General features: G+C 44.3%; 40 protein-coding genes and 1 tRNA gene (2 of these 41 only partly in view). 24 read left to right on the top strand and 17 right to left on the bottom strand.

Annotated features, from left to right (window positions below; all coding sequences use genetic code 11):
* From GWR56_RS18955 to rhaT, 5 genes are all read right to left on the bottom strand, one after another.
* Nucleotides 1-1,733: the 5' portion of a glycoside hydrolase family 78 protein gene (locus GWR56_RS18955; RefSeq protein ID WP_162432770.1), read on the bottom strand. The gene continues 943 nt to the left of window position 1, outside the view; 1,733 of the gene's 2,676 nt are visible here — the first part of the coding sequence; it begins with the start codon at nt 1,731-1,733; the stop codon falls past the left edge of the window.
* A 94-nt stretch (nt 1,734-1,827) separates the two neighbouring features.
* Complete coding sequence (locus GWR56_RS18950) at nt 1,828-3,210, bottom strand: FGGY-family carbohydrate kinase (protein WP_162432769.1); 1,383 nt, start codon at nt 3,208-3,210, stop codon at nt 1,828-1,830.
* An 11-nt stretch (nt 3,211-3,221) separates the two neighbouring features.
* Complete coding sequence (locus GWR56_RS18945; protein ID WP_162432768.1) at nt 3,222-4,496, bottom strand: TIM barrel protein; 1,275 nt, start codon at nt 4,494-4,496, stop codon at nt 3,222-3,224.
* 69 nt (nt 4,497-4,565) lie between these two features.
* Nucleotides 4,566-6,683, bottom strand: a complete 2,118-nt coding sequence (locus GWR56_RS18940) for a bifunctional aldolase/short-chain dehydrogenase (RefSeq protein WP_162432767.1) — start codon at nt 6,681-6,683, stop codon at nt 4,566-4,568.
* 45 nt (nt 6,684-6,728) lie between these two features.
* On the bottom strand, nt 6,729-7,811 hold the full coding sequence (gene rhaT / locus GWR56_RS18935) for an L-rhamnose/proton symporter RhaT (protein WP_162432766.1): 1,083 nt from the start codon (nt 7,809-7,811) through the stop codon (nt 6,729-6,731).
* 198 nt (nt 7,812-8,009) lie between these two features.
* Here rhaT and GWR56_RS18930 point away from each other — a divergent pair, with 198 nt between their 5' ends.
* Entirely contained in the window at nt 8,010-11,273 is a 3,264-nt protein-coding gene (locus GWR56_RS18930; protein ID WP_162432765.1) for a glycosyl hydrolase, read from the top strand.
* A gap of 74 nt (nt 11,274-11,347) precedes the next feature.
* Here GWR56_RS18930 and GWR56_RS18925 read toward each other — a convergent pair whose 3' ends face one another.
* Together GWR56_RS18925 and GWR56_RS18920 are read right to left on the bottom strand one after the other, a co-directional pair.
* Nucleotides 11,348-12,373, bottom strand: coding sequence for a GntR family transcriptional regulator (locus tag GWR56_RS18925; protein WP_162432764.1), 1,026 nt, complete (start codon nt 12,371-12,373; stop codon nt 11,348-11,350).
* 256 nt (nt 12,374-12,629) lie between these two features.
* On the bottom strand, nt 12,630-13,364 hold the full coding sequence (locus GWR56_RS18920) for a hypothetical protein (RefSeq protein WP_162432763.1): 735 nt from the start codon (nt 13,362-13,364) through the stop codon (nt 12,630-12,632).
* 197 nt (nt 13,365-13,561) lie between these two features.
* On the opposite strand from GWR56_RS18920, the gene GWR56_RS18915 reads away from it, so the two are divergent.
* The 17 genes from GWR56_RS18915 (at nt 13,562) to GWR56_RS18835 (ending at nt 41,919) form a co-directional block, all read left to right on the top strand.
* Nucleotides 13,562-14,950, top strand: a complete 1,389-nt coding sequence (locus GWR56_RS18915; protein WP_162432762.1) for an SGNH/GDSL hydrolase family protein — start codon at nt 13,562-13,564, stop codon at nt 14,948-14,950.
* A gap of 5 nt (nt 14,951-14,955) precedes the next feature.
* Nucleotides 14,956-17,523: a glycoside hydrolase family 38 C-terminal domain-containing protein gene (locus GWR56_RS18910; protein ID WP_162432761.1), complete on the top strand. Its 2,568-nt coding sequence runs from the start codon at nt 14,956-14,958 to the stop codon at nt 17,521-17,523.
* A 155-nt stretch (nt 17,524-17,678) separates the two neighbouring features.
* Nucleotides 17,679-20,003 carry a GH92 family glycosyl hydrolase gene (locus GWR56_RS18905; protein ID WP_162432760.1) on the top strand — a complete coding sequence of 775 codons (2,325 nt, stop codon included), beginning with the start codon at nt 17,679-17,681 and terminating at the stop codon, nt 20,001-20,003.
* Between the two features lie 5 nt (nt 20,004-20,008).
* Nucleotides 20,009-21,394, top strand: coding sequence for an SGNH/GDSL hydrolase family protein (locus tag GWR56_RS18900; protein ID WP_162432759.1), 1,386 nt, complete (start codon nt 20,009-20,011; stop codon nt 21,392-21,394).
* A gap of 14 nt (nt 21,395-21,408) precedes the next feature.
* Nucleotides 21,409-22,236 carry an alpha/beta hydrolase family protein gene (locus GWR56_RS18895; protein ID WP_162432758.1) on the top strand — a complete coding sequence of 276 codons (828 nt, stop codon included), beginning with the start codon at nt 21,409-21,411 and terminating at the stop codon, nt 22,234-22,236.
* A 283-nt stretch (nt 22,237-22,519) separates the two neighbouring features.
* A complete protein-coding gene (locus GWR56_RS18890; protein WP_162432757.1) occupies nt 22,520-24,271 on the top strand; it encodes a RagB/SusD family nutrient uptake outer membrane protein in 1,752 nt (583 codons plus the stop codon).
* A 17-nt stretch (nt 24,272-24,288) separates the two neighbouring features.
* Nucleotides 24,289-24,726, top strand: coding sequence for a DUF5004 domain-containing protein (locus GWR56_RS18885; protein ID WP_162432756.1), 438 nt, complete (start codon nt 24,289-24,291; stop codon nt 24,724-24,726).
* Nucleotides 24,727-24,748: 22 nt separating this feature from the next.
* A complete protein-coding gene (locus GWR56_RS18880) occupies nt 24,749-25,750 on the top strand; it encodes a DUF4961 domain-containing protein (protein WP_162432755.1) in 1,002 nt (333 codons plus the stop codon).
* A 94-nt stretch (nt 25,751-25,844) separates the two neighbouring features.
* Complete coding sequence (locus GWR56_RS18875; RefSeq protein WP_162432754.1) at nt 25,845-28,940, top strand: SusC/RagA family TonB-linked outer membrane protein; 3,096 nt, start codon at nt 25,845-25,847, stop codon at nt 28,938-28,940.
* Nucleotides 28,941-28,967: 27 nt separating this feature from the next.
* Nucleotides 28,968-30,674, top strand: a complete 1,707-nt coding sequence (locus GWR56_RS18870) for a RagB/SusD family nutrient uptake outer membrane protein (protein ID WP_162432753.1) — start codon at nt 28,968-28,970, stop codon at nt 30,672-30,674.
* Between the two features lie 40 nt (nt 30,675-30,714).
* Nucleotides 30,715-33,834 (top strand): TonB-dependent receptor, encoded by a 3,120-nt coding sequence (locus tag GWR56_RS18865; RefSeq protein WP_162432752.1) that lies wholly within the window; start codon nt 30,715-30,717, stop codon nt 33,832-33,834.
* A gap of 120 nt (nt 33,835-33,954) precedes the next feature.
* A complete protein-coding gene (locus tag GWR56_RS18860) occupies nt 33,955-35,121 on the top strand; it encodes a prolipoprotein diacylglyceryl transferase (RefSeq protein ID WP_162432751.1) in 1,167 nt (388 codons plus the stop codon).
* 26 nt (nt 35,122-35,147) lie between these two features.
* Entirely contained in the window at nt 35,148-36,326 is a 1,179-nt protein-coding gene (locus GWR56_RS18855; protein WP_162432750.1) for a DUF4185 domain-containing protein, read from the top strand.
* Nucleotides 36,327-36,407: 81 nt separating this feature from the next.
* Nucleotides 36,408-37,070 carry an SGNH/GDSL hydrolase family protein gene (locus GWR56_RS18850; RefSeq protein WP_162432749.1) on the top strand — a complete coding sequence of 221 codons (663 nt, stop codon included), beginning with the start codon at nt 36,408-36,410 and terminating at the stop codon, nt 37,068-37,070.
* Between the two features lie 95 nt (nt 37,071-37,165).
* Nucleotides 37,166-39,451 (top strand): GH92 family glycosyl hydrolase, encoded by a 2,286-nt coding sequence (locus GWR56_RS18845; RefSeq protein ID WP_162432748.1) that lies wholly within the window; start codon nt 37,166-37,168, stop codon nt 39,449-39,451.
* 85 nt (nt 39,452-39,536) lie between these two features.
* Nucleotides 39,537-40,760, top strand: coding sequence for a sugar MFS transporter (locus tag GWR56_RS18840; RefSeq protein ID WP_162432747.1), 1,224 nt, complete (start codon nt 39,537-39,539; stop codon nt 40,758-40,760).
* Nucleotides 40,761-40,878: 118 nt separating this feature from the next.
* Nucleotides 40,879-41,919, top strand: a complete 1,041-nt coding sequence (locus tag GWR56_RS18835; protein WP_238395267.1) for a LacI family DNA-binding transcriptional regulator — start codon at nt 40,879-40,881, stop codon at nt 41,917-41,919.
* Nucleotides 41,920-41,927: 8 nt separating this feature from the next.
* Here GWR56_RS18835 and GWR56_RS18830 read toward each other — a convergent pair whose 3' ends face one another.
* Nucleotides 41,928-44,591, bottom strand: coding sequence for a glycoside hydrolase family 2 TIM barrel-domain containing protein (locus tag GWR56_RS18830; RefSeq protein WP_162432746.1), 2,664 nt, complete (start codon nt 44,589-44,591; stop codon nt 41,928-41,930).
* Between the two features lie 96 nt (nt 44,592-44,687).
* Here GWR56_RS18830 and GWR56_RS18825 point away from each other — a divergent pair, with 96 nt between their 5' ends.
* On the top strand, nt 44,688-47,039 hold the full coding sequence (locus GWR56_RS18825) for an alpha-L-rhamnosidase C-terminal domain-containing protein (RefSeq protein ID WP_162432745.1): 2,352 nt from the start codon (nt 44,688-44,690) through the stop codon (nt 47,037-47,039).
* Between the two features lie 234 nt (nt 47,040-47,273).
* Here the strand turns inward: GWR56_RS18825 and GWR56_RS18820 are convergent.
* The 9 genes from GWR56_RS18820 to GWR56_RS18780 form a co-directional block, all read right to left on the bottom strand.
* Nucleotides 47,274-47,358 (bottom strand) — tRNA-Ser (locus GWR56_RS18820).
* An 87-nt stretch (nt 47,359-47,445) separates the two neighbouring features.
* Nucleotides 47,446-48,426, bottom strand: a complete 981-nt coding sequence (locus GWR56_RS18815) for a YihY/virulence factor BrkB family protein (RefSeq protein ID WP_162432744.1) — start codon at nt 48,424-48,426, stop codon at nt 47,446-47,448.
* An 11-nt stretch (nt 48,427-48,437) separates the two neighbouring features.
* Complete coding sequence (locus tag GWR56_RS18810; RefSeq protein ID WP_162432743.1) at nt 48,438-48,845, bottom strand: thioesterase family protein; 408 nt, start codon at nt 48,843-48,845, stop codon at nt 48,438-48,440.
* Nucleotides 48,845-49,864, bottom strand: a complete 1,020-nt coding sequence (gene mltG, locus GWR56_RS18805) for an endolytic transglycosylase MltG (protein WP_162432742.1) — start codon at nt 49,862-49,864, stop codon at nt 48,845-48,847. Before mltG ends, GWR56_RS18810 begins: the two co-directional genes overlap by 1 nt.
* A gap of 19 nt (nt 49,865-49,883) precedes the next feature.
* Nucleotides 49,884-50,195: a rhodanese-like domain-containing protein gene (locus GWR56_RS18800; protein WP_162432741.1), complete on the bottom strand. Its 312-nt coding sequence runs from the start codon at nt 50,193-50,195 to the stop codon at nt 49,884-49,886.
* Nucleotides 50,179-50,976: a PASTA domain-containing protein gene (locus GWR56_RS18795; RefSeq protein WP_162432740.1), complete on the bottom strand. Its 798-nt coding sequence runs from the start codon at nt 50,974-50,976 to the stop codon at nt 50,179-50,181. The genes GWR56_RS18800 and GWR56_RS18795 overlap by 17 nt, the downstream gene beginning before the upstream one ends.
* 448 nt (nt 50,977-51,424) lie before the next feature.
* Nucleotides 51,425-51,670, bottom strand: a complete 246-nt coding sequence (locus tag GWR56_RS18790; protein WP_162432739.1) for a hypothetical protein — start codon at nt 51,668-51,670, stop codon at nt 51,425-51,427.
* Nucleotides 51,671-51,866: 196 nt separating this feature from the next.
* A complete protein-coding gene (locus tag GWR56_RS18785; RefSeq protein WP_162432738.1) occupies nt 51,867-52,568 on the bottom strand; it encodes a hypothetical protein in 702 nt (233 codons plus the stop codon).
* A gap of 176 nt (nt 52,569-52,744) precedes the next feature.
* Complete coding sequence (locus GWR56_RS18780) at nt 52,745-52,906, bottom strand: hypothetical protein (protein WP_162432737.1); 162 nt, start codon at nt 52,904-52,906, stop codon at nt 52,745-52,747.
* A 147-nt stretch (nt 52,907-53,053) separates the two neighbouring features.
* On the opposite strand from GWR56_RS18780, the gene GWR56_RS18775 reads away from it, so the two are divergent.
* The 5 genes from GWR56_RS18775 to GWR56_RS18755 form a co-directional block, all read left to right on the top strand.
* Nucleotides 53,054-54,037 (top strand): D-alanine--D-alanine ligase, encoded by a 984-nt coding sequence (locus GWR56_RS18775; protein ID WP_162432736.1) that lies wholly within the window; start codon nt 53,054-53,056, stop codon nt 54,035-54,037.
* Between the two features lie 91 nt (nt 54,038-54,128).
* Nucleotides 54,129-55,031, top strand: a complete 903-nt coding sequence (locus GWR56_RS18770; protein ID WP_162432735.1) for an AraC family transcriptional regulator — start codon at nt 54,129-54,131, stop codon at nt 55,029-55,031.
* Between the two features lie 64 nt (nt 55,032-55,095).
* Nucleotides 55,096-55,950 (top strand): SDR family NAD(P)-dependent oxidoreductase, encoded by an 855-nt coding sequence (locus GWR56_RS18765; protein ID WP_162432734.1) that lies wholly within the window; start codon nt 55,096-55,098, stop codon nt 55,948-55,950.
* Nucleotides 55,951-56,003: 53 nt separating this feature from the next.
* The gene (locus tag GWR56_RS20660; protein ID WP_162432733.1) at nt 56,004-56,639 is read left to right on the top strand and encodes an MgtC/SapB family protein; all 636 of its coding nucleotides are present in this window, start codon (nt 56,004-56,006) and stop codon (nt 56,637-56,639) included.
* Between the two features lie 89 nt (nt 56,640-56,728).
* Nucleotides 56,729-57,671, top strand: the 5' portion of a protein-coding gene (locus GWR56_RS18755) for an NAD(P)-dependent alcohol dehydrogenase (protein WP_162432732.1). It continues 101 nt past the right edge of the window; only the first 943 of its 1,044 coding nucleotides appear in the window; the start codon lies at nt 56,729-56,731; its stop codon lies off the right edge, out of view.

Raw genomic sequence — 57,671 nt, 5'->3', positions numbered from 1 at the left:
ATGTAATCAACCCATGCCTTCATGTTTGGATATTGGTTTTGTAATAATTCTTTATCCCCATAGGCCAGGTACATGTTCCATGGCACAACGGTTGCAACATCGCTCCAACCCGTAGCACCTCCGTTTTGGCCATCAAATACATCAGGAATAATATGCGGCACACTGCCATCGCTGTTTTGGTCGGCAGCTACATCTTTTAACCATTTAGTAAAAAAGTTGTGCACGTTCATGTTAAACGATGCCGTGCGCGAAAACACCTGCGCGTCGCCTGTCCAGCCTAGGCGTTCGTCACGTTGCGGGCAATCTGTGGGCACATCCAGGAAATTGCCTTTTTGACCCCATTGTATATTATGCTGCAACTGGTTCAGCATCGGGTTTGATGTGGTAAACACCCCTGTAGGTTCCATATCCGAATAAACGGCCACAGCGGTAAAGTTATCAAGGTTTAAATCGCCCCTAACGCCTTCAACCTTAATGTATCTGAATCCCTGCCAGGTAAACTGGGGTTCAAAATATTCATTGCCGCCGCCTTTAAGGATATATACGTTTTGCGCTTTTGCGCCCCTAAGGTTTTCGGTGTAAAAGTTCCCCGCCTTATCTAACACCTCCGTGTGGGATATTTTTATCGAATCGCCGGCTTTGCCGTTGGCGTTTAACCGTACCCAACCCACCAGGTTTTGCCCAAAGTCTATAACCTTTTCTCCTTTGGGGGTTGTTATAACTTTAAGTGCTCTGAAAGTTTCGTGTTTTTTTACCGGCTCGTTATAAGTTGCTATAAAGTTCTCTTTACCATAATCCTGCACCTTTACGGCAGTCCACCTGCTGTCATCAAAACCGGGCTTTGCCCAATCTTTTTGTTCCATTCGGGCATCTATTGTGGCGCCGTTATATATCTCGGCGTACCGGAGCTCGCCCGTTGCAGATTTCCAGCTCCCGTCAGATACGATAGTTTCATGTGTGCCGTCGGTATAGGCGACTTCCAGTTGGAACAACAGGCCTACATCTTTCCCATAGTGGTTAGGGCTTGATACCAGTGTGCTCCGGTACCAACCACTGCCTACCTTTGCACCAATGGCATTTTCACCTTTGACCAGCATTTTTGTAACATCATAAACCTGATATTGAAGGCGTTTATGATAGCTTGTCCAGCCAGGGGTTAAGTAGGCATCGCCAATTTTTGCGCCGTTTATTTGCGCTTCGTATAAGCCGTGGGCGGTTATATATGCAAAAGCGCTTTTTACGGTTTTTTTAAGGGTGATGCCTTTACGAAACATGGAGCTTGGTTTATCTACCATATCGCCTGCATAACCGGGACCTATCCACATTGCTTTCCAATCGGTAGGAGATAACATTCCCATGCGCCACGTAGCTTTTTTGCTCCATGGCGAGGCATGACCTTTATTATCCCAGATCATAACCTGCCAGACATAAGCTGTGCGCGATGTTAATGCAGGGCCTTTATATGGCACGTATATCGATTGACTATCAGCAACCTTATTGCTATTCCAGATCAGTTTATTATCATCCGCCGTATACACCCTGATCTGATAAGCCGATTGCAATACATTTTTTGTATTCCCTGCCTCCATTTGCCAGCTAAAGCGCGGTGTTTTAGCATCAATGCTGATTGGATCGGCCTGGTTTTCGGTAAGCAGCCGTTCCGCGCTTAATTGCGCAAAACAATTTGATCCTAAAACAAGGCATAACGATAAAGTAAGTAGGTTTCTGATCATTTTAAATTAATCTAAGGTTGAACTGATTAAAAATATAGGCTGCAATTGCGGCGCCCGGGTAAAACTGGTCTACAAGGTATAAACAAGCCAACATTCATATACTAATGGTTTGACTGGAAGAATAATATTTCAATTGGATAATATCATTTGGTATAGGTTTCCGGTTCCATTCTTTATGAATAGCCAACGCCGCGCCTACTGCAGTAGCCTGCGCCATGGAAGCCGAGAATACTTCAATTGCCGGGAAAGCTGAAGCAAGCAAATGCATAAATACACTGTTTTTGCTAAAGCCGCCGTCAACAAATATGCGTTTTACCGGGGTGCCTTTTAATACCAGTTGCGTGGCGTAAACCTGTTGGTTTATAAGGTCGAGCACAAGTTGATGATAAGCTTCTATATCATTATGAAATTCAGAAAGGTCCCTTTTCTCAAACGCGGATGTTTTGGCATCGGCATTTTGTGTCACCGAATTTTTTTTGGCTTTCAGGTGACTGATAACTTCCGGCTCAAATATAACGTTCCGGTATTTGATAATATCGGTATGGAAGTGTGCTGCAATTTTTTTAACCTGCTGCTCGTGCTCGTACCCCGAAAACAACCTTGATGCCTTTACCGGCTGGCCCTGGTATTGCAGGTAGCTCAAACAGTCGTCTTTCAATTCATTGGCTGTTAAGGGCTGCTGGTTAAAAGGATTTAAGCTGATGCACCAGGTACCGGTACTGATGAGTATAAACGGCTCATGAAAATTAACCAGGTATGGGATAAGCGCCGCTGAACTATCATGCAGGCCAATTCCCACCTTGTAGTTATTGCCGGGGAATAACGCAGGCATCACCTTGTTAGCAGGTAATATAGGGGGCAACTTTAGCGCGATGCCCTCGTGTTGCGTCCATTCATGATAGCGGTTTTGTTCGAAATCCCAAAGGCAGGTGTGGCAGCCAATACTGGTGAGGTCAGAACAAGCTTTTCCGGTAAGCAAATAGCTCAGGTATTGGGGTAAATGCAGTGCGTATTTTATTTTTTTAAAAACTTCAGGTTGTTCGTACTTTAAACGGTAGAGCTGCAGCCCGGAATTTAAGCTGCCCAGCACCGGCGATGCGGTTTGCACGCTCACTTTGTCTTTACCTCCATATTTTGCATAAAATTGCTCGCTCAATTCTTCCGGGTAACTTTTTAGATAGTTGTACAGGGGCGTAAGTGGTTTGCCATCCTCGCCAACATAAATAAAGCTTGCACCATAGGCCGAAAAATTCACTGCCTTTACCTTAAACTCACTCATGCGGAAAACCTCGCTCAGCGAATCGAACACCGAAAGCCTTAAGCTCTCAATATTTTCGCATGGATAGCCATCCTCATCCACTGTCTCTAAAAAGCGGGCTGTTTTTTCAAAAACTATCTGGTAATTCTCGTCAAACAGGAATAACTTTTTATTCGTCTTCCCAACATCAAATATGGCTATAACGGGTATCGCACTCATATCGCTTTCGTTTATAAACCGGTGGCTACTGTTTTTAAGCCGCGTTCTTTTATTAACTTATTCCTCACCTCAAGTTTCCGGTAAGCACCGATGGGGTCCAGAGAGCCGCCTGCCTGCCTGCAGGCTTCGGCTATCAGCGGCCGTACATCTGTCCGATAGGCCTGTTGCAAAATCTCCTGGGCAAGCGCTACTTCGTTGTCTTGCTGCGCCGCCTTTAAAGCCTTTGTATCTATCAGTAAAGCCTGCGCGTAAGCTATTTTAATAGCCTGTACTGATTGTAAAAGATCTTCCATCGGGTCTTTAACATTGTGCGATGCATCTATCATCCACCCAATATCTGTAGCGTGGACCATGCCGCGGGCGTCCATACCTTCTACCAGTTCATTAAATATTAAAAACAACTGGTAGGGGTTAATACTGCCAACGGTAAGGTCGTCATCGCCATATTTAGAGTCGTTAAAATGGAACCCTGCAAGTTTACCTTCCATCAATAACAGGGAAACTATTTGCTCGATGTTGGTGCCTTGTAAATGGTGACCGAGATCAACCAGGGTAGCAGCTTTATCACCAAGTTTGTTAGCCAGCAGCAGGGATTGCCCCCAATCGCCGATTGTGGTAGAATAAAAATTAGGTTCGAATGGCTTATATTCTATCCATAGCTTCCAGTCGTTTGGCAGCGCGTTGTATATTTCCTGTAAGCTCTCATGCGTGCGTTGAAATGCCTGCCTGAAATTCAATTGACCAGGAAAGTTTGAACCGTCAGATAACCAAACTGATAACGCCTTCGAACCAAGTTCCTTACCATAATTGATCACCTGGATGTTATGCTCAATGGCTTGTGCCCTCACGAGCTTATCCACATGGTGTAGCGAGCCGTATTTATAGCTATGCGTTGCGTTAGCCTGGTCCTGGAAGGTGTTTGAATTTACCGCATCAAAGTGCAGGCCTAATTGCGAAGCCAGTTGTTTTATCGACGTGGCATTATCAGGGATATCCCAGGGAATATGTAGCGAAATGGAATTGCTTGATCTGTTCAGTGCATGGATAACGCCAACATCTTCAATTTTTTCTTCTAGGCTGCGCGGCTCGCCGCCACCGCTAAACCTGCCGAAACGTGTACCGCCGGTGCCTAAAGCCCAGCTCGGGATGGCCACGTTAAAAGCGACAAGTTTTTTTAAAATACTGTCGACATTATTTATGTCGGCAGCTATGTGCTCAAAATTGCGTTGATGTTTTTTGGCTAAATGATGGTTGTGCTCATCAATTAAATGTTTCTCTATCTGCATCTTTCTCAGGTTTATTGAGGTGTAAAATCCCCGGCCATTGGTTGCGGGGGGACTGATATATACTATTACTTATCGTACAAATGCTGTGGCAACGCCGCCATCAACATTAAGCACATTACCGGTTGATTTGTTAAGCAAACCACCCGCAAATGCAAAGCACGCGTTGGCTATATCATCAGGTAAAATGGTTTCGTTTAGCAAAGTACGCCTGGCGTAGTAGGCGGGTAACTCCTCAACAGTAATACCGTAAGCTTTGGCGCGGCCTTCGGCCCAGCCGCCTGCCCAAATATTACTATCGCTTATAACAGCATCAGGGTTTACTACGTTCACCCTTATTTTATCGCTACCCAACTCGGCCGCATTTAGCCTGCTAAGGTGTAATTGCGCTGCTTTCGCGCTACCATAACCGGCGTTATTAGGGCCGCTTACCAGAGCGTTTTTGCTCACAATATTGATCACATCGCCACCAATATCCTGTTTTTTCATAACAGATACTGCCGCCTGAGTAACAAAAAACTGACCTTTTACTAAAACATCATACAGCAAGTCCCAATCTTTCGCTGTGGTATCGCCAATAGTTTTAGAGATAGATAAACCCGCGTTATTTACAATCAGGTCAACACCTCCAAATTGCAGTGCCGCAATATCCATCGTAGCCTGGATCTGGTCGGTATTAGTAACATCCATCACCGCTAAAGCGTAGGCATCCTTACCAAAAAGGCCGTTAAATTCTTCTTCTGCACCGGCTAAGCGCTCTGCGTTCATATCGTTTAAAACAACCACTGCACCTTCCTGCGCAAATTTTTTGGCAATAGCTTTACCAATACCACCCGCACTGCCTGTTACCAAAGCAACACGGCCCGAAAGCGCCTTAGGTTTTGGCATGCGTTGTAGTTTAGCTTCTTCCAGTAACCAGTACTCAATATCAAAAGCTTCCTGTCGCGGTAGAGAAGTGTATTCAGATATGGCTTCGGCGCCTTTCATTACGTTGATGGCGTTGGTATAAAACTCCGCGGCAACGCGTGCGGTTTGTTTATCCTTAGCAAAGGTGAACATACCGACACCGGGGTAAAGTATCACTACGGGGTTCGCATCGCGTATAGCTGGGCTGTTAGGGTGTTTACAGGTGTTGTAATAATCAGTATACATTTGGCGATAGGCCTCAAATGCAGGATTTAGTTTCTCTTTTAAAGCGGCTACATCGCTCAGGTCGTCGGCAGCGTTCAAGTCTAATACCAGCGGGCTGATCTTTGTACGTAAAAAGTGGTCGGGGCAGCTGGTGCCTAACGGGGCCAGCCTGTCCAGGTCGTTTGAGTTGATAAATTCCAGTACACGGGCATCATCCGTAAAATGGCCTATCATCCTGGTTTTTGACGAGCAGAAACCACGCAGAACTGGTGCAAGCGTCGCGGCTTGCTTTTTTCGATCATCAGCAGGCAGGCTTTCCAGCTTTTGGCCGCCAAATACAGGGCCTTTTTTACCGTAGCTTTCTTCCAGGTATTCAGCACATTTTTCAATTACTTCCAGGGTGTTTATGTAACTTTCGTAAGCTGTATCGCCCCAGGTAAATAGCCCGTGCGAACCTAACATAATGCCACGGATGCCAGGGTTATTATCCAGGCACTCTTTTAATTGCAGACCGAGGTCGAAACCGGGGCGCTGCCAGCCTACCCAGCCAATAGTACCGCCGAACAATTCCTGCGTAATCTTTTCACCATCTTTTGCTGCGGCTATGGCAATTGCAGCATCGGGGTGCAGGTGGTCGATGTGTTTAAAGGGTAAAAAGCCGTGCAGCGGTGTATCGATAGATGGCGCTTTTGAATTAAGATCGAAGATACTATGGTTAAACAACTCCACCATTTCGTCCTCATGCTCTACACCGCGATAAACGTTTTTCAGGCTTCTTAGTCTGTCAACGTATAAAGCCGCCAGGCCGCTCTTTTTAAGCGTACCGATATCGCCTCCGGACCCTTTTATCCACATTACTTCTACCTCTTTCCCCGTCAAAGGGTCTTTATCAGTTACCTTGCATGAAGTGTTGCCCCCGCCGTAGTTGGTAAGGCGCAGATCGGCGCCAAGCAGGTTTGAACGGTATATCAGTAATGCTACCTCGTCTCCGGCCAGGGCCGCAGCCTTAGCATCGTCCCATAAGTAACTTACATGTTTAAATTGAGTTGTAGTAGACATATGTTAATCGTTGATTTGTATGATTGTTAAATTATTAATGCTTTATCAGGGTTTTATTGAATTACCATAACCAACCACCAATACCGATACGATAATGGTAGCGATGCCGGCTATAACGGTGTATATTGCTTTTTTACTAACCCCTTTCCATTCCTTTAATAATAAGCCCCAGGCATTTGCTATCAGGATGATGAATGCCATGTGCAGGATCCACGAGCTTGCACCATTGCCCAACTTACTTTCGCCCATGCCGTAAAAAAAGAACTGCAGGAACCAGGTGGTGCCTGCAAGAGCCGAAAAGATGTAGTTCTTTAATAGCGGTTTTTGCCCGTCGGTATAATTACTGAAAGTCTTATTCCTCGCATTCAGAATCATACACCAGATAAAGTTGGTAGTAAGGCCGCCCCATAATATCACTATATAAATAACATTGTTTTGAAACAGAAAATTACCTGCGTTAGGGTGCAATGCCTTCCAGGCCACATTAGCCGCATCGGCCATTGATTTGCCCGCCTCGATACCGAAATTAAAACAGGCGCTCAGCACCCCCGACACAATGGCTACAAAAATACCAAGGCCAAAGCGGTACTCTTTATTTTCTTCGGCTACCGTTTGGTTTTTGGCTAACTCGTTTTCTTTTAATGTACCTGCTTTACCGCAGATGATAATACCAATTGCACAGATAACGATACCCAGCAAAACCATTTGACCCCATTGGCTGTGCAGCATCATGCTAAAACTGTCTTTACCTTCTTTAGGGAAAAAGTTATAATAAACCGAAGGTATGATGGAGCCAAACACTGCACATAGGCCCAATATAATGGTGCTGCCTAATGATACCCCAAGGTACCGTACGCCAAGTCCGTAGGTTAAGCCGCCTATACCCCAAAGCAAACCAAAAAAATAGGTAAGCAACAATATCTGGCCGTTAGTTTGGCTGATAATATCCATAAAGTTTGGTATGGTTAACCAGGCAGCCAGCGGAGGGATGATAAGCCAGGAAAAGATGCCGCCTACTATCCAGAAACTTTCCCAGGCCCAGCCCTTTACTTTTTTATAGGGAATGTAAAAGCTACCGGAGGCAAAGCCACCGATAAAGTGAAAGATGACACCAAAGATTGCTTGCATAATTTAGGATTTGGGTTTATTATAAATGGTTAAGGCAATAATAAAGGTAACAGTTTGTTTAACCATCCCTATCTGTTACCTTCCGGAATTTTAAACGGCCGTAATCAGTGATGGTATAGCTGGGTATAGTTAAATTGATAATTTAAGATACTTTCGAAAACGCTTAACCTTTAAGCCGATTAACCAACTGAACCACGAATGTTTATTATTAAAAAGCTACGCCCTGCGTTTGTTTACATATCGCTTGCCAGTTTATTTTTATACGCCTGCAGCACAAAAAAGCAAATAGTACAGGTAAATAAAATTAAGCCGATGGCCCAACTTGAAACGGGCTTTATAACCGCTCCTGATTCTATCCAAACCAGTGTTTATTGGTACTGGATATCGGATAATATATCTCAAGAAGGTGTGATCCACGATCTGGAATCGATGAAGAAAGTGGGCATTAACCGTGCTTTTATAGGTAATATATGGCAAGACGACGTGCCCCCCGGCAAAGTGAAAATATTTACCAATGAGTGGTGGGATATTTTACATGCCGCGCTAAAAAGGGCTACCGAGCTAAATATTGAGATAGGGATATTTAACAGCCCGGGTTGGAGCCAATCCGGCGGGCCATGGGTTAAGCCGGAGCAGGCAATGCGCTATTTAACATCATCTCAAATAGCGGTAAAGGGGCCTTATAAATTTAATACCAAACTGGTAAAGCCGCAGAAGAATTTCCAGGATGTTAAGGTGCTGGCTTATCCAGTTAACGCAAACTATGGAACAGATATCAGAGATCTGAAACCCGTTTTAAGTTCAGCACCCTTTATTAACAATCTTGCTAAGATCACAGATCATACCGACTCCACAGCGGTAGATTTTGAAGCGAATAAGCGTTATACAATAGATATCACCATTAAAAAGGTATATACCGCACGCAGCCTGGTTATTGTCCCCGCCCGCAGGCGTATGACGCTGGAAGGGGATATACAAGTTAAAAACAATGGCGCCTACATAACCATAAAGCATTTTATGATAGACTGCAGTAACGACGCTACTAACGTTGGCTTTGACCCTTACGGGCCGGCTGCAATCTCTATTCCTGCTACCACATCTAATAATTTTCGGTTACTGTTTACAAAGACCGATAATGGCGGTATCGCAGAAATAAAGTTGTCATCAACCCCGGTGTTGGAAAATTATGTAGAAAAAACGCTTGCCAAGATGTGGCAAACACCGTTTCCGTACTGGAATGCTTACCAATGGGCGGCGCAGCCTGTTATTGACGACAGCAAATACATAATAGACCCTGCAAAGGTGATTGATATATCAAGATACATGACGGCCGATGGCACACTAGCATGGCAAGTGCCGGCCGGAAACTGGATCATTGAACGTACCGGGATGACACCAACTAATGTGACCAATGGGCCAGCCTCGGCCCAGGGCACCGGCCTGGAAACCGATAAAATGAGCAAAGAGCATATTGCCGCGCATTTTGATGCTTATTTAGGAGAAATTATTAAACGCATCCCCGCTGCCGACCGCAGAACCTGGAAGGTGACGGTTGCAGACAGCTACGAAACCGGTGGCCAAAACTGGACAGACGGCATGATACAAAAGTTTGAAAGCATTTACGGTTATAACCCAACGCCGTATATTCCGGTTTTACAGGGAAAAGTAGTGGGCAGTGAGGATCAATCAGACCGTTTCCTTTGGGACTTACGCCGTTTTGTTGCCGATAGGGTAGCTTATGATTATGTTGGCGGCCTGCGCGATATCAGCCATCAGCATGGGCTTACTACCTGGCTGGAAAATTACGGGCACTGGGGTTTCCCGGGCGAGTTTTTGCAGTATGGCGGGCAGTCGGATGAGATAGGTGGTGAATTTTGGAACGAAGGCATGCTGGGCGATATTGAGAACCGAGCGGCCTCATCCGCAGCGCATATTTACGGGAAAACAAAGGTTTCGGCCGAGTCATTTACATGCGCCGGCGGCCCGTATGCACGTTATCCCGCATTGCTGAAGCAACGCGCAGATCGCTTTTTTACAGAAGGAATTAATAATACGCTAATGCACGTATACATCAGCCAGCCTTATCAAGATAAAGCACCCGGCATCAGCGCGTTTTTTGGTACTGAATTTAACCGGTTAAACACCTGGTTTTATGATATGGATATCTTCCTGAAATATATCAAGCGTTGTAACATGATGCTGCAGCAAGGTAAATATGTTGCAGATGTAGCCTACTTTATAAGCGAGGACGCGCCAAAGATGACCGGTACTCAAGATCCTGAACTACCACAGGGGTATTCGTTTGATTATATTAACGGTGAGGTAATAAAAACCAGGTTAAGTGTAAAAAACGGTAAATTGGTTTTGCCGGACGGTATGCAATATAGCATCCTGGTATTGCCGCAGTTAACCACCATGCGCCCGGAATTGCTTTTAAAAATAAAAGAACTGGTGCAGCAAGGCGCAGTTGTTTTGGGCCCTAAGCCTGTAACCTCGCCAAGTTTGCAGAATTATCCGGCGGCTGATGCGCAGCTTAGCAAACTGGCTAACGAATTATGGGGCAATATTAACGGCACATCTATCAAAACAAACAAGGTAGGCAAGGGGATGGTGATCAGTAATATGCAGCTGCAGGAAGCGCTGGACCTGATCAAAGTTATTCCGGATGCCAGGATCACGGAAAATAATTCCACGTTGTTTATCCACCGTAAAGTAGTTGATGGCTCGATCTATTTCATATCTAACCAGGAAAACAAAACGGTTAAAATAGCGCCGCAGTTCCGCGTCACCGGTAAACGCCCCGAGCTATGGGATGCCGTTAGCGGAAGCGTACGTGAATTGCCGGAGTACACACAAACAGCCGGTGTTACTACCGTGCCGCTTGAACTTGCCCCGTCGGAAAGCGCCTTTATTATTTTCAGGCAGGATGCGCAAACTTCAGTCTCGACCACACCAAATTACCCTGTACCTGTGCAAATAAAAGCCATCAATAAACCATGGACGGTAAAGTTCGACAGTAAAATGCGCGGCCCGGTCAACCCCGTTATATTCAATACGCTGAGTGATTGGTCGGTTCACCCTAATGATAGCATCCGATATTATTCGGGTACGGCATTTTATAATAATACATTTACATTAACTGCTATAAAAAAAGGCCAAAAGGTATTTTTAAACCTGGGAGTGGCAAAGGCGATCGCCAAAGTAAAGGTAAACGGCCTTACCGTTGGCGGCGCCTGGACAGCTCCCTACAAAGTTGATGTAACTGCCGCCGTAAAGTCCGGCGAAAATAAGCTGGAGATTAAAGTGGTAAATACGTGGGTAAACCGTTTGATAGGTGATAGTAAACTACCCGCATCAGCGCGAAAAACATGGTTGAGTAATCAACGGTTTCATCCAACGGATAAGTTAGAATCGTCGGGTTTATTAGGGCCGGTGCGTATTGAGGTTGTAAATCAAAAATAAGGTTAACGTACTGTGAACACCCGCCGAGCAATTGTCACTGATTGGAGCCTGGCGAGTACGAAGCGATGTTATCGTTACAGCGAATTCCTGATAACTGTATTAAACGGCACTTTTAAATGTTGTGTCGAGTTATCCAACACCAACCCGGCAGCTTTTTCTCCCATATATCTAAAATCGGTTGATATGGTAGTGATGCCATTTAGCATCAGTCTTTTTAACGCCGTTTCATTATACGAAATGATGCCCACGTCCTCCCCAACTGTGTACCCAAGGCTAAGTGTATTATCTATCAGTTGTACCAGGTCGTCTTCTGTGAGTGTAATGTACAGGGTGTTTTTAACTATGGTCTCGGTTTTCAGGTCGGATATGATATCGTAGTAGCAGTTGTAGGTTTTGCAAAAGTTAAGAAAGCCGATCAATATATCGGTAGAGAAATAGCTTTGCTTAGGAAATATGATTGTTAACGTGGTGTACTGGCGGATTTTTTCGATCAGATCGGTAAGGGCGTTAAAAATATCATTCTCAAAATCTTCGTAAACCGCTCCAAATTCGCCAGTAACGCCATCTACCAGTTTTCCCAGCAAAATCAGTTTATTCTTCGGTACCTCGTTTATTACTTCAAATGCATTATCGGCTTTGTCCCTGAAATGCGGCACAATAACCACCTTATCGTATTTATCTACTTTTTCAAGCAAAAGCTTTTTAAAGAAATTAAAATTGCTGTTATAAATATAAAAATCGATAGATGCTTTTTGGGCGAGCGCTTCGGCGAAGGCATCATACAGTAATTTTTTGTGACTGCTTAGCTTATTGAACAACAGCAGTACCTTAACCGACTGATCTACGCGTGTATTGGATATAAAATAGCCCTTACCAGGAATAGAACTGATAACGCCGATCTTTTTAAGATCATTATAAGCACGGGTAATGGTGTTTCTTGAAATATCAAGCGCTATGCTCAAGTCGTTTATGGAAGGCAGGATATCATCTTTATCGATCACCTTTTCTTCAATAGCCCGCAAAATGGAATTATATATCTGCGCGTAATACGGCGTTATAGAATATTCGTCTATCCTTAATATTTTTAAGTAATTTTTCATCAACAAGGTAAATATACCAGTAGTTTTGGCTTTTAGACGCTATAATAACCCTAATGCCCTTTTACGATAATCTGTAGGAGGGATGCCGGTTTTTTCTTTAAACATTTTTGAAAAATAAAAGTAGCTGTCGAACCTTAAATCGCAGGCGGTTCAACCGCATCTTGCTTAAAAATAAAATTGAAGTTTCCCATCAAGTGCATAATTCCCCGTAAATAAGGCTAAATCAAATAGTACAAATAAAATATCAAAAAGCAAATTATTTGCCCATAGCTAATATTGGGGTAACGATGGGGCTGAAATTTAATTGTTTACCATTTTCGGGTAACAGAGAACCCGCTTGTAGTTTACCGAACAACATTTGATGGTTTTGATGCCCACCATTATCATAAGTAAACCCATAGCTGCCTGTGTTTGTGGCCGAAGACAGCACGATGCAATAAGCCGTACCCTTTGTTACATTAACAGCCGGATGAATAACCTGCCGCTTAACCGACCAGCCTATTGCATTTGCCGGAATAGCTTTACTTACCAGTGCTTTGCCCACCGGGTTGCCTTGCGCACCGGCACGGTAAACATCTACTTGCAGGTCTGCATCAGGGGTGCCGGTTTTATATGCAGGTAAGTAAATCGTTTTTAAAACACCGCTTCGTTCTGCAAAAAAAGTTTGCGATCGTTTTGTGTCCCGGGCTATGTCAGCTACGCCTTTAACACTGCTTTTTTTGCTGTCCATAGCAGGTATTGTTACCACTTTGCTACCCGTAACTTTAAAAGGCTGGTCGCAGGTAAGCGGAATGATGGAGCCATCGGCATTAAAGGTAAGCGGGGCCCAGTAATAGTTTGCCAGGGCTTCGTTTTTGGCGGCGTTGTTCCACAGGTCGCTGCCAAAAAGGTAAACATTTCCAGAACCAAGTTTTATAGTTGATACAAATGATGGCTGCCCGCCGCGTGAATTATCACTGATCTTTTTCCCTTCAGACCATGGCCCTAGCAACGATTTGGCTGTTTCGGCAAGTTATAAATTCCTTCTTACATCATTGATAAAAGTGGTGCGTTTCTCACATCTTGCGTGCTCATCAAAAAAATCCTTAACATATCGGTGCTTTTCAAAAAATGTTCGGGGGTGTTGCCTTACATGAAAAATAAATTGATTTTTTGCTAAATCAATTTAGCTTTTTATAACTTTGGCGCATGAAACTAAGGTTACTTGCTTTTTTATTTATACTGCTTTTAACAACGCATCTTCATGCACAGAACATTCGGCCCTTTAAACCGGGCGATAGGGTGGTGTTTACAGGAAACAGCATTACAGATGGGGGACATTATCATTCCTATATATGGCTATATTATTTAACGCATTTTCCGAATAACCGTATCAAAATTTTTAACGCGGGCATTGGAGGCGACATCGCCCAACAGATGTATGAAAGGCTGGATACCGACGTGTTTTCCAAAAAACCTACAGTGGTTACACTCACCTTCGGCATGAATGATACCGGTTACCAGCGTTTAAAAGCCGACGAGGCAGATGCTGTATATGGTGAGAAAGTAGCAGTTTCGGTAAAAAGTTTTAAATTGATAGCAGAAAAGCTAAAGCAGCATCCGGGTGTGAGGATGGTTATGATCGGCTCGTCGCCATATGATGAAAGTTCGAAAAATAAATTTATAAAACTGGTTAATAAAAATGCCGCTATGCGGCAGATCGCAGCCGAACAGCAACGGGTTGCCCAAGCCAACGGCTGGGGATATGTAGATTTTGGCGTACCCATGACAGCCATTAACCTGCGTGAACAGCAACGCGACTCGGTTTTTACCCTTGAGGGCAGCGACCGCATACACCCTACAAATGATGCGCAAATGATAATGGCCTGGATTTTTCTTAAAGCGCAAGGCCTCGCCGGAAAGAAAATCGCGGATATTGCGATAAACGCCCAAAGTAAGAAGATAGACCTGGCCGGGAATTGCACCATCACCAACCCGGTTATATCAGCCAATAAAATTAGTTTTACTTACCTCGCTAAATCGCTGCCATATCCAATGGATACTATCCCAAGTGGTTTTGGCCGTCCGCAAAAGGCGCAGGCGGCCAGCTTAAAGCTGATTCCGTTTAACGAGGAATTTAATCAGGAACTGTTGCAGGTAAAAGGCTTAAAGGCAAAGCAACTATTATTAAAGATAGATGGAAAAGTAATTGGTACCTATAGCGCGCAGCAATTCGCGCATGGTATAAACCTGGCAGCAATTACTACAACGCCTCAGTATCAGCAGGCCTTGGCAGTAATGCATTTAAATGAAGAACGCTGGGCAATAGAACGCCGCCTGCGCGAATATTACTGGATCCATTACTCCATACTTAAGCCAAAAGGTTTGTTGTTTAATGATGGCGATGCTACGGTGGATTCTTTGCAAAAGTATGGTAAGAAAGATTTCTTCGTTGCGGCAACTTTCCCCACCTATCAAAAGGCCCGCTTTAAAGCTGTACGTGATGCCTGGCAAAAGGAAATCGACCTGTTAACCGATCAGCTTTACACCATTAATAAACCTGTTCCGCACCGTTTCGATATCACTTTAGTTAACTGATGCTGATGAAGTTCAAATTATACAAAAGGCTTTTTACCGCCTTACTGTTTACTGTTGCTTTCGGCGGGTATGCGTCTGCCCAAACTGCCTATTATATTGATGGTTATCACGGCGGTATCTGGGGCCATTACCCGGATTGGAACACCCGCTTTATGGTAGACATGCTTAAGAAAAATCCCACGTGGAAGATAAATTTGGAGTTGGAACCCGAAACCTGGGATAGGGCAATGAACGTAGACCCTGCCGCATATGCCGATTTTAAGGCGTTGTTTGCAGATCAGTCGTTAAACGGTCGTATAGAGTATGTAAACCCGCAATACGCACAGAGTTATAACTATAATATCTCCGGCGAAAGCATTATCCGGCAATTCAGTTATGGAATGAAAATGGTCCGGGCGCACTTCCCCGAAGCTGTTTTTACAAGCTATTCTTCCGAAGAACCGTGTTTTACGAGCGCGCTGCCCCAAATACTCAAATCATTTGGCTATAAGTATGCATCGCTTAAAAACCCCAATACTTGCTGGGGCGGATATACCCGCAGCCATCCCGGCGAACTGGTTAACTGGATTGGCCCCGATGGCACGGCCATTACAACTTCACCGCGATACGAGGGGGAAAAATTAGCCCCAAATTCTGCCTGGCAAACTATAGCGTGGAATAATTCCCGCGGCTACATCAATGCTGCTTTTGCTGCGGGTATGCCACACCCGGTGGGCATGACCTTACAGGACGCGGGTTGGAAAAACGGCCCGTTTATAGGTACCGGGGCAAAAAATGGTATAAAGAGCGTTTACACCACCTGGCGTAATTATTTTGGCAACATAGCAAAAAATGATGCCCGACAAAACTGGAAAGTATCGCAGGAAGATATGCTGGTGAGCCTGGTTTGGGGTTCGCAGGTTATGCAGCGGATAGCACAGAAGGTACGTGTGTCAGAAAATAAGCTGGTAATGGCCGAAAAAATGGCCGCCATGGCCAAAATTTATTCGGGCATCAAATGGCCAGGGGCTCAATTGGATTCGGCGTGGCGAACGCTGCTTTTATCACAGCATCACGATTGCTGGATAGTACCTTACAATGGTAAAAAAGGTGATACCTGGGCAGATAAAGTAAGCCGGTGGACAACAAACACTAATTTAATTTGCGATAGCATTATTAGCGCGTCGCAAAACAGCTTAAATAATACTGCCGGTACCGGCAATTATATAAGCGTTTACAATACCACAGGAAGCGACCGTGAAGAAATTGTGAGCGTAAAGGCGCCGACAGGTGTTGATATGGGTCATTTTGTGGTTTTAAATAATAAAGGTGTACCGGTCCCCGCACAACTAACCTCTGATAAAACACATGTCCTTTTCAGGGCTCAGGTACCATCAATGGGATACGCCGGTTATCAGATAAAAACGAATGAGGCTGGTGTAATAAAAGGTGCTACAATAGCGGTTTTGGCAAACGGGACCTATTTGTTAGAAACAGACCTGTACAAAATAATTATTGACGCGGCACACGGTGGTATTATTAAAAGTATCATTGCCAAAACTTTAAACAATAAACAATTCGTCGACCAAAAGGATGCCCGTGGCTTTAACGAATTACGCGGCAATTTTTATAACGATGGTGGCTTTAAATCCACCGCTGATAACTCCGCGGCCATTGAGGTGTTAGAGAAAGGCCCGCTGCAAATTAAGCTTGCTATAAAGGGCACTATAAACGGCAGCGATTATACGCAAACCCTGACAGTGGCGCAAGGGCAGCCGCTCATCGGCCTGCAGTTAACTATAAACTGGAATGGCAACCCCGGCATAGGCAGTGCTACCCCGCCAAACACCTATAAACTTAGTGAACCCCGGAAAGCTTTTTATAATGACAGGGAAAAATTATTGGCTTACTTTCCGCTTAACCTTACTCAGCAACGGGTTTACAAAAACGCCCCGTTTGATGTTACCGAAAGTAAATTAACCGATACATTTTTTACGCGTTGGGACAGTATCAAAAACAACGTACTGTTAAACTGGGTAGATGTAACCGATAAGGATAACCGGTACGGCGTGGCACTTTTTACAGATCATACAACCAATTATACTCATGGGCAGCAATTTCCGTTAGGGCTGGATATTCAATATTCGGGACTGGGCTTATGGGGGCGCGATCATAAAATAACCGCGCCTACTACTATAAACTATGCGCTTGTGCCACACGCCGGCAAATGGGATAAGGCGCACATTCAACAATTAAGCGACAACTGGAACGAACCGCTTATAGTAATGGCAGCTACAGCGCGGCAGCTACAGGGCAAATCGCTCATCAGCGTACCAGAAGGCTACGAGATATCTTCGGTTACTTTTGAAGGCAACGATATGCTGGTACGCCTATTTAACACCGGCGCAGGTAATGTTAAAAGCAAAGTTATATTTAACTGTACTGCCGCTAAAGTTAGTTTATGTGAGTTGGACGGCAGGTTTAAAGAAAGGCTTCCATCAGCAAAACTAAAAAACGGGTTGTTGGTAACCAACGTTTCCATGCCAAAATTCGGTATCCGTACAATCAGGCTGGTTAATGCAAAAGGGATTTAAAATATTTTTCTTAAAATTTGCTAAATCGTTTTTTCTTATATAATTTGGCCGTTAATACCAATTAATAAAAATCGCCGCCCGGATTTAAGGTAAACTATAACTTCAGTAATGTTTATACGCACTGATAACCGGCAAAGTAATTATTGCTCATAACAATGTTATATCGTTTCAAAAAACGTGTTGCTGCCGTTGCCTGTGTTTGTTTTGTTACAGCGCAAACGTTGCACGCGCAAGCCCCGGCTTCGTATGTTAACCCATTTATTGGTGCAAGCACAAGTACTGCCGATGCAGGTGTTTATCATGGGCTCGGTAAAACATTTCCGGGCGCAACAACGCCTTATGGCATGGTGCAGGTAAGTCCAAACACTATTACCGGCGGTGATAACGGTTCGGGTTATAGTTATGAACAAACCAGCATAGAGGGTTTTGCCTTTACGCAAATGAGCGGCATAGGCTGGTATGGCGATCTTGGCAATTTTTTAGTGATGCCAACTACAGGTAAGCTAAAAACAAAAGCCGGTACTATAGCGCAGCCCCGGGGCGGCTATCGTTCGCTTTATTCCAAGCAAAGCGAAAAAGTATCCGCAGGATATTACAGCACTTTATTAACCGACTATAATATAAAGGCTGAGATGACCGCGGCTCCGCACAGTGGCATACTGCGCTTTACCTTTCCGCAAAACAAATTATCGCGTATACAAATAGATCTCGCCCGCAGGGTGGGTGGCACGTCAACGCTGCAATATGTAAAAGTAGTTGATAACTACACTATCGAGGGCTGGATGAAGTGCACGCCGGATGGCGGCGGTTGGGGCAATGGCGATGGACATGCTGATTATACAGTTTATTTTTATGCAAAATTTAGTAAACCGTTAAAAAACTTTGGTGTATGGAGTGCTGATATTCCTGACGGCTGGGTGCGCAAACGCGAAGAAGTAGAAAGTGCTAAATACCAGGAGCGGATATCGAATGCGACTATCTTAAAAGGGGTGAGGGAAAAACAGGGTAAACACCTGGGTTTTTACACCGAATTTGCCACTAACACCAATGAGCAGGTGCTGATGAAAGCGGGCATTTCTTTTGTTAGCATAGGCGGGGCGAAAAACAACCTGCTAACCGAAATAAAGGATTGGGATTTTGATGCCGCCCTTCAGCGTGCGGTTGCCCTTTGGAATAAGGCTTTATCTAAAATAAATATTCAGGGGGGTACCGCCGATCAAAAAAAAGTTTTTTATACTGCGCTTTATCATACCATGATAGATCCGCGCATCATCAGCGATGTTGACGGTAGGTACCCCGGCGGCGATGGTGCTGCACATCAAAACGAGGGGTTTAAAAAGCGCACTATTTTTAGCGGATGGGATGTTTTTCGCAGCCAGATGCCTTTGCAAACAATTATTAACCCCTCGCTGGTTAACGACCTGGTGAACTCTATGGTAACGCTGGCCGGCCAAAAGAATAAAGACTATTTTGAGCGCTGGGAACTGTTAAACGCTTATACAGGCTGTATGCTGGGCAATCCCATGACGTCTGTTTTGGCAGATGCTTACGCCAAGGGCATCCGGAACTACGATATAAACAAGGCCTATGCGTTATCGGTAGGGTCGGTAGAGAAGTTTGGTAACGGCGATAAAGGTTATGCCCCCGGCTCGATAGGTATTGCCCAAACACTGGAGTATGCTTACAACGAATGGTGCGTAGCGCAATTGGCACGCTGGTTGAACCACCCGGCGGATGAGCATAAGTACGCAGCCCGCAGCATGTCGTACAAAAATATTTATGACAACGATAAGGGATGGTTTCGCCCTAAAGATGATAATGGCAACTGGGTGGCATGGCCTGATTCGGGCAGAATGACGCAGTGGTACGGCACTTTTGAGACCAATCCTTACCAACAGGGGTGGTTTGTACCGCATGACGTGGGTGGCATGGTGCAGTTGATGGGCGGTAAACAGAAAGTACTTGCCGACCTTGATAATCTTTTTGCAAAAACACCGGAAAATATGATGTGGAACGATTATTATAACCACGCCAACGAGCCGGTGCACCACGTGCCGTTTCTGTATAACCGCTTAGGGCAGCCATGGCTCACGCAAAAGTGGACGCGTGAGATTTGCCGGCGGGCTTATAAAAACTCAGTAGAAGGCCTTGTTGGAAACGAGGACGTTGGCCAAATGTCTGCATGGTATGTATTGGCTGCTACGGGCTTACATCCGGTTTGCCCCGGTGATACCCGCCAGGAAATAACCAGCCCGGTATTTGACAAAGTAACCTTAAAACTCGACCCGAGGTATGCAAAAGGCAAAGCCTTCACTATAGTAGCTAAAAACAATTCGCCTGTTAATATTTATATACAAAGCGCCAAGTTAAACGGCCGCAAATACAATAAATGTTACCTCGACTATAACGATATAGCAGCCGGCGGGATGCTGGAACTTACTATGGGCGCCCAGCCTAACAAAAATTGGGGAATAAATTAAAAGATATGAAGAAACTCTATTCATTACTCATTGCTATAAGTTTGTGTGCGGGTGCCAGGGCCCAACACGTGGCGCCGTTTAAAACCGGCGACAGGGTAGTTTTTGTAGGTAACAGCATAACCGATGGCGGCCATTACCATTCGTATATATGGCTTTATTACATGACGCATTTTCCCGACAGGCGTATCACCTGCTATAATGCAGGTATAGGCGGTGATGTTATTGGGCAAATAGCCACGCGTTTTGATGCCGATGTGCTTGCTAAAAAGCCAACCGTGTTAACCTTAACCTGGGGAATGAATGATACTGGGTATTTTGAGTGGTACCAAAAAGATGCGCAGGATTTTATTGATAAACGATTGCAAGGTAGTTTTGCAACATACGCAACCGTTGTAGATAAACTAAAAAAGCACCCGGATATCCGTACTATACTTATAGGCAGTTCGCCATATGATGAAACAACCAAATTCACTACAAAAAATATCTATCCGCACAAAAGCGAAGCGCTTGAAAAAGTGATAAATTACCAAAAACAGTCGGCGAAGGATAATCACTGGGGCTTTGTAGACTTTTATCACCCGATGGATGCTATTAATAAACATATGCAGCTCACCGACAGTGCTTTTAGCTTAACGCCAAACGACCGTATACATCCCGATAACGACGGGCATTTGGTGATGGCCTATCTGTTTTTGAAAGCGCAGGGGTTAAATAACCTGCCGGTAGCAGATGTAAGCATTAACGCCGCCGGTAAAAAATTAGTAAAAGCTGTGAATTGCTCGGTATTAAATTTATCATCCACCGCTAAATCTTTATCATTTAGTTATTTAGCCAAGTCGTTGCCATACCCGCTCGATACCATTTCACGCGGATGGGGCAATCATATGAAGCAGTCGGATGCATTAAAGGTGGTTCCATTTAACGATGAGTTTAACCAGGAAGTATTAACCGTTAAAAACCTTAAAAAAGGCAGCTACGACCTCTTGATTGATGGCGAAAAAATGGGTACATGGGAAGCATCAGCATTTGACAAAGGGGTTAATCTTGCAGAAATTACTACCACGCCACAGTATCAGCAAGCTATACAAATACGCGAGTTGAATGAAGAGCGCTGGGATATTGAACGCCGCCTGCGTAATTACATGTGGATGGAGTATGATTTTTTGAAAGATAAAGGTATGCTGTATAACGACAGCAATGCCGCTATGGATAGCGTTAAAAAAGCAGCTGTGAAAAATATTTTTGTGAATGGCAATAAAGATAACTACTCGCGTGCCCGTTATAAAAGCGTGCGCGATGCCTGGCAAAAAGAAATAGATGTATTGATCAATCAGATATACGCTATTAATAAACCTACAACCCATCACATACAAATCATCGCTACCAAATAATACCACCTTATTATATGAATACCAAAAGAACCATTGGGCTATTGCTACTTTGTGCAACAACGCTTGTGCTTAAAGCAAATGCAGCAACAATTGATACGGCGCTTACCCACAGTGCCGCCATGAATAAGGACCTGAAAGCAGTAGTTATAAAGCCGGCAGATTATTCGGCAGAAAAAAAATATCCTGTTTTGTACCTGCTGCATGGCTTTAGCGGCAACTACAGCGATTGGATAAAAAAGGTGCCCGCAATTTCACAACTGGCCGATAACTATCATATGCTGATAGTATGCCCCGACGGCAACTTTGCAGGGTGGTATTTTGATAGCCCTATGAATAAGGAATGGATGTATGAAACCTACATAACCAATGAGTTGGTAAGCTATATTGATAAACACTATGCCACCATAACTAATCGTAAGGGCAGGGCTATTACCGGTTTAAGTATGGGGGGCCATGGTGCGTTTTTTTTGGCATTTAAGCATCAGGATATATTTGGGGCAGCAGGCAGTATGAGTGGGGTAGTAGATATACGCCAGTTTGCTGATAGCTATGGCATAGAGCAGGTGTTAGGGAAATATAGCGAGCACCCCGATGTATGGGAACAACATTGTGTGGTTAGTTTGATTTATTTATTAAAACCTAATTCGCTGGCCTTGACCTTTGATTGCGGATACGACGATGGTATGTATAACGGCAACCAGGAGTTGCACGAAAAACTTTTGGAACGAAAAATACCGCACGACTATACCGTACGGCCGGGAGGGCACTCATGGGAGTATTGGGCCAACGCTGTAAACTACCAGGCGCTATTTTTTAGCAGGTATTTTAATAATAAAAGGTAAAACCGCTACTATCTTTTGAAAACATTTATTGTTTTACCTGTAAAACTTATTAAAATGCTAAATATAGCTGTTGCTAAATCTCAAATTATTAAAAGTAAAAAATTGTTAAAAAAACTTTGCTAAATCGTTTTTACAATATATATTAGCACATAATTATAAACCAATTATTTAATTTAAGAAGTACCTATATCGTGCAATCCTGTACAGCTTGCTAAAACGATTTTTTATACTTCAGCATACAAAATACCCGGAATTAATAGCTTTATTATTATAATTCTAAAATATGAGAAAAATTTACTTTAAGCTGGTTGCTTATTCCCTTTTTTTGGCGCTGTTTCTTTTTGCATCGTGTAAAAAGGACGGTTTCCTGGGGCAAACTACCACATCTAACTTAACAGAAGAAACCGTGTTTAAAGATAGTGCCAATACAGTGCGCTTTTTAGCCGGTATCTACGAAAATGTTGGGTTTAGCGCTTCGGCAAAGCGGTTCACTTATGGGCCTTCTCCCTTTAATCAAACACCCAATGGAGGCTTAGACGCGTCGTCGGACGAGGCGGAAGTTTACAACTCTGGCGGGTCTACTGCGCTGGCGTGGGAAACAGGTACAATTAATGCCGCTGTGGTTACCGATGACGCCTACAGGATATCATATACCAATATCAGGTCAGTTAATCAGTTGCTGAAAAACCTGCCCAATGTGCCTATTAATGCTTTTGCGAAGGCGCAAATGAAAGCCGAAGCCCGGTTTTTACGCGCCTGGTATTATGCTATTTTGCTTAAACATTATGGCGGTATACATTTACTGGGCGATAGTATTTATACCTACACGGATAAAATCCCCGCAGGCCGCAACACTTACGAAGAGTGTGTGAACTATATTGTGGCCGAGTGTGATGCTGCCGCAACTGACCTGCCAAATACGCAAACAGGTTTAAATTATGGCAGGGCTTCAAAAGGCGCTTGCCTTGCGCTTAAAGCCAGGGTGCTGTTATATGCAGCAAGTCCGCTATTTAACGGGCAATCGCTCACAGGCACAAAAAACGACGCGGTTTTAGGATATCCGGGTTTTGATAAGGAGAGGTGGAGAATAGCGCGGGATGCGGCGGCAGCTGTTATTGGCCTTGGTGCATATCAATTAAATGTAGATAACTCCAAGCCGGGTATAGGATTTCAAAATTTGTTTACCCAGCGCTATAATACCGAATATATATTTGAGCTGATGCGCCCTTCAGATAACTCCGATCTGGAAGAACTGTTTCAACCGCCATCGCGTACAGGAAAAAACGGAGCATTCCCCTTACAGGGACTGGTTGATGCGTTTCCGATGGCAAATGGTAAGGCAATTACCGATCTTACATCAGGTTATGATCCGCAGGACCCTTTTAAAGGCCGCGACCCGCGTTTAGATTTTACCGTTATCCGCGACCAAACATTGTTGCAAAACAGGCTTGTTCCTGGCTTCACGCCGGTTAATATTTTCCAGGGTAATTATAAGGGAATATCTACTGGCCCGGATGCCGTGCATGTAGGCACATCGACAGGTTATTATACCAACAAAATGCTTTCGCCTAATGCGGTATCACAAGATTTTATGCATAATACCGAAAGGGTGCTCCCTTTAATGCGTTATGCCGAGGTTTTGCTTAACTATGCCGAAGCGGCGAACGAATATGAAGGGCCGACAACGCAAGTGTATGCTGCTGTTGAGGCTATAAGGCAGAGGGCGGGTTTAATGCCGTATCAGTTACCGGCAGGCCTTGACCAGGCAGGCATGCGTTTGGCCATCCAAAACGAGCGACGTATAGAACTTGCTTTTGAAGCTCACCGTTTCTGGGATGTGCGCCGCTGGAAGATCGCGGAACAAACCGATAATATTCAAACAAAAGGGCTCGAGATCAATCGAAATGGTAATGCCGCTACCTATACTATTTTTAATGTACGTAAGCGCAATTTCCGCCCGGCAATGTACCTATGGCCACTACCTCAAACCGAGGTTGCTAAATCGCCTGAACTGTTCCAAAACCCAGGATATTAACATTGAAAAATTATTAAATGAAAAAGTTTTACAATATAAAAGGCATGCTGTTATTGCTGTTGGTGACGCTGATGGCCGCAGCATGTAAAACAGAAAAAGTACTGCCTAAGCAGGAAGCGTTGAAAGATATAAGCGGAAGCTGGCAGGTAATAAAAGCAACCCGTAACGGCACCGATTTAGCAGGCCTTGTAGATTTTGGCCAGTTTAGGATAAACTTTGACGGGAGCGGTTACAAACTTACCAACAGGTTGCCCTTTATCGTTAACCAGGATGGCATGTTCGCGCTTGACGACCCGGAGTACCCGTATAAAATAACGTTTACAGCAGCTGGCGGCACACCGGTTTCTACAGCATTTACCTATCCAATAGTAAATGGTAAACGCCAGCTTAGCCTTACTTTTAGTCCGGGCTGCGCTAACAACTCTTACGTGTACGTACTGCAAAAGGTTAACTAAGGCCACAAAACAAAAACAGATTATGAGATCATATTTACATATAAAAGGTAAAATTTTATGGCGGGCGTGCACATGCATAATACTAGGTATAGTATTGGCTTGCTGCGGCGAAGTAATTACCGGAGTAGACCAACCAGCCACAGCAACAGTAGGGGCAACTGTGCCTATCACGGTACATATTTCAATCCCTACTGCAGGCGACGGCGGCCCTGACTACCTGATTTTTGGCTTTTTGGTGCCGAAAGGATGGAAAGCTGCTCAAAACACTAAAGTAACCTATAACAGCCCTGCATTGGGCGGCGGCACCATGACGCTGCTTACCGATGCTACGTTGCCTAAAAATGGCGGGGGTTTAACCTGGCCGGCATACATGAAAAAAACCTTTGGGATAGGCGGTAACCTTATTGATGATATGGAGTGGGTGGCCTATCAATCAGATAAATCTTTTACTCACAACGGCAACACTTTTACGGGTGATATATCAATAAATATAAAAGTTGGCGCCGATAATAACAACACGCTTGTAAAGCTGGGCTATGTGATTACCGATAGCGGCAACGGCTTCACCAGTGATGGTAACGGCACCTATTATAGTGAAGTGGTAACCCCTTGCTTTGAGCTAACCGGGGGTACCGGCGATGTAGTAGATTTCTGTAACCCACAGCTTACCATTGTAGATCCGCCTAAATCACTGGACAATGATTTTGTTACCCTAACTTTTGATGGTACCGTGGTAGCAACTCCGCTTAGCGGCGAGAACGAATTGTATTTATGTGCAACCGCGTATACCAACGATGGTAAAACCATACAGGTGTGCGAACAGACTGATAAAACACGGATGGTGCAAACAACGGCAACCAGCAAAAGGTATCGTGTAACTTTTTGGCCCAGGGCGTTTTTTAATATAACCGATGCGCAAACCATTACAAAGATGGAGTACTTCGTAACCAATAAAGCGGGAACAACTAAAGTGGGTTACGGTAACACACTCGAACCGTTTGTGTACACCTTTAAGTGCGAATAATAAGCTTTTATATAACAGTGGCACATGCAATAACCTATGCTTGCCCCTGCTAAAACGATATTTTAATTTTTGCCAACAATTTAAACTTTATACAATGGCTAAATGCTACTTAAATAAATATTTTACGGCTTTGGTTATACTGATGCTGGCGCTGTGCACAACAGGCCGGGCTATGCAGCAGGATACCACCGCGAAAGTTAATGCCCGCCCCGGCATGGCCGTTGGTGTTGCGCTTGATGAATACGGTAATCCTTTAAAAGGGGTTAAGGTAAGTGTTAAGGGCAAAGCAGATACGGTGAGCACTGATAAAAATGGCAGTTTTGAAATCAGTGCCGCTAACAATACAACCCTGGTATTTATACACCCTAATTATAATGTACGCCAGGCCACCGTAAAAGATAACCGGGCAATAACCGTCAGGCTGATTGATACCTACATTAAAACGCCTGCAAAAATCGACGTGCTGTACGGCAAAGCCGATGCAGACAAATACCTGGGTGCTATATCAACCGTATACACCAACCAGCTTACAACTACACCTGCAACGCTTTACACTTATGCGTTACCGGGCCAGCTTTCGGGTTTATATACGCAACAGTATAGCGGCTTTGCAACCCCCCAAACTACGCCGCAAACTCAAGGCGATTTTATTGGTAACGTAGTGTTGCACAACAACTACTCAGCTAATGATAATACCGAGTTTAACCTATACCTGCGTGGCCAGGTGCCGATAACCATTATTGATGGTGTACAACGGGAGATAGCTTCGCTTGACCCGGAAAGCATTGAATCGGTTTCGGTTTTAAAGGACGGATTTTCTAATATATTATTAGGCATAAACGGTTCAAGGGGCGTTCTGCTTATTACTACCAAGCGTGCACAGGCCGGCCCGCCGCGCATATCATTTACGGCGCAAACAGGTTTACAATCCCCGCTGGGTTTGCCTACACCGTTACCTGCTTATCAGTATGCTTACCTGTATAATGAGGCATTACAGAATGACGGCAAACTACCTATTTACAGCAGTGCCGATTTTAACGCTTACCGCGACCACAGCGACCCGGTGCGGCATCCTGATGTGAACTGGTATAATATGTTACTGCGCGATAATTCGGCTATTACCAGTTATAAACTTAATGTAAATGGTGGCTCGGCAATAGCAAGGTACAGTGTATCATTAAACTACCTTAACCAGGATGGCATGTTTAAAACAGCATCTTCGGTACCGTACAATACCAATAATAACTTAAGCCGTTACATCATCAACTCAGACCTGACAGTTAACGTGACTAAAAAATTTGTTGTCGATTTGCAGTTGTTTGGCCGTATCCAGTCGGGCACGCAGCCAGGTGCGGGTTATAACAACATTCTTAGCGGTTTATATTCCACACCAAACAACGCCTATCCGGCTACCAACCCGGATGGCTCTTTTGGCGGTACCACCACATTTACCAATAACCTTTTGTCGCAATCGCAATTTTCTGGTTACCAGCGCACAAACAGTAACGATGTACTGGCCAATTTAGATCTTACCTATGATATGAGCAGCGTTACCAAGGGCTTGTCTGCTAAGGCTAAAGGTAACCTGGCGCTGTCATCACAGGGATTGCTTAACAGGTCGTTGCAAAACAACACCTTTTTAATAAAGCCCGACGACACCTACGCCGGGGTGGGCAGCCCTGTTGCGCAAGTAAATAATTTTACCAGCATATCAAGCGCCCGCTATGCATTTGCGCAGGTGGCACTGGATTACGACAGGCAATTTGGCAAGCACAATGTTACAGGTATGTTGCTATATGATACCCGTTCGGTTAACCTTAATTTCGATTTAACAAGCACAACCACCAACGAGGCTTTTAAAGCCGGTTATAACTACGACGGAAAATACTTTATAGAAGGCGCTGTAAACCGCAGCGGCTACAGCCGGTACCCTCCGGGCAAACAGTTTGGTATATTTTACGCCGGTGGCTTAGGCTGGCAAATGGCTAAAGAAGATTTTATTAAGGATAACCTAAACTTTATAACTTCATGGAAATGGCGCGCCACCTATGGCCGCACCGGTAATGCCAACGTAGATAATTTTGGATACTATAACTTTATTCAAACTTACGGTTCGCCTAATGGCTACCAATACAGCACAGGTACAAGCCGCAGCGATGTACAGGGTATTTTCCAAAACCAGTTAGCCAACCCTTACATCAGTTGGGAAAAAGCTGATAAGATTGATATTGGCGCAGACATCGCCCTGTTCAACGATCATTTCAAAATAACCGCCGATTATTATCATGACAGGTATAAAGACCTGTTGCAGATACGCGGACGCAATAGTCTGTTATTGGGTACCCCTTATTCGGCAGAAAATATTGGAGTAGTGCTTAACCAGGGAGAAGAGCTTACCTTAACCTATCAAAACAACATTGGCAATTTCAATTACTTTATATCAGGTAACGCCTCTTTACAATACTCAAAAAATGTATTCAGCGATGAAACACCTTCGCCGTACCCGTGGCTGCGCCACACGGGCCAGTCTACACGTGCTGTTTACGCTTACACAGCGTTAGGTTTCTTTAAAGATGCCCAGGAGGCTGCAAACAGTGCCACAACTACCGGTTATACCGCACAAGCGGGTGACGTAAAATACGCGGACCTGAATAACGACGGTGTGATTAATCAGTTTGACATTTCGGCAATTGCCAACAAAAAACCATTGTTGTTCTACGGCACGTCGTTAGGGTTCAATTATAAAGGGTTTAGCTTCAGCATGATCATACAAGGCGTTAAAAACAACGAGTTTATGTTTAATAAAGCCATGGTAAACAGCTTTGCAGGGGTGGGCTTTTTAGGACTTACCTACGCAGGCCAGGGCTACGATAACCTAACCGGCAGGTGGACGCCCGAAACCGCGTCTACGGCAACGCTTCCCCGCCTTTCGCTTGGCAATGCCAACAATACAGCCAATTCAACCCTGTATGTTCGCTCCGGCGATTATCTAAGGTTAAAAAATGCGGAGATAGGCTACAATCTACCTTATCAGTGGATACATAAATTCAAGTTATCGGGCATGAGGTTATTTGCTAATGGCGAAAACCTGGTAACCCTTTATGGTTATAAAGGTATCGATCCTGAAGTTAGCAACGGTGCATACCCCATACAACGGGTAGTAAATGTTGGTGTAACCGTTAAACTTTAAATTTTGGCCATTATAAAAAATACGATCATGAAAAATCACAAAAAAATTATAGCAGCCATAGCACTTATACTGGCAATAGCAGGTTGCAAAAAATACGAACAGACACCCGTAGACAAGGTGGATATCACGCACATTTTCGACCCGCGGGACTCGGCTGGTACAAACGCGCAGCATTACCTTTACGGTGTATACTCCGTTTTGCGCAACGGCCATAACCGGGTTGGCGGCGATTACCTTGATGCCGCATCAGATGACGCTATTTCTTCGGCATCCGGCCCTTCAAACGTTGTTACTATATTATCTACGGGGTCTTATAACTCCTATACGCTGCCCGCCGATGAAAATTTGTGGGGCACCTATTATGCCGGCATACGCCAGGCTAACGAGTTTGTGAATAATATTGATGTGGTACCGGTATTGGCCAAATACAACGGTTTTTCGATGAAGTATGTTTGGAAAAGTGAAGCCAGGTTTTTAAGGGCTATGTTTTACTTTGAACTGGTAAAGCGTTATGGCGGCGTACCTTTAATGGGCAACCATGTATATACTATATCTGACGATATATCGCTCCCGCGTAACTCTTTTGATGAGTGTATAAAGTACATCGTCAGCGAATGCGACGCTATCAAGGATTCGTTGCTGGTATACCCTATAAGCGACCCGAATGCGGATAGCCATCGCCCAACCAAAGGATCGGCGCTGGCGTTAAAAGCAAGGGTGCTTTTGTATGCGGCAAGTCCGCTGTTTAATGGCGGAAATATCGATCCGGCAAATAATTTAACAGGTTATACCAGTTATGATGCCGGCAGGTGGACAGCCGCTGCTACCGCAGCAAAAGATGTGATAGATTTAGGTACCTACTCGCTGCTGCCAAATTTTAAGGATGTGTTTTTAACTCAAAACAATCCCGAAATTTTATTTATGCGCCAGGGCGGCAATAACACTAATGTAGAAACCAGCAACGGCCCTATAGGTTTTACCGCTGCTACCGGTAAAGGCCAAACCAGCCCCACACAGGGCCTGGTGGATGCTTTTCCTATGGCAAATGGTTTGCCTATAGACGACCCGGCTTCGCAATACGATATTAATAACCCATATAACAACCGCGACCCACGGTTAACTTATACCATACTTTATAATGGGGCGCAGTGGCTAAACACACAAATACAAACGTTTGAAGGCGGGCAAAGTAAACCTAACGGTTCGTTACAGCAAACTAAAACGGGCTACTACATGCGTAAGTTCATGGGCAACTTTGAGAACACCAACTCATACAGTGCGCATAATACCGATTGGTTGATAATGCGTTATGCCGACCTTTTATTAGGTTATGCCGAAGCCCTGAATGAATCTGCGGGGCCAACTACCGATGTTTATAACACTGTTATAAGTATACGCAAACGCGCGGGCATTGCAGCAGGCGCCGACAACCTGTATGGCTTAAAGGCTGGTATGACCAAAGACGAAATGCGTACAATAGTGCAAAACGAACGCCGTATTGAACTTGCTTTTGAAGAGAGCCGTTACTGGGACATACGCCGGTGGAAGCTGGCTGAAAACACCATGAACCAGCCCCGCGAAGGCGTTAGTATTGTACGTGTGGGTAATACGCTTAACTATAACCCTATTGATGTGCTTACAACCAGGTTTAATGCACCAAAAATGTATTTATACCCTATACCATACGATGAGGTGCAAAAAAACCCGAATATGAAACAAAACCCCGGATGGTAATTACCCTAACGATCAATTAAACTAAATTAATTAAGCAGTTATGAGAAAAATAATACTTTTCTTTCAAATAATATTTACGTTGCTGCCGATGGCTTTGTATGCGCAAAATACAATAGTTACGGGCAAGGTGCGCGATATAGCAGGGGTGTTGCCGGGGGTATCGGTTGTAGAAAAAGGTATACCTACCAACGGCACGATAACCGATGTGAACGGCCGTTTTACGCTTACCTTAAAAGGGCAAACCAATACCATTATAGTGCGATTTATTGGCTACATAAACCGGGAACTAAAGGTAGAGGCCAACAAACCACTTGACATTATTTTGCAAACAAGTACCAATGGCCTTGACGAGGTATCGGTAGTGGCGTACGGAACACGTAAGCGTATTACCAATACAGGTGCGGTAAGCTCTATATCTGCCGGCGAAATACGTACCGTGCCTACAGCCAACGTGCAAAACGCGCTGACAGGTAAGCTACCCGGGTTTTTCTCGCAGCAGGGATCGGGCCAGCCGGGTAAAGATGCATCAGACTTCTTTATCCGCGGTATAAGCTCGTTAAACCCTGCAGGTAACCAACCGCTTATTATTGTAGATGATATTGAGTACAGTTACGACCAGTTACAACAAATAAACGTAAACGAAATTGAAAGCATCTCTATCTTAAAAGATGCTTCTACAACCGCTGTGTATGGTATAAAGGGAGCAAACGGCGTATTGGTGGTAACTACACGGCGTGGTAAAAGCGGTACCCCAAAAGTGAATTTAAGGGTAGAGGGCGGTGTGCAGCAGCCAACCAAAACACCAAAGTTTTTGGATTCTTACAATTCGGCTTTGCTGATAAACGAAGCGCAATTGAACGATGGCCTCCCGCAAAGCTTCACACCGGAAGATCTTGCTCATTTTAAAAATAACGACGACCCATATGGCCACCCGAATGTAAACTGGTACGATAAGATATTTAAAAAACAAAGTTACCAGGCTAATACTAATTTAGATATTTCGGGCGGTACACAAGCGCTAAAATACTTTATATCCGGCGGGGCATTAAACCAAAACGGTTTGGTACGCGATTTTGCCGATCCGCAAAGTTTGGTGAATACTAACTATTACTTCCGCAGATATAACTTCCGTTCAAACCTTGATCTGAAGGTAAATAAAACCCTCGATCTGCGTTTAGATGTAACAACACGTTTTTCTGATCTTAACCAGCCTTACAATCAAAACGCGGTAGGCGAGGTTTACAACTTTACCAAAGAAACGCCATTTACATCGCCTTATTTAAACCCTAACGGTTCCTATAGCTATGCTTATTCAAACTTTAACCCCGACCACCTGCCTACACTAAACGCACGGTTGGCAACCGGGGGATACCAGCATTCGCGCAGAACCGATTTTAACTTCCTGTTTGGGGCCACACAAAAGCTGGATGCCATTACGGATGGGTTATCATTGTCGGGTCGTATTGCTTACTCCAGTGTAGAGCAGTATACCAAGCAGATATTTAACGAGGGGATTCCGTCATATCATTACAATCCTGTTATGGACCAATACTCCCTTCGTCCCGGCGGAACGTATGTTTATCAAAACTATGGCTTAACAGGTAATACAGATATTAATACTAACAATTATAACCTGCAGCTATTTCTTAATTACGACCGTACGTTTAGCAACACCCACCATTTTTCGGGCCTGGTGCTGTTTAATCAACGGTCAAATACACTCTTTGCCCAAAATCTTTTATCCGGAGATTTAGTAGGTGTACCGCAAAAGTTCAGGGGGGTGTCGGGCAAAGTATCGTATGATTATAAACAGAAATATCTGATAGACTTTGACCTGGCATATAACGGTACCGACCGTTTTGCCGCCAACCATCGCTTTGGTTTATTCCCCGCGGTTAGTGTTGGTTACAATATCATAAAAGAGGATTTCTTTTCTGAGGCACTGCCTGTGTTCAGCCTGTTTAAATTACGCGCCAGTTACGGTTTGGTAGGCTCTGATGCCGCGCCCGGTAACCGGTATGTTTACAACCAGGTTTATAACAACGGCGGCGGGTATAATTTTGGCCAATCGCAACAAAACTATGTTACCATTTACGAGGGCGCGTTAGGCAACCCAACCGTAGTTTGGGAACGTGCCCGCAAACTGGATATAGGAGTGGATATGAACCTGTTTCGTGATAAAATATCGGTAACCTTTGATTATTTCCATGATATACGCGACGACCAGTTGATTACACCGGGAAGTGTGCCTTTAATATTAGGTGTAGGCTTGCCTGCTGTTAATATAGGTAAAACTCAAAATCAGGGTTTCGACGGGCAGATAAGCTATCATGGCAATATTGGCCAGTTCCAGTATAACACCGGTTTTGTTTTTTCGTATGCTAAAAATAAGATACTTTTTCAAGACGAGGCCGCACCCGCTTACCCCTGGTTGGCACAAACAGGTTACTCTATTGGCCAGCAATATGGTTATCATTACCTTGGGTATTACACGGCTGATGATATTGCGGCCATCACCACTTATAAAAACGCCCACCAGGGCTCAAATGCAGGTAATCCTATCGCCTTGCCAGATAATGGCATAGCACTGCAACCCGGCGATCTGCGCTACCAGGACTTAAATGGCGATGGTGTTATAAACGTATTTGATAAACGGGCCATTGGTAACCCAAACCTGCCTAATACAACCCTGGGCCTTTCGCTGCAGGCGGCTTACAAAGGTTTTAGTGTAAGTGTATTGTTCCAGGGTTCCTTTAATTATAGCTTCGCTGTAATTGGCACCGGTATCGAGCCATTCCAGAGCCAGTTTCAACCTATACATCAGGAACGGTGGACGCCAGAAACAGCCTCTACAGCAAACTTCCCAAGGCTAGGCTTAAACCCTACATCGGTAAACAGCCCCACTTCGTATTTTAGCGACTACTGGCTTATCAACGCTTACTACATCCGTTTAAAAACTATTGATATTGGCTACCAGTTGCCAAACAAATTGTTACCATTCAAGATCAATAACGCAAGGGTATATGTGAGTGCATATAACCTGTTTACATGGGATAACTATAACAAATATCAGCAGGACCCGGAGATATCAACCAACACCGCCGGCGATGCTTATATTAACCAGCGTGTAATTAACCTGGGTGTACAGTTTGGTTTTTAAGTACTAAAATAAACGGGCAGGGGTCATCACACGAAAGTGGTTGATCCCTGTTTGCTTTTATACCATAGGTCATATACAGTTGGGCACAGGGAATTTAACGGTATTTTTTACATTAGCGATATGTTTCCAACCATAGGCCACCTCTTTGAATACGTGTTCAACACCCGGTTCTCGTTCCCTATACAAACGCTGGGTTTTTTTGTGGCTTTGTCGTTTTTATTGGCCTATGTAGTATTTACATCCGAGTTTAAAAGATACGAGGCTAACGGTAAGATACATGCCTTTAAACGCACGCTTGTATTTGGTAAGCCCGCTTCTGTGTTAGATATACTGGCAAATTTCTTATTGGGATTTATTTTAGGGTTTAAATTTTTAGGGGCGATTTTTAATTACCAAAGCTTTGTAGCAGATCCGCGTAGATACCTACTTTCAATACATGGCAGCACAATAGCAGGCCTATTGGCCGGAACCGCATTTGCGGTATGGGTTTACCTTGATAAAAAGCGCGATCAGTTACAAAAATCAACGATGATTGAGGAAACGCGGCACCCTTACCAGTTAATGGGGCTTATTGTTTTCAGTGTCGGCTTTTTCGGGTTTATTGGGGCCAAGCTGTTCGATGCAGCGGAGCATATTGCCCAGTTTAGGTATAACCCCTTGGCGGTGTTGTTCTCATCAAACGGTTTTGCTTATTATGGCGGCTTAATATTTGGCGCGCTCACGTACCTGTATATCGGGTATCGGCATGGTATGAAACAGGTACACCTGGCAGATATAGGCTCGCCCGGTATGATGCTGGCTTACGGTATTGGCCGTATAGGCTGCCAATTGGCCGGCGACGGCGATTGGGGGATAATAAATATGCGTGTTAAGCCACAATGGCTTAATTGGCTGCCCAATTGGATGTGGAGTTTCAAATATCCGCACAATGCCATTAACGCGGGCATACCAATACCCAGCTGCAACGGTAATTATTGTAACCAGCTTGTAAAAGGGGTTTACCCAACGCCGTTTTATGAGGCCACTTTATGTATAGGAATGTTTTTGCTGATGTGGACATTCCGAAAAAAAATAAAAGTACCGGGGCTAATGTTTTGTATTTACCTTATACTTAACGGCGGCGAGCGTTTTTTAATTGAACACATCCGCATAAATTTCAATTACAGTTATTTAGGTATTACCTTTACACAAGCAGAACTAATTGGTGGCCTGATGTTGCTTGGTGGGGTTGTGGGCATAGCCATAATTGCTTACAAACGCTTTAGGCCGTATCGCCAACCTGTATAAACCTATAATTTAAATTGATTGAACCCATGAGAAGGATTACATTGGTTTGTATATATATCTGCACGGCGTTGCTGCAAGCCCATGCGCAAACTAAATCTGTAGATCTCACCCATCTGCAATTCACTGTGGAAGAAGCCCCGGAGTGGTCGGCTTTGTTAAAACGTAATACAGGTTGGTTTGGCGGCGATGGCATTTATACCATACCGCTAAACGGCGTAGAAAGCAGGCATACCGGGTTAAACGGTAAAACACTTTTCATATTTAGCGATAGCATGATCGGCGAAATTCGGGATAACGCTATGGTGCCGGGTTATAAAATGATTCATAATTCGGCAGCGATACTGGAGGGCAACAAGCCAATTAAAGATAAAATGAAGTTTTACTGGGGTACTGATGCAAATGGCAAGCCCGAATCATTGTTTATACCGGCAACACCTCAAACAGCCCCTTCTGATTATTACTGGCTTGGAGATGGCTTTGTAAACCAGGTAAATAATGCAACCTATATTTTTGGCTACCGCGTTAGGAATGTCAGCACAGGGGCCTTTGGTTTTAGGGAAGTAGGTAATACACTTATTAAGATACAGGGAGGGGCACAGATGTCTTTTAAAGAAGTTAAACAAATGGATACCCCGTTTTATTTAACTGATGGAAAAGATGATATAGGCTCATTTGGTGCGGGCGTTTATGTAAACACCAAAGCCGCAGGCGCACCAAAGCCCGATGGTTACATTTACATATACGGCGTACGGGGCATGGCTAAAAACCTGCTCGTAGCCCGCGTACTCCCCGTTAATTTTGAGGACTTTAAAAAGTGGGATTACTGGGATGGCACTGCCTGGGTTGGTGATATTGATAAAGCCGCACCTGTTACCAACAGCGTATCCAACGAGCTTAGCGTTTCTGCTTTGCCCGATGGACGGTACGCCCTGGTTTTTCAGCATGGCGGCATGAGCACTACGGTTGGGATGCGGATAGGGGCAAGCCCCGTTGGCCCGTTTGGCCCGGTTATAAAATTGTGGGACTGTAAACCCGACCTGGCGCAAAAAACTTATGTAGTTTATAATGCCAAGGCGCATCCTACCTTATCTAAGCCCGGCGAGCTGCTTATAAGCTATAACATCAACTCGGTTGAGTTTATAAAAGACCTTGAAGCCGATCCCAATCTATACAGGCCGCGTTTTATCAGGGTTAAATTCCGCTAATTTTGTAAAGTATAATTTGCTGCTGTTAAAAATGTTGTTTACATTAGCTAAATCAATTTAGCAAAACCGTTTAACTCCCTTATGAAAAAATGTTTAATGCTTGCCATAGTAGTAGTTATGTGCAGTTTTCAGCCGGTAAAGCCTGTTAAGATAGTGTTCTTTGGCGATTCTATTACCGAATACGGCGTAAAACCGGATGGCTTTATCACCCTTTTTCAGCAAAAGCTGAAGGATAATAAACAGGAAGGCAACTATGAAGCTGCCGGAGCAGGCATAGGCGGTAACAAGATATACGACCTGTACCTGCGTTACGAAGACGATGTATTGGCCAAAAACCCCGATATGGTAGTAATATGGGTAGGCGTTAATGATGTTTGGCACAAACGGTTGTTTGGTACCGGCACCGATTGGGACAAATTTGCTAAGTTTTACACAGCGCTAATAAAAAAATTACAGGCCAAAGGCATTAAGGTTACCATTTGCACACCCGCCAGCATCGGCGAAAAAACAGATTATAGCAATGAACTGGATGGCGACCTGAACAGGTATTCGCAGATCATCCGCGACGTTGCTGCACAAAATAATTGCGGCCTTGTTGATTTTAGAAAACTGTTTCATGAATATGCATTAAAAAATAACCCGCAGAATAAGGATAGGGATATCCTTACAGTTGATGGGGTACACCTTAACGCTACAGGTAATAAGCTTGTAGCCGATGTGCTTTACAAAACGCTTATTAAATAGCATAATTTTAGTTGGTTTTATATTTTGATTAAAGGGGGTGGGAGCGCCCCCTTTTTTGGAATATAGCTAACCGCACTGTATTTATTTTATACTTAATGAAAAAGCCTCTTATTTTTTGCGCTGCTGCATTATTTTTGGTAAACGCCTTACAGGCGCAGCAAGCTAACCTGGTTAAATATGTAAACACGCGGCAGGGTACCAACACTAAATACGAGTTCTCGTACGGTAACACCTATCCGGCTACCTCGCTGCCTTTTGGCATGAACACCTGGACACCACAAACAGGCAAAAATGGCGACGGCTGGAAGTATCAATATTTCGAAAAAACGATCAGAGGTTTTCAGCAGTCGCATCAGTGCAGCTCGTGGGTAAACGATTATGCTGTATTTTCGGTAATGCCCGTAACAGGTAAACTGGTGGTGAACGAGGATGAACGCGCGGCATCGTTCAGTCATGATAACGAGACAGCCCAGCCAAGCTATTACAGTGTTAAACTGGATAACGGTATCACCACAGAAATGACACCAACCGAGCGTGGCGCCAACCTGCGGTTTACTTTCCCGAAAGGTAAAGGCTCTTACCTGGTTTTAGATGGCTATACAAAAATGAGCATGGTAAGTATAGACCCGGTTAAGCGCACCATAACAGGCTACGTAAACAATTGCCGCTGGGCACCGCAAAATTTCAAAAATTATTTTGTTATTACTTTTGATAAGCCATTCACCGGTTATGGCACCTGGGAGAATAAAAGAAACACTTTAAAAGCTAAAAACAAAGAAGCCGAAGGTGAAGGTGCCGGAGCATACATTAAATTTAAGGATGGGGAAAAAGTGGAGGCTAAGGTAGCCTCGTCATACATCAGCCCGGAACAGGCTGAGCTTACGCTGCAAACCGAACTGGGTAAATACCATTCGTTTAATGATACCCGCAAAGCGGCCGATAAGGTTTGGAACACCCTGCTGGGCCGTATGGCGGTGGAAGGGGGAACCGAAAAAGAAAAGGCCACATTTTACTCATGCCTTTATCACGCCAATCTTTTCTCGCACCGGTTTTTTGAGTATGGTAAAGATGGTAAACCGTATTACTATAGTCCGTATGACGGTAAGCTGCACGATGGTTATATGTACACCGATAACGGTTTTTGGGATACTTTCAGGGCGCAGTTCCCGCTAAATACCATTATGCATCCCAAAATGGAGGGCCAACTGGTACAGGCCCTGCTGGATGCGCAAAAACAGTGCGGCTGGCTGCCTGCGTGGTCGTTCCCGGCCGAAACCGGGGGCATGCTGGGCAACCATTCGATATCGCTGCTGGCAGATGCATGGATTAAAGGCATCCGCACCTTTGACCCCAAACAGGCGCTGGAAGCCTATTATCACGAAGCTACAAACAAAGGCCCATGGGGCAGCGCCAATGGCCGCCCCGGCTGGAAGGAATACTTTGCCGATGGTTATGTGCCGTATACTAAGCAAACAGAAGGTGCAACCGCGTGGACATTAGAATTTGCTTACGACGATTTTTGCGCTTACCAGTTGGCAAAAGCAACCGGCAATAAATATTACGAAGACGTGTTTGCCCGCCAAATGTATAATTATAAGAACCTGTTTGACCCCAAAACGCGGTTTATGCGCGCTAAAGACGCCAAGGGGAATTGGATAGAACCTTTTGACCCTATGGACTGGGGCGGGCCGTATACCGAAGGTAATGCCTGGCATTGGACATGGTCAGTTTTTCAGGATACGCAGGGGCTTATCAATTTGATGGGAGGCGATAAAAACTTTACAGCTAAAATGGATTCGGTATTTACTGAGCCGGGAACTATAAAAGTGGGCGGCTACGGCACAGTTATACATGAGATGACGGAAATGGCAGCCTTTAAAATGGGCCAGTTCGCCCAGGGTAACGAACCTATTCACCACATGCTGTATATGTATAACTATGCGGGCCAGCCTTGGAAAGCCCAGCAGCACCTGCGCGAGGTAATGGACAAAATGTATAACGCCACCGAGAACGGGTACCCGGGTGACGAAGACGAGGGCCAGATGTCATCATGGTTTGTGTTGAGTGCCGCGGGGTTTTACAGTGTTTGCCCCGGTACCGACCAATACGTGGTAGGCAGCCCGCTATTTAGTAAGATGACCATTACGCTCGAAAATGGCAATAAATTCATTGTCGAGGCCAATAATAACAGCAAGCAAAATGTTTATATCCAGTCGGCCACGCTCAACGGTAAACCGTACACACACAATTGGATAAGCCATGCCGACATCATGAACGGCGGCACGCTGCATTTGGAAATGGGCAATAAACCTAACCTTACACGCGGCCTGGCAATTGAGGATAAACCATTTTCGCTATCAAAGGCTAACAGGCAATATTAAGTAAAAGCTTTCGAATCAAAAGTTAACAATAAGCTTTTGGTAGTGTGAATATTTGAGTTAATTTACGGCACCAATTACCGAAACTATGGATAGCAAACCAAAGTTTACCGAACGCAAATATCTGTTAGTGCTCATATTTGTAACCTCGTTGTTTTTAATGTGGGGCATATCCATGACGCTTGGTGATGTATTGAACAGGCATTTTCAAAATGTGCTGAATATAAGCAAAGCCCGTTCGGCTTATGTACAGTTCTCTATATTCGGCGCCTACTTTGTTATGGGGATACCGGCCGGTCTTTTCATGAAAAGGTTTGGGTATAAAAGCGGTGTTTTACTTGGGCTGCTGCTTTATTCTGCGGGTGCGTTTTTATTTATACCTGCTGCCAATGCCGAGTCGTTCACTTTTTTCAGGATAGCATTATTTATACTGGCCTGCGGCATGGCAACATTAGAAACCGTGGCGCATCCTTTTGTAGCCTCTCTGGGCGACCAGCGCACCAGCGACCAGCGTATTAATTTTTCGCAGGCGTTTAACGGCGTCGGCGGCATTATCGGCCCCATAATAGGCAGCTATTTTATTTTCGGCCAGGAGCAGGACCTCGTTTCGGTAAAACATCTTTACATTGTTATTGGCGCGGTTATAGCCGTAATAGCAGTGACATTTTCCTTTGTAAAAGTGCCCTCTCTGGTAGACCCACATAGTATCTCAACAGATTCTTATTCGCCAACAGAAGTGCCTCATGCCAATAAAAAACTTTTCCAACATAAGCATTTTGTTTTTGCCGTAATAGCGCAGTTATTTAATGTAGCGGCGCAAGGCGGTACCTGGGCCTTCTTTATCAATTACGGGCACGATATTATGCACTTCAGCGATAGCAAGGCGGGATACTTTTTTTCGCTTAGTATGATCATGATGATGATAGGGCGTTTCGCCGGCACTTTGCTAATGCGTTACATAGCCCCCAGCAAACTATTAGCGGCATTTGCTTTATGTAATATTGTGATGTGCCTTATTGTAGCACAGGGCTTTGGCTGGCCCTCATTTATTGCGTTGTTATTTATCAATTTCTTTTTCAGCATCATGTTCCCAACAATATTTAGCCTTGGCTTAAAAAACATGGGCAGGCAAACACAACAGGCCTCATCATTTATAGTGATGGGGGTGGTAGGCGGCGGGCTGTTTCCGTTACTAATGGGGCAGATAGCTAACCATAATGTAGCTACTGCCTACTACCTGCCAATAGTTTGTTATGCTGTTATCTTCTTGTTTGGATTTAGTTATAAGCGCCTTAACAAAAACAGTGTTTAAGGTACGCTGATATATTAAACCGCTCGCGCCGATTTAGCCGAAGTAGCAATAAATCGATTTAATGATATATAAATGCTATTTTTATCTATAATTATATTTTGATCTTACTGATATAGCCGTGAAAAAACTCTCCATAGTCGATATTGCCAACCACTTAAATGTATCAAAAACCACCATTTCGTTTATTTTGAATGGCCGTGCACAAGAGAAAAGGATTGGAAAGGAACTTGTTGAGCGTGTGCAAAAATTTGTAGATGAAGTAGGCTATAAGCCAAACTCGCTGGCCAAAAGCCTGCGTACCGGTAAATCAAACATTATAGGGTTAATGGTCGAAGATATTTCCAATCCTTTTTTTGCATCTATAGCCCGCTTAATTGAAGACCGTGCCTACAAAAATGGCTACAAGATTATTTACTGTAGTACCGATAATGATACTGAAAAAACGCGCGAACTGATCAATATGTTTCGCGACAGGCACGTAGACGGTTATATTATTGCCCCGCCCGAAGGTATTGAGGATGATATTAGCTCGCTAATTAAAGACGGGATGCCGGTAGTGCTGTTTGACAGGCATTTGCCAAAGGTAAATACCGATTTTGTGGAGATAGACAACCTTTTTAGCGCCTATAATGCTACGATGCATTTGATACAGCAAGGTTACAAAAATATTGGATATATCACATTTGCCTCAAACCAAACGCAAATGCAGGCCCGTTTAAAGGGTTATAAAGATGCTTTAGAAGAGAACAGCTTAAAGCCCTTTATAAAGGAAATTGTATTTAGCCGGGACGAAGAACTTATTATGGGCCCGCTGAATACTTTCCTGAAAAAACACAAAAACCTCGACGCCGTATTTTTTGGTACCAACCACGTAGGTACCTGCGGCTTAAAGGTAATTAACAGCCTGGGCTTAAATGTACCGGATGATCTGGCGGTTGTTTCTTTTGACGACTATGACGTTTTTAAACTTTTTTCGCCCCCAGTTAGTGCCATAGCCCAGCCTATTGAAGCTATAGCAGATAGTGTAATAACCGTATTGCTTAATAAATTAAATACATTATCTCAGCACATCAGCTCTCAATCTATTATCCTGAAAACGGATTTTCACATCCGGGGGTCGTCAAAAAAAGCTGAGAAGCCGGTAGCTGTAACTCAATAATTCCCTGATTAATTGTTGTATGCCTTTATTTGTAGGTTATACCCCCGCGTAAGCAGTTTGGGGTCTATTTCTACTTTAAGCGTTTTTGCCTCTCCCTGCATCAACGAGAAGTAACCATCGTTATACAAGGCCGGCAAAAGCTGTTTGCCCGCCTTATCAACCAATTGAGCCCTGACACCGAACGCCGCCGTGTTTTTTGAAGTATTAATTATGCGGTACGTAAGCAACCTATTAATGCCATTTTTTGCCGTGGATACTTTAACCTTGCTGTGCAATAAGCTTGTGCCCACCCGCGGCATTTTATTTAAGGCAGTATAATCAAGATAAGCGTTACCTATCCAGTAAAAGTTTTCGGACACAAGTTTTCCTGCTTTATTGGTAAGCCTGAGCTTTAAAAAATGTACAGCAGATAATGCCGGGCTGCTACCGGCATTACTAAATGCCACAAATGCTTCTGTGGCCGATGCCGGTGCTACATTCAAACTTTTGGTTATAGTATAAGCAGGCACAATCTTGCCGTTCATATCGTAAACAAATGCGGCTGCCCGCAATCCTTCTATGCTGTAAGCTTTATTGTTAATTACCTTAACAGAATTATTGGCCGCGTTCCATTGAATATGTACAGGTTCGCATGCTTTTTTTGCGCCGAAGTAAGCCCCGGTAAGGTCGTAGTAATAGTCGTAGGTTTGCCATATCATAGACGGATAAGCAGACTGGCTCATCCATATCAGCATCCCCGTAGCGTCCTTCCACATATGATCATTCCATGATTCATACATGGCCTTCATGGTTTCTACGTTCAGCATCTGGGCTTTTTTGCAAAAATCCTCTAAAGACGTCGCCTTCCCATAACTGTTATTTATAGTGTTAATATATTTAACCGGATCGGCCCCACCGCCAAGGCTGCCGTCGGTACTAAAGTAATGCCTGGCCCACATATTGGTTTTGCTGTTAACTGCTTCAGGGGTAGGGGCAACCCAATATTCTTGAGGCATAAATTTTTTAAAGCTTTCTGCATTTACAAACGTGGCGGTGCCCAGTTCGCTCCGCATACCATACGAGTCCTTTGAAAAAAGATAGCCGTTATGAGGGTCCGTAAAGTAAGTTTTGGGGTCGGTATTGCTCCAAAGCCCGCTGCCTGACAGTACGCGGCTGCCACCATGAATGGAAAAATTAGGGTTTGTTTCGCCGGCATTTGAACGGGCAAGGTAAATCCTGTCGTCGCTGTCGTTGTTTTTAATGGCTGCTTTAATGGTATTATTTAACGGGCCGTTAGGATCGCCACCGGGTACGCCCTCGTTAGCGCCGCACCAAATTACAATTGATGGGTGGTGCCTTAACTTTTTAACTTTTTCGATGGCGTTGGTTTTAAAAATGCCCAGGCTGTCAATCTGGCCAAAGTTGTTCAGCCAAAAATCATCCCATACCATTATGCCGTATTTATCACAATAATTATAAAAAGCTTCGTCTGTAACTTCACCCGTCCAGTTACGGATGATATTGAAATTCATATCCTGATGAAACCTTATGCGTGTTTCGTAATCCTTGCCACGTGCCTTAAGCATATAATCACTCATTCCCCAATTACCACCTTTTAAAAGTACAGGCACGTTGTTGATGTAAACCCGTAACGGGCCGTTTACCGAAGTGGTGTCTGCGCTTATTTTTCTTATCCCGAAGGTTTTAATCACCCTGTCTGATACCCCTGCGCCATCAACTTCAAAGCTAACACTGCAGGTATAAAGATGCTGTGTCCCATTTGCATTACCTCCATAGCCAGTTGGCCACCACAATTTTGGCGATTTAATATGCAGCTGCGCAAACTGTCCTTCGTTATAGGTCACATTTTCGAAGCTGTTTGGCCTTAATTTTATTTGAGGGCCGTTAACGGTAATATTGCCCGGATTGATAACAAACTTCAACGTACCGCTTACAGTGCGCGACGATGTATTTTGGAGATTTGCCCCCACCGTTAGATCAGCGGCGTTTAGATCCTTTAATTGAGTATGCACCCATGGGTCGGTCACTGTCACAGGCCCGGTAGTTGTTAAGCTAACCGTATCGGTAATACCGCTGTTTAAGCCCGGCACTTCGGGCATCCAGTCCCAGCTACCACTACTAATGTAAGTTGGGCTTTCCCAGTTGGCAAGTGGGTGCTTGTGTTCCGGGTCATTTCGAGGCGGCACGGTTAAGACCAAAATAACGTTTGGCGCTTTAGTGTTAAGTATATTGGTAATGTTATACCTTCCCCTTTCTACAAGCCCTTTTATGCTGCCTATATGCTGCCCGTTTACATAGATCTCGCCGCGTTTGTGTATACCATTAAAATTGAGCCAAACGGTTTTGCCAGGTTTAAAGGCCGACGACAAAAACTCAGAACGATACCAAAAAGGCCTGTTATATTTTGATTTATCAACCTGGTAAATATTATCCGCATAATCCGGATCTTTCTCCTTGCCGGCTTTAACATAAGCGTAAAATACAGTTCCGGGTACAACACCATCTATCCAGTTATTTGTACAGAAACCGGGCACCGACATTTGTTCCAGCGTATACAACCTGTCATCCTGCGGGAACAGTTTCCAGTTTAATTTAACAGATTGGGCCTGTGTTGCGGCCTGCAGCACCAGTAAGAAAAAGGTGTTTAAAGTAAACTTTAAAATATATCGCATAGAGCTAATTATTATCGGCACGCAATTTATAAAAAATTAGCTAAATCGATTTAATAACTATTTTATTATATTGCCGCCTAATTTTAAAGAACAGCCATGAAACGCTTTTTTACCGTACTGCTTTTACTTTTAAGTTTGGTTGACTACACCGATGCCCAAACTGCCGATACGAAAATTGCCAAAAGCGGCTGGAATGCGCAATGGATAGGTGCACAGGGAGATAATGGCAGCAGCTACGGCGTTTTCTACTTTCGTAAAAGTTTTAGTGTAGGGGTTAAGCCTTCATCGTTCATTGTTCATGTATCGGCAGATAACCGCTATAAATTATATGTTAATGGTACGTTGGTATCGTTAGGGCCTGCACGAGGCGATACCTATTACTGGAACTATGAAACTGTTGACATTGCACCCTATCTCTCTGCCGGAAAAAATATAGTAGCAGCACTGGTTTGGAACGAAGCCCAATATAGCCCTGCCGCGCAGATAAGCGTACGTACCGGGTTTATTTTACAAGGAAATACTTCAACCGAAGAGATATTAAATACCAATAACACCTGGAAGGGCATTCGCGATATAGGCCATCAGCCTGTGCCGGGTTATTTTTTTGCAGCCAGCAAGGGCGAAATGGTTAATATGAACGAAGCTGTTAAAGGCGACTGGACAACTATCGATTATAATGACAAAACTTGGCCGGAGGCCGTCAAACTGGCTGATGGAAAACTAAAAGGTATGGCCTGGGGTATAAATTGGGCTTTGGTACCTTCTACATTGCCTGCAAGGGAAATGACCTACCAGCGCCTGCTAAAATTGCGCCGTGCTTCCGGCGTAAGCATTCCTGCTGGGTTTCCTGAGCATAAGGCACCTGTAACTGTGCCCGCCAATACAACCGCTGTCATATTGCTCGACCAAACCTTTGAAACAAATGCCTATGTAACGCTAAATTTTAGTGGTGGTAAAGATGCGGGGCTATCAATTGGGTATGCGGAATCGCTTTACAAAAAAGGCAGTAAGGGCGTTATAAAAGGTAACCGTGATGAAGTAGAAGGAAAGGAGTTTGTAGGAAGAATAGACAGCCTGATAGCTGATGGCAGCGATGGGCAATCGTTTACCACATTAAACTTTCGTACCTACCGTTATTTAAGGCTTATAGTACAAACCAAAAATGAGCCACTGACTATTAATGATCTGTATGGTACATTTACGGGTTACCCATTTAAGCGAACGGCAATACTTAACACGGATAATGCCGAAATAAAACAAATGCTTGACATTGGTTGGCGTACCGTAAGGCTTAACGCCTGGGAAACGTATATGGACTGCCCATATTACGAGCAGTTGCAATACATTGGCGATACCCGCATACAGGCCATGATATCATACTATAATACCGATGATGACCGGCTGGCGCGTAACGCCCTTACTCAGATCGACCATTCGCGTTTGCCCGAAGGCGTAACCAGCAGCTGTTACCCTTCCAAAGGCACACAGGTTATATCAACGTTCTCGTTATGGTATATTGGCATGCTGCATGATTACTGGATGTACCGTGGCGATAATGCATTTGTTAAAGACAAGCTTCTGGGGGAAAGGGGCGTGCTGGATTTTTTTAGTAAATACCAACAGGCTGATGGCTCATTAAAAGATACTCCGTATTGGGCGTTTGTTGACTGGGAAGGTAATATGTGGGGTGAGGTTAAGGGTAAAGACGGCAGCGCCGCTATTTACGACCTGCAGTTACTTATGGCTTACCAATGGGCGGCTGACATGGAAGCAAAAATTGGGCTGCACGACTATGCCGTGATATATGCCGCTAAAGCAACGCAATTAAAAGCTACCATAAAGCGAAAGTACTGGGACCCGGTTAAAAAATTATATGCCGATACTAAAGAAAAGAACGGTTACTCGCAGCATACTAACGCACTGGCCATACTGTCAGGTGTGGTAGGCAAGGCGGATATGGCTGCTGTAGCTAACAGGATGCTTAGCGATACAAGCTTAACCCAATGCTCAATTTACTTTAAATATTATTTGAACCAGGCACTTGTAAAAGCGGGTTTGGGAAATGATTATATGAACTGGTTAGATATTTACCGTAAAAATATAGCAATGGGCCTTACTACATGGGCAGAATATTCGGATGTTAACACCTCCCGGTCTGATTGCCATGCCTGGGGCGCGAGTCCTAACATTGAGTTTTTTAGGACTGTTTTAGGAATAAACAGCAACGCACCGGGATTCGGTAAGGTGGAAATTGAGCCCCACCTGGGCAAACTCACAACGATTAGTGGCGAAATACCCCATCCAAACGGGAAAATTACTGCTGCTTATACCTTCAATAAGGGTAAGTGGACAATAAATATCAATCTTCCGCGGCAAACTACAGGTGTATTAATTTGGAAAGCCAGGCGATATCCACTAAAAGCAGGAAGCAATTCTTTTTTTATTTAACCGTAAATAACAATTGCTGTTAAAGGAGTTGATACCAGCCGGGGGTATAAAGTGCAAATTTAATGCAGGTAATTGTCTGTAGCCTTGCTTTTAAGCAATATTCGCGTACAGCACAGCCTGCAGACGAAAGACGCAAAAGCGTTTTGCGATAAGGTGCGAGTTTTGGTAAGCAATGACAAAAAAGAGCCCTTTAATCGATAGATTAAAGGGCTTTTACACTTTTAAATGTTTTAGCGGAGAGTTAGGGATTCGAACCCCAGGACCTGTTACAGTCAACAGTTTTCAAGACTGCCGCAATCGACCACTCTGCCAACTCTCCGGGGACAAAAGTACAAATCCGGGCCGAATTGCCAAACCTCATTTATACTTTTTTTAAAGTATTTATAAAAGGTTGGCAATCATTGCGTTACTTACCGTCTTCGCTCGGTTTTTTGGTACGGAAGGTGTTATAGCGCGGTTTTGCAATGCGTACAGTACGCTTGGAAAGGTCTACACTCGCGTTTAGTTCAAACCCGATAAGCAGTATCATGGAGTTTAAATACATGTAAACCATTACCACTATCAGCGTACCTATTGCACCGTACACCGTATTGTACGATGAGAAGTTGTTGGTGTAATAAGTAAAACCTACCGATGTTACAATGGCAAGCGATGTTGCCAGTATAGAGCCCGGGTTTATAAACTTCCATTTACGCTTATTTGACGGGCCATAGCGGTACAATATGCAAATGCTGGTGAAGAATATCACCAAAATGATGAGCCAGCGCGAGAATGCTATCAACCAGAACCATACCTCGGCCTGGCTATGCAGTTTGTGTTGTATAAAATGTATAACCGCTTGTCCGGCTATCATAATAATAATAGCTATAAGTAAAGCAATGCTTATAACTACAGTAAGGATAAGGGCGATAAGCCGCCTTTTTAGCCAGGTACGGGTTTCCAGTATCAGGGATGATTTGTTAAAGGCCTGCATTAAATTGCTAACGCCGTTTGTGGCAAAATATAAAGCGGTTATAAAGCCTACCGACAGTAATTTACCATTTTGCCGCGCAATAATATCAAATATGGTATCGTGAAACGCAGTATAAGCGTTGGCAGGCATTATCATTGCAAAAAGGCTTAAGAGGTCTGACTGAAAGCCTTTAACGGGTATGTAAGCAATTAACGTAAATAAAAATATAATGGCCGGGAAAAGCGCCAGCATAAAGTTGTAGGCCAGCGCGGCGGCGCGGTTAGCCAGCGATGTTTTATAGATCTCCTGAATAAAAAAAACAACAACAGTATAAAGGGGCAGGGGCCTGAAACCAGGTATGTAAACCGTTTTTGTCCAATCGGTGATGTATTGGTAAAACTTAAAGTTCAATAAAAATCTGTGCACCCATCTCATCGCAGTTAAAATTACTCAAAAAACGGCTTTAATTTTTCAATAAAATCGGCAGGCGGCAGGCAGGGGCGGTTTGTTTTCATGTTAATAAAAGCCAGCAGCGTTTCGCCAATGTGTATCAGTTCGTTTTTTTCGTTAAACAACTCGTACCTGAAATGGATCTTCACGCCCGGCATCTTATCCATAATTACGTTTATGGTAATTTCCTCGTCGTAGCGCGCGGGTTTAAGATATTTGCATTTTAGCTCCAGCACGGGCATCATAACACCCGATGCTTCCATGCCGCTGTAAGTAAGGCCCAGGCTGCGCAGCATTTCTACACGGCCCACCTCAAAAAACTCGGCGTAGTTGCCGTAGTACATATAACCCATCTGGTCGGTTTCGCCGTACCTAACCCTCAGTTTTGTAGCGTTCTCAAACATCAGCGTTTTATATTCCTGTCGTTAAGCGCCTGCTGAAATTTGCGGGCATTTACACGGTGCTCGGCTTCGTTATCCGCAAAATTATGATAACCGCTAAAATCTTCTTTAGCGCACATGTACAGGTAATCGCTCTTTTTATAATTCAGCACAGCGTTAATAGCATTTACCGAGGGCATCATGATGGGTCCCGGGGGCAAACCGGTATGCAGATAGGTGTTATAAGGCGAGTTGGTAACCAGGTAGCGGTTAAGTACGCGTTTTATGGTAAAATCATTCACCGCGAAAATAACGGTAGGGTCGGCCTGCAGTTTCATGCCTTTTTTAAGGCGGTTCAGGTAAAGGCCTGCAATGGCCGGCATTTCGTCGTCGTGCAGGGCTTCGGCATCCACAATCGACGCTAATACAGATACTTCCTGCGGGGTTAAGTTAATGGCCGCAGCTTTTTGCCTGCGCTCGGGCGTCCAGAATTTCTCGTAGTTGGCATACATGCGCTTAAAAAATTTCTCGGCGGATGTGTTCCAGTACACCTGGTACGAGTTGGGGATAAAAACCGTATAAATATTATCGGTAGTAAAACCATATTGTTCGGCAAATTTAGCCGAATCGAGCAATCGTAGGATCGAAACCGAATCAGCCTCGATCTTTTTCGATATAAACCCTGCAAACTGATCTTTGAGGCGTATATTGTGGAAGGCAACGTTCACCGGCTCCTGGTTGCCCGCCTTAAGCATATTTATAAGGCTGCGATTGCTCATGCCCGCTTTTAAACGGTATTTGCCCGGCTTAACTTTCATGTATTTCATGCTATGGGCGGCCTGTAAAAACGAAGTAGTATCTTTTACTATGCCTTGTTGTGTAATAGATTGATATACATCGTCAAGGTTGGATCCGGTTTTAATATAAAGGTACTCTTGCTTATCAGTAACGTTTGGCCCAAAAAAGCGCAGGTAATAAAATATGCCTGTACCGGCCAGTGATATGATGATGATAACCACCAGCGCTATCCAAAATTTTTTCATATATATAACGGAAAGATTGTTATTGTTTACTGTTATGTTTTTGCAGCGCTTTAAGGCCACCCGTAAGGTTTACCACATTGGTAAACCCGCTTTCGGCCAGTAGTGCCTGCGCCGCCGCGCTCCTGATACCGGCACTGCAAATAACGATTATCTCGTCGGTTTTGTTGTATTTAATGTTGCTAAAGTTGTGTTTAAGCTTACCTGCCGGAATATTTTGCCCGCCGATATTAAAGGTATGATATTCAATAACTTCCCTTACGTCGAGCAGGTTTAGCGGTTCGCGTTTTTGTATGCGCCGGCTTAATGCTTCGGCATCAATTTGCTGGTGCATCGCTTATCGGCTTGCTTTGTGATACCGTTAAATTAACACGTGTACCTATACTGGTTTTGCTCAACGAATCGGTACGTGCAGGTATTTGCGATACCACCACAACGTTTGTAGAATCGGTGATAGTACCCTGGTAAGTAATGGTGCCCATGGTCAATCCGGCCCCCTTAACAGCAAATCTGGCAGCATCAAGGTCAAGGTTCACCAGGTCGGGGATATCTACTTCGCTTGCGCCAGCGCCATTGCCCAGCACCAGGTCAAGCTTTGAGCCTTTCGGTATCTTTGTGCCGGGCTTTATTACCAGCCCGCCAAAACGCACTTCCAGCACGCGGTCGCGCGCAATGTCCGACCGGTAGGTGGTGTCGCCAACTTTAAGGCCATAATTTGATAAAGTAGCTACAGCTTCGCGATAAATGCTTTGCTCGGTGATCAGGTCGGGCAGCGATACAGGCGGCGCCTGCTGCGTAACCATGGTAAGGTATATGGTGCGGTTTTCTTTTACGTTGGTACCGGCGTCAGGGTCCTGCTCTACAATGGTACCGGGGGCCTGGTCGGGTACATAAACCGAATCTATCTTGAAGTTAAACCCCTGTTCTTTAAGGCGGTCCATTGCCCTGTCAACATTAAGGCCCTTAAGCGAAGGCACGGGTATGCCCTGCCCGTGGCGTGTGTACGAGCTAAGACTAAAAAACGCTATTAAAACAATGCTGATAACCGTGGCTATAACCAATAAAACAGTGTTGCGGAATTGCCTGGTTTTTAAATAAGCCCAAAAATTACTCATGCGTTTTTGTTGGAAATTAAGTTCAAACATAATGAATTGATTTCGGATTTCGGATTTTCAATTTCGGATTTTGCCTTGAGCAGGCTGGGGTAATTCTGCTATATCATTGCCGGCCAGCGTTGTACCAACAAGTATGCGGATAAGCGATCTTGTCATGGTGGTTGTCGGTTGGGAATAGCAATGAGCGGGCTATCATTATGAAAGCACAGCACTTATCTCTTCTACGTTAGGAATGGCAGTGAGGAGTATGAATCGTCAGTGGATGTACTTTTTCTTTTCTCTCAAAAGAAAAAGTACCAAAAAGAAAAGTCGCGGCTGCGCCCTGTTCTATGAAAAGGGTGTGCTAAGGCAATGCCTGTACTACCCGAACAGGCCAATGCCGCATTTTGCGGTGTCGTTAAGGCGGTGCTTTTTCTTGCGGATTGCTTTTCTATCGAAGATTGCCACGCTATCGCTCGCAATGACGGTTAATGTTTTCTGTCGTCAGCAAAGCAGCTTCGGGCGAAAGCGGGCAGAACGATGGTGGCCTTGAGCGGGGCAAGGGCATAGCAATACTTGCCTGAAGCGCATGGCTATGTGCGAACGAAGTTGAGGCAAGATTTTGCAGCCCGTGGTTCTGCATGCTTTGCAGGTAATGGCCATGTGCGGCAAAGAAGCCTTTTTGCTGACTTGATTTTTGGTTACTTTGTATCAAGACAAAGTAACAGCCCTCCGCGGCAATGAGCGGACTAACGGCCATTAAAGCACAGGCCAGTTCTTCGTTAGGAATGTGTTGGGCTATATCAGGGTCGGTGGATATACTTTTTATTTTCTCTTAAAAGAAAGTAACTAAAGAACCGACTCATTCACTAAACTGTTGTTCAATGGATGTAAAGATTTTTTGTAGGTCTTTAGTATTTTGATACAAAGACAATTACAGTGCCATCGGATTTCCATATTGGAGGATTACTGGAAAGATTCGTATTAGTAGAATCCATTATCGAGACATTAGTAAATCCTTTACCTATCAACTTCTTCATTATTTCTATACTGTATGCTCTATTCTTCTTAGCTTGTGCAGTATGATACTCGATGTAAATTTGTGATTTTGTGTTGCGTGTTGAATCAATAATGGCTTTTATAAAATCGTCAGATGGATGTAATACCTTGCCATCATTATAAATTTCAACCTTTGCATGGTCGCCAACAGCGCTCTGGCTCAATTGGGCGTTACTTAAATCATATTTAGAAGAGCTTTTTGGTATGTATTCATCTTTTTTTGTATCAGTCGCTACATTACCTACTGATATTGATTTAAATATTGGGTTTGCTACATGAGGTGGTTCTTTTAAAGTTTTTACGGGTAATTTTCCAAGTGAATCTGTTTTATTTACAGGTAATTGGACATAAACTATTCTAGGTTTAACATCACCAAAATGAAATTTACTCCATGGAATAAAGAAACAAGTCACTATCGCAACAGAAATTATCATTATAACAAATTCGGGACTTTTACGGATTTCAATCCATTTCTTAGATTTATACATATCGTATAACACTTTAAATAGCCCATAAAGTGCGCCTATATAAGAAAGGTACAACAGGTAATCCACGCGATTTTAGATTTAGACTACTAATGTAATAATCAAAATCAGATGTAAGAAATTTACTTAAGATGGTCTAACAGGTAATAGTCTCCTATCAAGACAAAGTAACAGCCCCCCGCGGCAATTGAGCGGACTAACGGCCATGAAAGCACTGGCCAGTTCTTCGTTAGGAATGTGTTGTGCTATATCAGTGTCAGTGGATGTACTTTTTCTTTTCTCTCAAAAGAAAAAGTACCAAAAAGAAAAGTCGCGGCTGCGTCCTGCTCTGTGAAAGGGTGTGCTTTATCAATGCTTGTGCTATCAGAACAGGCCAATGCCGCAGTTTTGGCTAACGTTCCGTTCATCAGGTTCAAAATAAAAATGAGGAGCGCAGGGATTCTTGTCAGAGTGAGCGGACCGGCTTAAGCATCACACTAACGTTCACCAAGCACAAACTTCTATAAAGAGAAATTCCCACCCAACAAAACCAAAAAAAACTATCTTTGGCTATCATGAAAACCTTAAACGTAGCCCTTTTGGCCGGTGGCTTTACCGGCGAGTACGAAGTATCTATCAACAGCGCTAAAAACATCGCCGCCAGTCTGGATGCATCAAAATATACGGTTTATACCATACTGATAAACCGCAATAACTGGGTTTTCGAAACCGCTCAGGGGAGTATCGATATAGATAAAAACGACTTCAGCCTAACCCTGAATGGCGAAAAGATAAAATTTGACTTTGCGTTCATCACCATACACGGCACACCCGGCGAAGATGGTAAACTGCAGGGTTACCTGGATATGATAGGCATTCCGTATAACACCTGCGATTCTACCACATCTGCCATTACCATGAACAAGGCTTACACCAAGGCCATTGTACAGGGCATACATGGGTTGCATACCGCCCGGTCCATTCAGTTGCACCAACATGACGAACATGACACCGCTACTATCGCATCAACGCTAAAGTTCCCGCTGTTCATTAAACCAAACAATGGCGGCAGCAGCGTAGGCATGAGCAAGGTTTATAACGTTAGCGGTTTGCATGAGGCCATTGAAAAAGCCTTTAAAGAAGATACCCAGGTACTGATAGAAGAGTTTATAGAGGGCCGCGAGTTTAGTATTGGCATAGCCCGCCTTAACGGCAAGGTGACGGTACTGCCTGCCACCGAGATCATCAGCTCGAAGGACTTTTTCGACTATGAGGCGAAGTACACTCCCGGCGTTTCTGAGGAAATTACACCGGCCGACTTGCCGGAAGCAAAAAATCGCGAAATAGCTGATATCGTTACCCAAATTTACCTGCGGCTGAATTGCCGGGGTATGGTGCGTATAGATTTTATTTTATTGGAGGGCAGCCAGGAGTTTTACTTTATAGAAGTGAATACCACCCCGGGGCAATCGGCCAATAGCCTGATCCCCCAGCAGGTGAGGGCGGCAGGTATGAGCGTTACCGATTTTTACGGTCAGCTTATAGAAGGAGCCATGTAACGGACCGCAATTTTCTGGAATTTTACCAAATTTTTTCGGTTTTTTTCGGGGATTTATAATGGCGTATGTTTGAATTACGTAACTTTGCCTTATGGCAGTTACAGAAACGATAGAAGATTTTTATAAACAGAAGTTTAACTGGTTACCTGATAACCTGAGCCAGGATATTGGTCACTTCAACGTTTTCAGGTTAGAGGATTGCTACCGCCCGGAGGCAAAACCAATAGTTTACGCGCGGCGCGACTTTTATAAGATCAGTATGGTGCGTGGCAAAAATATCGTCCATTATGCAGATAAAAGTATCGAAATAGAGGGCTGCACGCTTGTTTTTTTTAACCCCACGGTTCCGTATACCTTTGAGCACCACGATAACATACGCTCGGGTGCGTTCTGTATCTTCAGGGAGTCTTTCTTTACCGAAATGCTGCGGCGCAACATGCACGATCTGCCTATGTTTATGCCCAACGGCACCTTTACCTACAGCTTAAATGCTCAACAGGAAGCAGATGTATCCCAGGTTTTTGATAAAATGCTGGGCGAAATAAATTCAGACTACCGTTTCAAGTACGACCTGCTGCGTAATTACCTTACCGAGCTTATCCACTACGCGTTAAAGATCCAGCCGCAGGAAGTGCTGTATCAGCACCCTGACGCTAATTCGCGCATCACTGCCATATTTACCGAACTGCTGGAGAGGCAGTTCCCTATCGAAACGCCGTCGCAGCGGTTTAACCTGCGCTCGGCTAAGGATTTTGCCGATAAACTGTCGGTGCATGTTAACCACCTGAACAGGGCTATCCGCCAAACCACGGGTAAAACAACCACGCACCATATTTCGCAGCGCTTAGCCAGCGAAGCAAAGGCCCTCCTAAAACACACCACCTGGAATGTATCTGAAATAAGCTACTGCCTTGGTTTTGAAGAGCCGGCTCATTTTAATAATTTTTTCAAAAAATTAACTAACGCAACACCCTCTTCTTATCGTACTGTTTGAATTTTGTAATTATTGGTTTGAAAGATGTAAACTGTCGGGCGTTTTGTCACCTTAATTTTGTATCATGCAAATCAATAATACAGAAAACACAAAAACATGGTTTATCACAGGGGCGTCTAAAGGTTTAGGCCTGAGCCTGGTAAAACAGTTGCTTGCATCGGGGCAAAATGTAGCGGCAACATCACGCGATCTTGCTCAACTTGTGATAGCCGTAGGATCAGCCGCCGACAATTTCTTACCTATCGAAGTTGATCTGGCAAATGAAGATAGCGTTGGCTGCGCGCTTCATCAAACAAAAAAAACCTTTGGCCGCATAGATGTTGTAATTAACAATGCCGGTTATGGAATTGGTGGCAGCATTGAGGAATTAACCGACAAAGAGAGCCGGGATAGTTTTGACGTAAACGTGTTCGGCACCTTAAATGTTATACGCATGGTAATGCCTTATATGCGCTACCAGAAATCTGGCCATATTATCAATATTTCCTCAATAGCGGGTTTTGCGCCCGGGGTGGGCTGGTCGGTTTACGCGGCTACAAAATTTGCCGTTGAGGGCCTATCAACAGTGCTGGCCGAAGATGTTCGTGAGTTTGGAGTTAAAGTAACGGTGGTTGCGCCCGGGGATTTCCGGACAAGCTTTTTAACGCCCGAGTCTATAGCGATAGCTAAAAGCCGTATTGATGATTATCAAGAGGTGGGGGCCTCGTTAGAAAGATATCTTGGCTACCACGGTCAGCAGGCCGGCGATCCGGAAAAAGCCGCAGCAGCCATAATCAACGTTGCTTACCAGGACAACCCGCCCTTACATTTATTACTTGGTGCAGATGCCTACGACCGTGCTATGGCGCAGTTGGAAAAACTGGAAAAGGAGTTTCGCTTTAACGAAGAGTTAAGCAAATCGATGGCTTACAGCGCTTAATGTTGTTTAACAGAAATAACTGAACAACCCGCCAGGTTTTCTGTTGCTGTGATATGGACTTTACAATTGAACTGGAAGATATCATCAGCATGGTGATGTCGGTAATATGCGGGGGGATTATAGGCTTCGAGCGGGAGTACAAAAACAAGTCGACGGGCTTTAGAACAATTGTTTTGATCACCCTTGGCTCAACCATATTCACTATCGTATCAAGGCACGGGGCGGGTACCGACGACCGCATAGCTGCCAATATCATTACCGGTATAGGCTTTATAGGGGCTGGCGTGATCTTTAAGGACAGGATGTCGGTAATGGGGTTAACTACCGCAGCAGTAATATGGACCGCCGCAGCAATAGGGATGACCACCGGAATTGGCTATCACTCCCTGGCGTTTGTCTTCACGATCATCACGATGATCATATTGGTATTGGTAGATAAAGTGGAGTTGCTGATAGGAAAGATGAATAAGAATAAAGTGTTTAATATAAGCTTTAGCAGTGCTGATATAGCTGATTTACAGGTCCTTGAAGAAGTGATAAAAAAGCACCGGCTAAAAAGCAAACGTGTAGAAGTGTTTAAAAACGAAGATGTGCTTTGCGCGGTGATGCACGTAACAGGCATTAAAAAGAATGTTGACCTATTAAGCGAAGAAATGGTTAACATGCCTGCAATAAAAAACTTCCATTAATATTGATGATATTACAGCAATGTTACATGATTCGTTAGAAAGCTGCTGATATTTGAAAATCGAAAACCAAACAACAAAATCAAAAAAATATGATACCAGTAAAAGGATATGCGGCACAAGACCCGCAAACCGACCTTGCCCCCTGGAGTTTTGAACGCCGCGAAGTGGGCCCGCACGATGTGCAATTTGATATATTATTTTGCGGCGTTTGCCACTCGGATCTGCACCAGATAAAAAACGACTGGTTCCCGGGGATTTTCCCAATGGTGCCGGGGCACGAAATTGTCGGCCGCGTAGTAAAGGTAGGCGACCACGTAAAAAACTTTAAAGTAGGAGACCTTGCCGGTACCGGTTGTATGGTAGACTCGTGCCAGGTGTGCGAAAACTGCAAGCAGGACCTGGAACAATACTGCCTGGAAGGCAGCACCCTAACTTATAACAGTTACGAGCGTGATGGCAAAACGCCAACTTACGGTGGTTACAGCAACAGTATTGTAGTGCGCGAGGAGTTTGTACTCCATATTTCAGAAAAACTTGACCTGGCCGCTACCGCGCCGTTGTTGTGCGCAGGTATCACTACTTACTCCCCGCTTAGACACTGGCAGGTTGGTAAGGGCCACAAACTGGCCGTATTAGGCCTCGGCGGGCTTGGCCACATGGCCGTTAAGTTTGGCGTTGCCTTTGGTGCCGATGTTACCGTATTAAGCACCTCGCCAGGTAAAGAAGCGGATGCTAAAAAATTAGGTGCACATCACTTTGTGGTAACTACCGACCCCGAACAGTTGAAGGCCGCGCAGGGTTCATATGATTTTATATTGGACACCGTGTCGGCCGAGCACGATTTTAATATGTACCTGGGCTTACTGCGCACCAATGGCGTACACATTTGCGTAGGCGTTCCACCGAAACCTGCAGCGGTGGCAGCATTTAGCTTAATTGGCGGCCGTAAAAGCCTTGCCGGATCGAGCATTGGCGGTATAGCCGAAACTCAGGAAATGCTTGATTTTTGCGCCGAGCATGACATTGTTTCGG

It is taken from the genome of Mucilaginibacter sp. 14171R-50 (assembly GCF_010093045.1).
In the GTDB taxonomy this organism is placed as follows: Bacteria; Bacteroidota; Bacteroidia; order Sphingobacteriales; family Sphingobacteriaceae; genus Mucilaginibacter.
Note: the sequence above shows the minus strand (reverse complement) of the source record. Positions and strands in the feature narration are given on the sequence as shown.

Excerpts from the sequence above, each read along its gene's own strand:
- GWR56_RS18875 (WP_162432754.1), top strand. The coding sequence starts at position 25,845 with ATGGCTAAATGCTACTTAAATAAATATTTTACGGCTTTGGTTATACTG.
- GWR56_RS18945 (WP_162432768.1), bottom strand. The coding sequence starts at position 4,496 with ATGCAGATAGAGAAACATTTAATTGATGAGCACAACCATCATTTAGCC.
- GWR56_RS18905 (WP_162432760.1), top strand. The coding sequence starts at position 17,679 with ATGTTATATCGTTTCAAAAAACGTGTTGCTGCCGTTGCCTGTGTTTGT.
- GWR56_RS18880 (WP_162432755.1), top strand. The coding sequence starts at position 24,749 with ATGAGATCATATTTACATATAAAAGGTAAAATTTTATGGCGGGCGTGC.
- GWR56_RS20660 (WP_162432733.1), top strand. The coding sequence starts at position 56,004 with ATGGACTTTACAATTGAACTGGAAGATATCATCAGCATGGTGATGTCG.
- GWR56_RS18925 (WP_162432764.1), bottom strand. The coding sequence starts at position 12,373 with ATGAAAAATTACTTAAAAATATTAAGGATAGACGAATATTCTATAACG.
- GWR56_RS18950 (WP_162432769.1), bottom strand. The coding sequence starts at position 3,210 with ATGAGTGCGATACCCGTTATAGCCATATTTGATGTTGGGAAGACGAAT.
- GWR56_RS18860 (WP_162432751.1), top strand. The coding sequence starts at position 33,955 with ATGTTTCCAACCATAGGCCACCTCTTTGAATACGTGTTCAACACCCGG.
- GWR56_RS18915 (WP_162432762.1), top strand. The coding sequence starts at position 13,562 with ATGAAACTAAGGTTACTTGCTTTTTTATTTATACTGCTTTTAACAACG.
- GWR56_RS18825 (WP_162432745.1), top strand. The coding sequence starts at position 44,688 with ATGAAACGCTTTTTTACCGTACTGCTTTTACTTTTAAGTTTGGTTGAC.
- GWR56_RS18910 (WP_162432761.1), top strand. The coding sequence starts at position 14,956 with ATGAAGTTCAAATTATACAAAAGGCTTTTTACCGCCTTACTGTTTACT.
- GWR56_RS18890 (WP_162432757.1), top strand. The coding sequence starts at position 22,520 with ATGAGAAAAATTTACTTTAAGCTGGTTGCTTATTCCCTTTTTTTGGCG.
- GWR56_RS18765 (WP_162432734.1), top strand. The coding sequence starts at position 55,096 with ATGCAAATCAATAATACAGAAAACACAAAAACATGGTTTATCACAGGG.
- GWR56_RS18780 (WP_162432737.1), bottom strand. The coding sequence starts at position 52,906 with ATGAACGGAACGTTAGCCAAAACTGCGGCATTGGCCTGTTCTGATAGC.
- rhaT (WP_162432766.1), bottom strand. The coding sequence starts at position 7,811 with ATGCAAGCAATCTTTGGTGTCATCTTTCACTTTATCGGTGGCTTTGCC.
- GWR56_RS18930 (WP_162432765.1), top strand. The coding sequence starts at position 8,010 with ATGTTTATTATTAAAAAGCTACGCCCTGCGTTTGTTTACATATCGCTT.
- GWR56_RS18940 (WP_162432767.1), bottom strand. The coding sequence starts at position 6,683 with ATGTCTACTACAACTCAATTTAAACATGTAAGTTACTTATGGGACGAT.
- GWR56_RS18800 (WP_162432741.1), bottom strand. The coding sequence starts at position 50,195 with ATGCACCAGCAAATTGATGCCGAAGCATTAAGCCGGCGCATACAAAAA.
- GWR56_RS18795 (WP_162432740.1), bottom strand. The coding sequence starts at position 50,976 with ATGAGTAATTTTTGGGCTTATTTAAAAACCAGGCAATTCCGCAACACT.
- GWR56_RS18865 (WP_162432752.1), top strand. The coding sequence starts at position 30,715 with ATGAGAAAAATAATACTTTTCTTTCAAATAATATTTACGTTGCTGCCG.
- GWR56_RS18855 (WP_162432750.1), top strand. The coding sequence starts at position 35,148 with ATGAGAAGGATTACATTGGTTTGTATATATATCTGCACGGCGTTGCTG.
- GWR56_RS18895 (WP_162432758.1), top strand. The coding sequence starts at position 21,409 with ATGAATACCAAAAGAACCATTGGGCTATTGCTACTTTGTGCAACAACG.
- GWR56_RS18815 (WP_162432744.1), bottom strand. The coding sequence starts at position 48,426 with ATGAGATGGGTGCACAGATTTTTATTGAACTTTAAGTTTTACCAATAC.
- GWR56_RS18840 (WP_162432747.1), top strand. The coding sequence starts at position 39,537 with ATGGATAGCAAACCAAAGTTTACCGAACGCAAATATCTGTTAGTGCTC.
- GWR56_RS18900 (WP_162432759.1), top strand. The coding sequence starts at position 20,009 with ATGAAGAAACTCTATTCATTACTCATTGCTATAAGTTTGTGTGCGGGT.
- GWR56_RS18845 (WP_162432748.1), top strand. The coding sequence starts at position 37,166 with ATGAAAAAGCCTCTTATTTTTTGCGCTGCTGCATTATTTTTGGTAAAC.
- GWR56_RS18810 (WP_162432743.1), bottom strand. The coding sequence starts at position 48,845 with ATGTTTGAGAACGCTACAAAACTGAGGGTTAGGTACGGCGAAACCGAC.
- GWR56_RS18850 (WP_162432749.1), top strand. The coding sequence starts at position 36,408 with ATGAAAAAATGTTTAATGCTTGCCATAGTAGTAGTTATGTGCAGTTTT.
- GWR56_RS18870 (WP_162432753.1), top strand. The coding sequence starts at position 28,968 with ATGAAAAATCACAAAAAAATTATAGCAGCCATAGCACTTATACTGGCA.
- GWR56_RS18885 (WP_162432756.1), top strand. The coding sequence starts at position 24,289 with ATGAAAAAGTTTTACAATATAAAAGGCATGCTGTTATTGCTGTTGGTG.
- GWR56_RS18770 (WP_162432735.1), top strand. The coding sequence starts at position 54,129 with ATGGCAGTTACAGAAACGATAGAAGATTTTTATAAACAGAAGTTTAAC.
- GWR56_RS18830 (WP_162432746.1), bottom strand. The coding sequence starts at position 44,591 with ATGCGATATATTTTAAAGTTTACTTTAAACACCTTTTTCTTACTGGTG.
- GWR56_RS18775 (WP_162432736.1), top strand. The coding sequence starts at position 53,054 with ATGAAAACCTTAAACGTAGCCCTTTTGGCCGGTGGCTTTACCGGCGAG.
- mltG (WP_162432742.1), bottom strand. The coding sequence starts at position 49,864 with ATGAAAAAATTTTGGATAGCGCTGGTGGTTATCATCATCATATCACTG.